Here is a 55806-nt window from a genome sequence, read left to right as displayed (position 1 = left end):
ATCCAGGACGGCAAGCAGGTCGCGATGCTCGTGCCGACGACGCTGCTCGTGCGCCAGCACCTCGAGACGTTCCAGGAGCGCTTCGCCGGCTTCCCGGTGAACGTGCGGCCGCTGTCCCGCTTCCAGAGCGACAAGGAGGCGCGCGAGACGATCAAGGGCATCGGCGACGGCACCGTCGACCTCGTGATCGGCACCCACCGCATCCTCTCGAACGGGCTCGTCTTCAAGGACCTCGGCCTCGTGATCATCGACGAGGAGCAGCGCTTCGGCGTCGAGCACAAGGACCAGCTGAAGAAGCTGAAGACGAACGTCGACGTGCTCGCGATGAGCGCCACGCCGATCCCGCGCACGCTCGAGATGGCGGTCACCGGCATCCGCGAGATGTCGACGCTCGCGACACCGCCCGAGGACCGGCACCCGATCCTCACCTACGTGGGCGCGCGCTCGTCCGGGCAGATCACCGCGGCGATCCGCCGCGAGCTGCTCCGGGAGGGGCAGGTGTTCTACGTGCACAACCAGGTGCAGTCGATCCAGCGCGTCGCCGCCGAGATCGCCGAGCTCGTCCCCGAGGCGCGCATCGCCGTCGCGCACGGTCAGATGGGCGAGCACCAGCTCGAGCAGGTCATGGTCGACTTCTGGGAGCGGCGCTTCGACGTGCTCGTCTCGACGACGATCATCGAGACCGGCCTCGACATCGCGAACGCGAACACCCTCATCGTCGACCGCGCCGACAAGTACGGCCTCAGCCAGCTGCACCAGCTGCGCGGGCGCGTCGGCCGCGGCCGCGAGCGGGGCTACGCCTACTTCCTCTACGAGGCCGAGAAGCCCCTGTCGGAGACCGCGGTCGACCGGCTCGAGACGATCGCCGCGAACAACGACCTCGGCGCCGGCATGCAGGTCGCGCTCAAGGACCTCGAGATCCGCGGCGCGGGCAACCTGCTCGGCGGCGAGCAGTCCGGCCACATCCAGGGCGTCGGGTTCGACCTGTACCTGCGGATGATCGGCGAGGCCGTCGCCGACTTCCGCGGCGAGGTCGCCGAGGGGCAGACCGAGCTGCGGCTCGAGCTGCCGGTCGACGCGCGGATCCCCGAGTCGTACATCGACAGCGAGCGGCTGCGGCTCGAGGCCTACCAGAAGCTGTCGGCCGCCTCGGCGCCCGCTGCGCAGGACGGGCAGATCGACCTCGTGCTCGACGAGCTCGTCGACCGGTACGGGCCCGCGCCGGACGAGGTGACGAACCTCATCCGCGTCTCGAAGCTGCGCCGCGTCGCGCAGCAGGCCGGGCTCTCGGACGTGGTGTCGCTCGGCAGGATGCTCCGCGTCGCGCCGGCGGACCTGCCCGACTCGATGCAGGTGCGGCTGCAGCGCATGTACCCCGGCTCGAAGGTGCTCGCCTCGGCCGGCGCGGTGACCGTGCCGATGCCGACCCTCGACGGGCAGCCGCTGCCCGACGCGGGTCTCGTCGAGTGGGTGCACCAGCTGCTCACGGCGGTGTTCGCGAAGCAGCCGCAGCCCACGGCGTAGCCCGCCCCTCCGCCCCCGCGGCCCTGTGGACGGGGTCAGCGACCGCTGGACGTCCCGTCGTACGATCCGGTCTCCGGCAGGAGATCCCATGAGCGCAACGACGTCGTTCGACCTCGTCGTGCTGCTCTGCGGCCTCGGGCTGCTCGCCGCCGTCGCCGCGAACGCGGTCGGCTCACGGCTGCGCATCCCGGCGCCCGCGCTGTTCCTCGTCGTCGCGGCAGCCGCGTCGGACCTCGTGCCGGCCCTCGGCCGCATCCCGCTGCTGACCTCGGAGCGCATCGTCACGATCGCGCTGATCCTCATCCTGTTCGACGGCGGCATGCACATCGGCTGGCGCCGCTTCCGCGCCGCTGCCGGCGCGACGACCTGGGTCGGCGTCGCCGGCACAGCGGTCACCGCGGCGGCGATCGCGCTGCTCTGCCGCTTCGCCCTCGGCATCGACTGGCAGGCGGCGCTGCTGCTCGGTGCGGCGCTCTCGCCGACGGATCCCGCGGTCGTCTTCTCGGTGCTCGGCGACCGCGACATCCGCGGCCGCTCCGGCACGATCCTCGAGGGCGAGTCGGGTGTCAACGACCCGGTCGGCATCGCGCTGCTCGCGGCGCTGCTCGTCGCCGGCAACGGGCACGGGGGCGACCCGTTCGTCGGCGGGATCGTCGAGTTCCTGCTCCAGATGGCCGTCGGTGGGGCGGTCGGAGCGGCCGGGGGCCTGCTGCTCGGCGTGCTCGTGCGACGCGTGCGCCTGCCGAACGAGTCGCTCTACCCGCTGCGCTCGCTCGCGTTCGCGGTGCTGCTCTACGGCGCCGCGGCGCTGCTGCACGGCTCGGGCTTCCTCGCCGTCTTCGTCGCCGGCATCCTCGTCGGGGACGCCCGCGGGCCGTACCGGGCCGAGGTGCGGCGGTTCACGAACGGCCTGTCGAGCCTCGCCGAGATCGTCGCGTTCACGGTGCTCGGCTTCAGCGTCTCGTGGTCGGCGGTGCTCCGGCCCGACGCGCTGCTGCCCGGGCTGCTGCTCGCCGTGGTGCTGATCGTCGTGATCCGGCCGCTGCTCGTCGGCGCGCTGCTCGCGCCGATCCGCCTGCAGCTCGGCGAGCGCGCGTTCGTGCTGCTCGCGGGGCTGAAGGGCGCCGTACCGATCCTGCTCGGGGTGATGATCCGCGAGTCGGGCCTGCCGGGGGCCGAGCGGGTCGCGTCGATCGTCTTCGTCGTCGTGCTCGTCTCGGTGGTCGTGCAGGGCGGCCTCACGCCGCAGCTCGCAGCCTGGTTCAGGGTGCCGATGCGGCAGGTCGAGCAGCAGCCGTTCGTCGCCGGGCTGCGGTTCGAGGAGGAGCCGCGCGGCGTGCAGCACTTCTCGGTCGCCCACGGCTCGGCCGCCGAGGGCGCGTCGCTCGGCGACCTGCTGCTCGGCGAGCGCGGCTGGGTGAGCCTCGTGCGGCGCGACGGCCGCGCCGTGCGGCTCTCCGGCCGCACCCGGCTCGAGGCCGGCGACGAGGTGCTCGCCTTCGCCGATCCCGAGCTCGACGTGTCGGAGCTCTTCGAGGCGCCACGATGACCGGGACGACGCGGGTGGTGCAGGTCGACGGGCACCGGGTGGGGCTCGTCACCGCGGGGTCGGGGGAGCCGCTCGTGCTGCTGCACGGCATCGGCCGCGACCACGGCGACTGGGACGCCGTGCTGCCCGCGCTCGCCGAGCGCTACACCGTCTACGCGATCGACGTCGAGGGCTTCGGCGAGTCCGAGGCCTGGGGACCACGGGTCACCCTGCGGTCCATGGCCGCGATGGTCCGCCGCACCCTGGTCGCGCTCGGCGAGAGGCGGCCGGTGCGGATCGTCGGCAACTCGATGGGCGGCGCGGTGGCGCTGCGCATGCTCGCGGACGATCCCGCCGCCGTCTGCGCGCTCGTGCTCATCAGCCCCGCCGGCTTCGGTGCCGACGCCGCGCTCGGGCTGCGGCTCATGACGCTGCCGGGGCTCGGGCCGCTGCTGCTGCGCTTCTCCGTGACCGGGGCCTACCTGCGGCTGCAGGCCCTCCTCGACGGGCCGGCCGCGCTCGACACGGCGGAGCTCGCCCTCCGGGCGGCCCGGCGCATGCACCGCCTCGACGCGCGGCGCTGGTACCTCGACGTGGTGCACGATCTGGGCCGGTGGCGGGGGGTGCGCGAGGAGTGGCGCCGCGAGGTGATCGCCGCCCTCGCGGCGGCCGCGACCCCGACGCTCGTGCTGTGGGGGGAGCGCGACGTGGTGCTGCCGCACGCGCACCTCGCCGCGGCCGCGGCCGCCCTGCCGCACGCGGTGACGCGCAGCCTGCCGGGACTCGGCCACTCGCCGCAGATCGAGGCGCCCGGGCCCACCGCGGCGATGATCCTCGAGTTCCTCGCCGGCGTCGCGCCGGCGACGGCGGCCGCCGCCGCGCTCCGCAGGACGGACGCCGCCTCCTGACGCCCGTCTCCGAGCACCGGTCGCACCTCGCGTCGCCGACTCGCGGGTCGCGGGTCGCGGCGCTACCCCAGGCGCAGCTCCAGCGTCTCGACGAGCGGGGCGCGCACCGGCGTCATCCGGATCTCGCAGCGCAGCGAGCCCGTCGTGCCGCGGATGCTCCAGGCGAGGTGCGCCGCGGAATCGCTGCGGGGTGCCGCCTCGACGAGCGGGACGACCGGCGCGTCCGGATCGAGCCCGACGGCCGCACGGAGGCGCTCCGCCGTCGCCCGTCGTGACTCGAGCGGCTCGTCGAGGGCGACGTTGCCGGCGACGAGCGCCGCTGCCGCGGCGTCGTCCCAGCGCCGGACGAGGCGCTCGACGGTCTCTCGCGCGGCACGCGTGGCCTCCCAGAGCTCGGGCTCCGTGCCGGGCACGGCGAGGCCGTCGAGCAGCGCGGTGAGGGCCTTCGTCGCGGGCAGGGTCGCGCCGCTGTAGCGCGCGTTCTCGAGCACGACGACGCCGAGGCCGCTGTCGGGATGCCAGCGCATGTGCGCGCCGTAGCCGGGGTAGCCGCCGGAGTGCGAGATGACGGTGCCGTGCCGCTCGTCGTGCTCGACGACGAGCCCGAAGCCGTACGACGAGCGGGTGGGGCCCGGCACCTCGGTGCGCGGGGTCTGCAGCTCGCGCCGCGAGGCCGCTGACAGCACGGCGTCGGACGCGCCGGGGCGCCAGGCCGCGGCGAGCCAGCCGGCCCAGGTCGCGAGGCCGGTCGGTGTCGCGATGATGCCGCCGAGCGGCGAGAAGGCGCCCGGCTCCTGCCAGGGCTGCTCCTCCCAGCGCCCGGCCACGCGCGCGTGCCCGGGTGCGATGGCCGCGACCTCGAGCGAGCGGTCGTACCCGATCCCTTCGAGGCCGAGGGGCTCGATCACGCGCTCGGTGACGAGCCGCACGTAGGGGAGCCCCGAGACCCGCTCGAGCACCCGGCCGAGGATCGAGTAGCCGAGGCTCGAGTACTCGTAGCGGGTGCCGGGGTCCGCGAAGAGCCGCAGGCCCTCGCGCAGCATCGCGTCGAAGTCCTCGGTGCTCATCGCCTCCTGACGGTCCGCCCAGGGGTCGTCGTAGGGGATGCCGGACGACATCGACGCGAGGTGCGCGACCGTCGGCGACGGACGGCCGTCGAGCATGGTCACCTCGAGCAGGTCGGCGACCGGGGTGTCGAGGTCGAGCGCTCCCGCGTCACGCAGCTGCAGCATCGCGGTCGCGGTGAAGCTCTTCGTGCACGAGGCGACGCGGAAGGCGGTGCCCGGCGTCGGGACCGGGCCGGTCGTCCCGTCACCCGCGCCGCCGGTGGCGACCACGGCGCCGTCGGCGAGCAGCGCGAACGAGCTCGCCGGGGCGCGGCTGTCGCGGACCCGCTCGTCGACGAGCTGCTGGACGACGGGGGCGAGCAGGGCGGCCGAGCCGGTGTCGTAGCGCAGGGGGTGCTCCTTACCTCGTCACCACAGTCTGGCGGGGCCGGGCCCGGGACGCCCGCGGCCGCCGGCCGGTAGGCTCCGGGATCCGTGGCCGTCGTCCTCCGTGAGCTCGAACCCGCCGATCTCCCCGCCGTCGTGGAGCTGAACAACGACGCCGTGCCCGCCGTGCCGATGGCCGACGAGGACGAGCTCGCGCTGCTCACCGCGTTCGCGTCGCTCTCGATCGTCGCCGTCGACGAGGACGACCCCGACGAGGTGCTCGGCTTCCTGATCGCGATCGACCCCGGCCGCTCGTACGCGAGCGAGAACTACCGCTGGTTCTCCGCCCGGAGCGACGACTTCCTCTACGTCGACCGCATCGTGATCGGTACCGAGGCGCGCGGCGCCGGGATCGGGCGGCTCCTCTACGGCGCCGTGTTCGCGAAGGCGGAGGTCGACCATCGACGCGAGGTCACCTGCGAGGTGAACCTGCGTCCGCCGAACCCGCGGTCGCTCGGCTTCCACGAGGCGCTGGGCTTCCGGCGGGTGGGGGAGCAGGACACGAAGGGCGGCGCGATCCGGGTGGCGCTGCTCGCGGCGGCGCTCGACGGGGGCGACGAGTCCTGAGGCCTTCCTGAGAGCGGGGAATGCGAACCGGTCCTCGGGGCTTGCGGACCTGATGTGACCGGAACGACGCCACAGATCAGCCGCCGCGACGTCGGCCTCCGGTCGGAGCGCGGACCCGTCCTGCTCGCGCTCATGATGTCGACGGGCCTCATCGCGATCGACTCGACCATCCTCGCGACGGCCGTGCCGTCGGTGGTGCAGGACCTCGGCGGCTTCTCGAGCTTCCCGTGGCTCTTCTCCGTCTACCTGCTCGCCCAGGCCGTGTCGGTGCCGCTCTACGCGAAGCTCGCCGACACCGTCGGCCGCAAGCCGATCCTCCTCACCGGCATCCTGCTGTTCCTCGTCGGCTCGGTGCTCTGCGGGTTCGCCCCCTCGATGCTCGTGCTGATCCTGTTCCGCGCCGTGCAGGGCCTCGGCGCCGGCGCGATCATGCCGGTCTCGATCACCGTCGCGGGCGACATCTACACGGTCGCGGAGCGCGCGAAGGCGCAGGGCTACCTCGCGAGCGTCTGGGCGATCTCGTCGGTCGTCGGCCCCACGCTCGGCGGCGTCTTCTCGCAGTTCGTCTCGTGGCGCTGGATCTTCTTCGTGAACATCCCGCTCTGCCTCCTCGCGGTCGTGCTGCTGCGCCGCTACTCCGAGTCCGTCGAACGCACCCGGCACCGCATCGACGTCGCGGGCGCCGCGACCCTGACGATCGGCCTCACCGCGCTGCTCACGGCCCTGCTCGAGGGCGGCACCGCCTGGGCGTGGAACTCGGTGCAGAGCCTCGTCGCCTTCGCGGTCGCCGTCGTGGCGGTGCCGCTGTTCATCGCGATCGAGCGGCGTGCCGCGGAGCCCGTGCTGCCGCTCTGGGTGCTCTCGCGCCGGCTGCTGCTCACGACCGCGCTGATCTCGGCCGGGGTCGGTGCGGTGACGATCGGCCTCACCTCCTACGTGCCGACGTTCCTCGAGAAGGTCGTGCCGACCACGCCGCTCGTCAGCGGGCTCGCGCTCGCCGCGCTCACCGTCGGCTGGCCGCTCGCCGCCTCGAACGCGGGCCGGCTCTACCTGCGCTTCGGCTACCGGCCCACCGCGCTGATCGGCTGCGCGCTCGCGGCCGCCGGCGCCATCGGCGTCGCCCTCAGCGCACCGCTCGCCTCGATCGCGCTCACCGCGGTCACCTGCTTCGTCGTCGGCCTCGGGCTCGGCTTCGTCGCGACGCCCACGCTGATCGCGGCGCAGTCGAGCGTCGGGTGGTCGGAGCGGGGCGTCGTGACGGGCGCGAGCCTGTTCCTCCGGTCGATCGGCTCGGCCGTCGGTGTCGCCGTCTTCGGAGCGATCGCGAACGGCGTGCTCGGGTCCTGGCAGGGCTCGGCGGTCGCCGGCACCGCGAGCTCGTCGTCGGCGGTCTTCGACGGGGTCGTCGTCGCGGGCCTGCTGACCCTCGTCGCGGCGGTCTTCATGCCGTCGGCGCGCGTCGAGGAGGCGGCCGCGCCCTCCGCGGCGCAGGCCGAGCCGGCGTGACGTCGCGCCTGCGAGGATGACGCCGATGACCGACCCCGCAGGCTCCGAGCTCGACCGCCTCGTCGCCGTCATGGCGCGGCTCCGCGGCCCCGGCGGCTGCCCGTGGGACGCGGAGCAGACGCACGAGTCGCTCGTGCGCTACCTCATCGAGGAGACCGCGGAGCTCGTCGAGGCGATCGAGACCCACGACCGCGACGCGATGCTCGAGGAGCTCGGCGACGTGCTCTACCAGGTCCTCTTCCACGCCGACCTCGCGGCTGCGACGCCCGGCGAGGGCTTCGACATCGACGACGTCGCCAGGGCGACCGCCGCGAAGATGGTCGGCCGGCACCCCCACGTGTTCGGCGACGCGGAGGCGGCGGACGCCGACGCGGTCGTCGCGGTGTGGGAGGAGCAGAAGCGCCGCGAGAAGGCGCACCGCACGAGCGTGCTCGACGGGGTGCCGATGGGCATGCCGTCGCTGCTGCTCGCCGAGAAGCTGCTCGGTCGTGCCGCGCGCGTCGGGCTCGAGCTGCGGCCGGTCGAGGGCGGTCCGACGGACGAGGACGCGCTCGGCGACCTGCTGCTCGACCAGGTGATCGCCGCCTCCGCCCGCGGCCTCGACGCGGAGCGGGCGCTGCGCGGCGCGATCCGGCGCCTGAGCGACCGCATCCGCGTGGCCGAGGCCCAGGCCGATGCCGGGGAGCGCCCCGTCACGCCCTGACCGCCGAACCTGCTCCGGATCCTGGTCGCTTCGCCACGCGCTGAGCGGCAAGGATCCGGAGCGGCGCCGGTCGGGGCGCCGATGCGCCCCCTCGTCTGCCCGTCCGACGGCGGCGGCTCCGCTGCCAGGATGGAGGGGTGGCCTCCCCGGTGAACCCGCCCCGCGGCATGCGCGACTTCCTGCCCGCCGAGAAGCGGCGCCGCGAGCACGCGCTCGCCGTGATCCGGCGCGTGTACCGCGGCCACGGCTTCGACGAGATCGAGACACCCGCCCTCGAGGACGTCGAGCGGCTGCACGCCGGCATCGGCGGCGACAACGAGAAGCTCGCCTACAGCGTGCTGAAGCGCGGCCTCGGCGGCGACGACCTGCGTGCCGCGGCGGAGTCCGGCGATCCCCTCGCGCTCGCCGACCTCGGCCTGCGCTACGACCTCACGGTGCCGCTCGCGCGCTACTACGCGACGAACCGCGCCGAGCTGCCGCCCGTCTTCCGGGCCCTGCAGATCGGCCCGGTCTGGCGCGCGGAGCGGCCGCAGAAGGGCCGCTACCGGCAGTTCGTGCAGTGCGACATCGACGTGCTCGGCGAGGCCGGGCCGATCGCCGAGCTCGAGCTGATCGCCGCGACCACCGAGGCGCTCGCAGAGCTCGGGCTCACCGGCACGAGCGTGAGGATCAACGACCGGCGCATCCTGAACCGCCTGCTCGAGACCTGGGGCCTCGCCGGGGAGAACGCCGCGCGGGCGCTCATCACGATCGACAAGCTCGACAAGATCGGTGTGCCTGGCGTCGTCGACGAGCTCGGCACCCAGGGCGTCGACACCGCGGGCCTGCACGAGGCGTTCGCGACGCTCGCGGCCGCCGGCTGGGACCTGCTCGTCGATCCGCCGGCCTGGCTCGAGCAGGACGCCTACCGCGACCTGCTCGCGCTCCGCGACGCGCTGCCGGACGTCGACCTCGTCTTCGACCCGACGCTCGTGCGGGGCATGGGCTACTACACGGGCACGATCTTCGAGATCGAGCACCCCGGCTTCGGCAGCTCGCTCGGGGGCGGGGGCCGCTACGACGGCATGATCGGCCGGTTCCTCGGCCAGGCGGTGCCGGCGGTCGGCTTCTCGATCGGCTTCGAGCGGATCCTCGACCTCCTGCCGCCCAGCGACGACGGCAGCGGCGCGCTCGTGCTGCTGCACGACGACGACGTGCCCGCCCCGGTGCTGCTCGCGGCGAAGGCGGCGGCGCGCGACGAGCACGGGCGGGTGCGGCTCGAGCGGACGCGGCGGAACCGCCGTGCGCAGCTCGACGCGCTCGCCGCCGAGGGCTTCACCGCGGTCGCGACCGTCACGGCCGAGGGCACGGGCGAGACCCGTCCCCTCCGCTGACCGCGGCCGGCGCCGGCGGATCCGGGCGACTTCCGTTCCTCCGGGCGTCGTCTCGCGCCCGCGTCGTCGGAACGCGCCCGGGATCCGGGTTCAGGCGTCGCGGAGGCCGACGAGACGGCGAGGGGCGGCGTGGCGCCATGACGCGTCGAGCAGCTCGGCGACCTCCCGCCAGTCGGTGTCCGGGGGGTCGAGGTCGATGCCGAGCCACCCCTTCGGGCCGAGGTAGGCCGGCACGAAGAACCGCGGATCCTGGACCCGCGCCGGCCGTTCGTCCTCGTCGACGTGCACCACCAGCCCGGCGTCGTGCCGCACCGACTCCGGTCCCTTCGTCCCGCTGCCGTACACCGCGAACGCCGTGCCGCCGACCACCGAGAACCAGGGCCGCCCGTGGCTGATCCGCTCCTCCGCCTCGGGCAGCGCGAGCGCGAGCGTCCGCAGCCGCGCGAGCAGCGGGTCGTGCTCGTCGAACATGATCGGGTGCGCCACGGCGCCATGGTGGCCCGGCCCGGAGTCGCCCTCAAGGGCACCGAGCCGCGGAAGCCGCCCGGAATCGGCTGAGCGGGGGCCGGTTGGAGACGTGCAAGGCGGCCTCACTAGAGTCGTTCACGGCCCGTCGACGAGGCGGGCGATCGACTCGAAGGAGTGCTCCCATGGCCGCCATCGACACCGTCGACGCCCGCGAGATCCTCGACTCGCGCGGCAACCCCACCGTCGAGGTCGAGGTGCTGCTCGAGGACGGCGTCGTCGCCCGAGCGGCCGTGCCGTCCGGCGCGAGCACCGGCGCCTTCGAGGCCTACGAGCTCCGCGACGGCGACTCCGGCCGCTACGGCGGCAAGGGCGTCGAGAAGGCCGTCGCCGCCGTGATCGACGAGCTCGGTCCGGCCGTCGAAGGCATCGACGCGGCCGACCAGCGCATCGTCGACGCCACCCTCATCGCCACCGACGGCAGCGACAACAAGGGCAGCCTCGGCGCGAACGCGATCCTCGGCGTCAGCCTCGCCGTCGCGAAGGCCGCCGCCCTCTCGGCCGAGCTGCCGCTGTTCCGCTACATCGGCGGCCCGAACGCGCACGTGCTGCCCGTGCCGATGATGAACGTCATCAACGGCGGCGCCCACGCCGACTCGAACGTCGACATCCAGGAGTTCATGATCCTGCCGATCGGCGCCGGGTCGTTCCGCGAGGCGCTGCGCTGGGGCGCGGAGACCTACCACGCGCTCCGCGGGCTCATGAAGGGCAAGGGCCTCTCCACCGGCCTCGGCGACGAGGGCGGGTTCGCACCGGACCTCGACAGCAACCGCGCCGCGCTCGACCTGCTGCTCGAGGCGATCGGCAAGGCGGGCTACACGCCCGGCACCGACATCGCCCTCGCGCTCGACGTCGCGAGCACCGAGTTCTTCGACAAGGGCACCTACACGTTCGAGGGCCGGGCGAAGAGCGCCGCCGACATGAGCGCCTACTACGCCGAGCTCGTCGCGAACTACCCGCTCGTCTCGATCGAGGACCCGCTGGCCGAGGAGGACTGGGAGGGCTACGAGACCCTCACGGCCGACCTCGGCGCCAAGGTCCAGATCGTCGGCGACGACCTCTTCGTCACCAACCCGTCGCGCCTCGCCACCGGCCTGCAGCGCCGCGTCGCGAACTCGATCCTCGTCAAGGTGAACCAGATCGGGACGCTCACCGAGACCCTCGACGCGGTCGCGCTCGCGCAGCGCAACGGCTACACCGCGATCCTGTCGCACCGCTCGGGCGAGACCGAGGACACGACGATCGCCGACCTCGCCGTCGCGACCGACGCGGGTCAGATCAAGACCGGTGCGCCTGCCCGCAGCGAGCGGGTCGCCAAATACAATCAGCTGCTCCGGATCGAGGAGGAGCTCGGCGAGGCCGCGGTCTACGCGGGCCGCAGCGCGTTCCCGCGCTTCCGGGCCTGACGACGGTCGCCTCCCGGCGGCGGGAAGGGGAGCCGGTGGGAGACGTCCGCGACCTCGGCAGCGGCGCGCTCGCCCGCGTCGTGCCGCCGCGCCTCCGCGGCGTGAAGGTGCCCGGGCTCGCGATCGCCTCGGTGCTGCTGCTCGTCTTCGCGGTGCTGAGCCTCGCGCCGGCGCTCGGCACGTACCTCTCGCAGCGGCAGAAGCTCGCCGACCTCACCGCGCAGGTCGCCCGGCAGCAGGCCGACCTGAAGGCGACGAGCACCGACATCGCCCGCTGGAGCGACCCTGCCTACGTGCGGTCGCAGGCGGGCAGCCGACTCTTCTACGTGCTGCCCGGCGAGGTCGCCTACCGGGTCGTCGGGGGCACCGCGACGAAGGCTTCGGGACCGGCGCAGCCGCCGACCACGACCGTGCAGACCACCCGTACCGACTGGACGGGCGCGCTGCTCGACTCGCTGGTCGCTGCCGGCACCACCTCCGCGACGCCGAAGGCGCTGACCGGGCGATGACCGACGGTCAGCACCCGGTGATCGGCGATCCGCCGACGCCGGCCGACCTCGACGCCGTCGAGGCGCAGCTCGGCCGCCCGCCCCGCGGTGTGCTCGCGATCGCCGCCCGCACGCGCGACGGTGCGCCCGCCGTCGTCGCCACGGCGCCGCGGCTACCGGACGGCACGCCGTTCCCCACCTTCTACTACCTGACCCATCCGGTGCTCGTCGCCGCGATGTCGCGGCTCGAGGCCGACGGGCGGATGCGCGAGCTGAACGACCGGCTGGCCGCCGACCCGGAGCTCGCCGCGGCGCATCGCGCGGCGCACGACGCGTACCTCGCCGCCCGCGAGGCCGTCGAGGCCGTGCCGGAGCTCGCCGGCATCAGCGCGGGCGGCCTGCCCGACCGCGTCAAGTGCCTCCACGCGCTCGCCGGGCACGCGCTCGCCGCGGGTCCCGGCGTCGATCCGGTGGGCGACCTCGCACTCGCGGAGGCCTCGCGCACGGATGACCAGGTGCGGCGCGCGATCGGCGGCTGGGGCGAACCCCTCCGGTAGGCTCGGAGGCCTGCCCGCCCGCGGCTCAGCGCAGCACCGCGGCTCCAGTGCTCTTCACGAAGGAGATCTTCGGACTCGTGCCTCGCATCCTCATCGTCGGCGGCGGCTACGCCGGCTTCTACACGGCCTGGAAGCTCGAGAAGTGGCTCCGCAAGGACGAGGCGGAGATCGTCGTCGTCGATCCGCTGCCCTACCTCACGTACCAGCCGTTCCTGCCCGAGGTCGTCGGCGGATCCGTCGAGGCCCGCCACGCCGTGGTCAACCAGCGCAAGCACCTGAAGCGCGCGAAGGTCATCACGGCGAAGGTCACCGGCATCGACCACGCGGCCCGCACCGCCACGATCACCCCCGAGGTCGGCGAGCCGTGGCAGCTCGAGTACGACCAGATCGTCGTCACCGCCGGCTCGGTCAGCCGCACCTTCCCGATCCCGGGTGTCGCCGACCTCGCCTACGGCCTGAAGACCATCGAGGAGGCCGTCGCGATCCGCGACCGCATCCTCACGAACTTCGACAAGGCCGCGAACCTGCCGCCCGGGCCGGAGCGCGAGCGCCTGCTCACGTTCGTCGTCGTCGGCGGCGGCTTCGCCGGCATCGAGGTGTTCGGCGAGATGCGCTCGCTCGCCTCGTACCTGCTGCGGTACTACCCGCAGCTCACCTTCGACGACACGCGCTTCCACCTCATCGAGGCGATGGGCCGCATCATGCCCGAGGTGTCGCTGCCGACGAGCCACTGGGTGCTCAAGAACTACGCGCAGCGCGGTGCGGAGGTGCACCTCGACACCCAGCTGAAGAGCGCCGAGGGCGGCCGCATCGAGCTGTCCACGGGCGAGTCGTTCGAGACGGACGTCATCGTCTGGACCGCCGGCGTCATGGCCTCGCCGATGCTGAAGAACACCGACCTGCCGATCGAGGAGCGCGGGCGCCTGCGGGTGAAGCCCGACCTCCGGGTCGTCACCGCCGAGGGCGAGGTCGTGCCGGACGCCTGGGGCGCCGGCGACGTGGCGGCCGTGCCCGATCTCACGGGCAAGGGTGTCGGCGGCATGTGCGTGCCGAACGCGCAGCACGCGGTGCGTCAGGGCAAGCTGCTCGCGCAGAACATCGCGGCGGCGCTCCGCGGCGAGGGCGTCAAGGACTACTACCACGCGAGCCTCGGCGCGGTGGCGGGCCTCGGCCTCTACGAGGGCGCGTTCCAGTCCGGCAGGATCGCGATCAAGGGCTTCCCGGCCTGGGTCATGCACCGCGGGTACCACGGCCTCGCGATCCCGACGTGGGAGCGCAAGCTGCGCGTCATCGCGAACTGGGTGCTGAACTTCGTGCTCGGCCGCGACATCGTGAGCCTCCAGGCGGTGCAGCAGCCACGCGTCGCGTTCGAGACGTACGCCTCCCGGCCGCGCCCGTCGGTCGAGGCGGCGCCTGCCGCGGCCGCGGTGCCCGCGGCCGTCCCGGCGCGAGCGGCAGTCGCAGCGGCACCGGCCGCCACGGTCGTCGAGCCGGTCGCTGCCGAGCCCGCTGCGAAGCCCGCGCGCGCCCGCAGGAAGGCCGAGCCGCTCCCGGCAGAGACCGCCGAGCCGAAGCCGGCACGCACCCGCAGGCCGCCCGTCGAGCCGGAGCAGCCGCCGCTGCCCGGCGCGAAGGGCGTCGAGGCGCCGATCTACGCGAACCCGGCGCCCGAGCCGGAGCCCGCGAAGAAGTAGCCGCTCCCGCGGCAGCCGCACGCCCGTCCCGGTCAGCCGGGGCGGGCGTGCGGCGTCTCGTCGTCCGACGCCGGCCAGTCGAGGTCGTCGGCGGGCGTCCAGGCGTCGTCGAGCACCGCGGTCCGCAGCGCGACCTCCGCCTCGCGCAGCTCCGCTGCCGCGCAGGCGAACTCCGCGGCGAGACCTGCGGAGGCGCGGGCGTAGGCGACGCGAGCGAGAGCGTCGGTGCGGTCGAGACCGAAACCGATCACGGCGAGCGCGTCCTCGGCCTGCGCGAGGCGGCGCAGCTCGGTGCGGCGCTCGTCGACGAGGACCCGAAGGGCCGCGAGGTGGACGGCGCGCTGCAGGAGGTCGCCCGTCCCCCGGGGAGCGCCGTCGCCGTCCACACTCCGATGATCGCGCAGGACGTCCGGGTGCGCGACGGCTGCGGCAGGCTGAGGCGGTGGATCCGCTGGGCACGCCGTCGCCGACGGCCCTCCGCGCCTTCGGGCTCGGCGGCACGCCGCGCCGCCTGCCCGGCGGGCAGGGCTGCAGCTGGGTGCTCGGCGAGGGGCACGAGCGGGTCGTGCTGAAGCGGGTCGCGCCCGGGCTCGAGGCCGAGGAGGCCGCCTGGTGCGCGGACCTGCTGAGCGCCCTCGCGGGGGAGCGGGGCTTCCGGATCGCCGTGCCCGTGCCGTCGACCACGGGTACCTGGATCGCCGAGGGCTGGACCGTGTCCCGGTGGGTCGAGGGCGAGCCGGGGCCCGAAGGGCGGTGGCCGGCGCTGCTCGCCGCGGCGCGGGCGTTCCACGCCGCGCTCGCAGGGATGCCGCGGCCGGCGTTCCTCGCCCGCCGCACGCACCGGTGGGCGCGCGCCGATCGGGCCGCGTGGGACGAGGAGGCGCGGCCGACGCACCCCGGTGTCGCACCGCTCGCCGCCCGTCTCCGCGCGCTCGTGCGTCCGCCGGCCGAGCCGCCGCAGCTCGTGCACGCCGACCTGAGCGGCAACGTGCTGTTCGCGCCCGGGCTGCCGCCGGCCGTGATCGACCTCTCGCCCTACTGGCGTCCGGCCGTCTACGCCGAGGCGATCGCGGTCGCCGACGGGCTGCTGTGGCACGGCGAGGGCGCCGCGCTGCTCGACGTGGCGGGCCGCGCCGGCGACCTGCCGCTCGTCGCTCGCGGCGCGCTGTTCCGGCTGCTCGACCTCGACGAGCAGCTGCTTCCCGGCGGGATCGACGCACACGCGGCGCTCGCACCGTACGCGCGCGTCGCTGCGCTGCTCGAGGCGCGGGCCGGCGTGCACGCGTCGCGGCGACCATCGCGCTGAGCGGATCGGGCGCACGCCACGCCTGCTCGCCGAGGCTGGTCGAGCCCTTGCGCGTCGCGAGCTGAGGGGAGTACACCAGGGCCTCGGGGCGTGCGTGGGCCGCCACGCGGCCGCTCCTTCCTCCGATCCCCGGCGAGCGGATGCAGCGATGATGCGCTTCCCCCACCCCCTCCACCGATCGACCGGGCGCCGTCCCGTGGCAGCCGCCGTGCTCGTCGGCGCGCTCGCCGCGGGTCTCGGTGCCGGGCTGTCACCCGCTGCCGCACTCCCGGGCGCCGGCGCGCCTGCGACGGACACGACCGGTGGGTCGGCAGCGACGACGACGGCGACGACCGATCCGGCCGCGCAGCACGTCTTCGTCGTGATGATGGAGAACGCCGACTGGAGCTCGGTGAAGGGCGACGCGCGCTTCCCGTACGTGAACGGCACGCTGCTGCCCGAGTTCGCGTCGGCGACGGACTACCGCAGCGGGCTGCATCCGAGCCTGCCGAACTACGTCGAGCTCGAGGCCGGCGCGAGCGAGGGGCTGACGAACGGCAGCTACCTGCCGACCGACCACACGGTGGCCACGAGCGCGCACCTCACCACCCAGCTGCGTGCCGCGAACCTCGGCTGGAAGTACTACGCCGAGAACCTCCCCGGGAACGGCACGACCTGCAACCTCACCGACCCCGGCACCCCGTACTCCGAGGACCACAACCCCTTCGTCTACTTCACAGACGTCCAGTCGGACCCGGCGTACTGCATCCAGCACGAGCGTCCGTACAGCGAGCTGGCGAGCGACCTGAGCGCGGGCACGGTGCCGCAGTACAGCTTCATCGTGCCGAACGACTGGGACCAGGGCGAGAAGCCCGCACCCGGCTCGAGCTGCACGCGGTGCCAGGCGGACGCCTTCCTCTCGACCGAGATCCCGAGGATCCAGGCTTCCAGCGCCTATCAGCACAACGGCGTGATCCTCGTGCTCTGGGACGAGAGCGCGGGTACCGACACGAACCCGAGCGGGCTCATCGTCGTCTCGAAGCTCGCGAAGCGGGGCTACCAGGGCGCGGTGCCCTACAGCCACGGCTCCACCCTGCGGACCGTGCAGGAGATGTTCGGTCTCACCCCGCTGCTCGGCGACGCCGCGACGGCGACCGACCTCGCCGACCTCTTCACCACCCCGCCCTTCGCCTCGACGACGGCGCAGCCGGGCGCGCCGCAGGCCGCCTTCACGGCCGACCCCGTCTCCGGCGCAGCGCCCCTCCCTGTCGCCTTGACGGACACCTCCACCGGCTCGCCGACGTCGTGGTCGTGGGACTTCGGAGACGGCGGCACCTCGACCGTGCAGGACCCGTCGCACACCTACGCCACGGCCGGGACCTATCCGGTCACGCTCACCGCCACGAACGCGACGGGGTCGAGCACCGCCCGGACGACGGTCACAGCCTCGACCGCGCCGCAGCCGATCGCATCTCCCAAGGAGCCCCCGTCGCGGGCCGCGCCGTCGGCGTCGTCCGCCTCCGGCGCGGCGACCACCGACGGCTGGTTCCGGGCGCTCCGGGCGCCGGCGGGCTGACCCCGTACAGCCAAGTCCACGGGAGCGCCGTGGTGCTCACGCGGCACGGCCGGCCGACCCCTCACCGTTCTCTTGGCGGCCGCGGCCCAGACTGTCCCGATGCCCGCCGCCATCGCCCCGGAACCGGCGACGGCCCTCGTGCGGCCGCCGCGGGCCCGGCTCGTGGTGGCGGCCGCCGTCGCGCTCGGCGCGGTCTGGACCGTCGCCGTCGTCTGCGGGATCGTGCACCCGACGCCCCCGCCGCTCGACTCCGCCTGGGACGCGCTCATGACCGGCGCGCGCACGAGGCTCTCGACCCGCGTCGCCCGCCTGTTCGCCGAGTCGGGCAACGGGACGGCCGCCGTCGGCATCGCCATCGTCGCGGCGGCCGTCGTCTGGGCGTTCCGCGGGCCGCTCTGGGCGGCGTTCGTGCTCGTCGCGAGCCTCGCGAGCGGGCTCGACGTGCGGCTGCTCAAGGCGGTCGCGATGCGGCCCCGGCCCGACTCCGTGTTCGGGCTCGGCACGTCGTTCCCCTCCGGCCACACCGCGAACGCCGCGCTGCTCGGCACCGTGCTCCTCCTTGTGCTGCCGACGGTCGCCGGACGCATCGGCGTACCGCTGGTCGTTCTCGGCATGGCCTGGAGCCGCACCGCGCTGCACGCGCACTGGCTCACGGACGTGGTCGCCGGCGCCGCCGTCGGCTGCGCGTCGGGGATCCTGCTCGTCGCGCTGGCCGCCCGCCTCGTGCGCTCGCTGCCCGACGGGTGGTGGCTCCGCCCGGGGCTGCAACCCTCCCGGGAACGTGTGCCGCAGCGCTCGGCCTGACCCCGCGCGGTCACCGGGCGGCGCGGAGCACGAACCGCCCGGAGGCCGCGATCACCCGGCCGCGATGGACCTCGTCGAGCGACTCGCGGCCGAGGCCGGTGTCCGGCCGGACCAGGATCACGGCCTGACCCGCCTCGAGGTAGTGCACGAGGTCGTCCTGCCAGACGTCGTTGCTCCGCCTCGCGAGGAGCCTGCCGCTCACGCGGATGCCGTCGCGGTCGTAGGTCCAGCCGGTGACGTCGGGCCAGACCGTGCAGCGGGGCTGCGCGAGGTCCCGGCTCAGCACGTCCATCGTCGCGAGCGCCGTCGGGTCGTCCGCGAGCACGCATCCCCGCGTGGAGCCGTGCGCCGCGACGATCGCGGCCGGCAGGGCGGTGCCGACCCGGCGGCGGTCCTGCCCCTCGTTCAGCGCGGCGATCCCGAGCACCACCACGGCGACCAGCGCGATGCGCGCCGCCGGCCGCGGCACCGCCCGCAGCAGCCGTGACACGGCGACGCCGAAGCAGAGCGCGAGCGGCGGCGCGGTGAGCGCGGCGTAGTGCGAGAACCACGACGGGGCGACGACGAGCACCAGGCCGTCGGCCGCGAGCAGCACGGCGAACACGCGTGCGCTCCGCTCCAGCGCGGCCACCGCGCCGACGACGAGCGCGACCGCGATGAGCAGCTCCGCGACCGTCCGGGCGGAGACGGGGCCGAACGCGCGGGCCCCGAGCACCTCGCCCGCGCGGAACAGCAGCGACTGCGGCGCGCGGGGGCGCCCGAGCTGGTCGAGCACGATCTCGCGGACGCTCGCCGCGGGTGCCGCCACGACGAACGGCAGGTACCCCGCCGCGACGGCCGCGACGAATCCGGCCACGAACGGGACGCGACGTCCCGCCGCGGATGCCGCGAGCACGGCGGCGGCGACGACGTACCAGATCTTCACGTCGACGGCCGCGCCGGCGGCCACCCCTGCGAGCACCGTCCAGCGGCGGTCTCCGGACGTGCGCTGCAGCAGCCGCAGCGCGAGCAGCACGCCGATCGTGCCGAGCGGCTCGAGCAGCACCGAGCGCTCCGCGTAGACGGCGGGGGAGAACACGGCGTAGAGGAGACCGCCGAGCACCGCCGCGGTCCGTCCGTGCCGCCGCAGCAGGCTCGCGACGAGCACCGCGCTCCCGGCGCCCACGGCCATGAAGGCGACGTGCGCCACCGCGAAGCCGAACGCGTCCGAGGTGAGGACGCCGAGCGCGGCGAACGGCGCCGTCGCGAGCACCACGCCCGGGGGCTGCAGGAACAGGAAGTCGCGGTAGGGGAGGCGGCCGTGCACGAGCGCGTCGGCGGCGGCGTAGTAGACGCCGTCGTCGTAGCCGCCGATGCCGGTGAGCCCGCCCCCGCGGACCATGAGCGCGAGGCGGGCGACGAACGCGAGCGCCCCGATCGCGAGCAGGGCGGCGGGCCAGGCGAGGCCGAGCGGAACGCCCGGGGCGAGCGCCCTCCGGGCCGGCGCGACCGCCGGGCCGATCGGCGCGGCCACGGCGTCAGCGGGCCGCGGACCCGCGACGCTCACAGCCGCGACCGGTTCAGCGCGTCGCATCCGGGGCATCGGAAGATGCGGTTCGACGCGTCGACCACCTGGTGCAGGCCGGCGCAGATCGCGAAGCCGCAGCGCCAGCACTCGAGGTCGACGTCGCCGTTCCCGGTGAGCACCGGCGTCGACGGGGCGCTCGCGACGAGCACCTGCTCATGACGTCGCGGCCGGGTGAGCAGCGGGAGCAGGCGGATTCGCACGGTTCGAGCCTCCAGACGGGGGACGGAGATTCCGCGAAGGAACGGCCTGATGCGGCGCTCGATCCCGGGTTCCGGGGAGTCCGGAGGCGCAGGCTGCGCCCGCCGCTTCGCAGCGGACGCAGCCTCCGATTCAGTCGAGTGCGGGCAGCCCCGCCGAGCGGGCCGCCGAGGGACCCCGCCGCCGCCCCTGCAGCGTCATCGCCGCGACGCCGAGCAGGATGACGACGAGGAAGGCGTCGCTCGTCCAGGTGGTGCCGAAGCCGAGGCCGCCGTCGTGCTTCGTCTGCGAGAGCAGGTCGCCGAGCGATGCGCCGAGCGGCCGGGTGAGCACGTAGGCGATCCAGAAGGTGAGCACCGCGTTCGCCCGGAAGACGAACCGCGCGACGGCGACGACCCCGATCGCGGCGGCGAAGACCGCGGCCGACGGCAGGTAGCCGAGACCCATGCCCTCGGCGAACCAGTCGCCCGCAGAGGTGCCGAGCGCGAAGGCGAAGAGGATCGCGAGCCAGTAGAACGTCTCCCGGCGCCGCGTGACGATCGAGTGGATCGACAGGGTGCGCTCCACCGCGAACCACGTGACGAAGGTGACGGCGAGCGCCGTGCCGAAGATCGTCGTCGAGAGCCACAGCGGCACCCCGAACCCGTCGACGAGGTTGTCGGAGAAGAGGGTGCCGACGACGCTGATCACGACGACGTTCGCCCAGTACAGCGCCGGGATGTAGCGGCGCGCCGTGAACTGCGCGACGAGTCCGACGGCGAGCAGCACGGCGACGACCGCGGTCGTGCCCGTCAGGCCGAATCCGAGGGTGCCGTTCAGGTAGTCGGCGCCGGTCTCACCGACCGTCGTCGAGCAGATCTTCACGATCCAGAACAGGAGCGTGGCCTCGGGGACCTTGTTGAGCAGGGCCGGGACGGGCCGCAGGGGCGCGCCGGGGCGGGGAGCAGTCATGGGGCGAGCGTCGAGGGACGGCACGAAGGCAGCGCTGAGACTCGCCTTGAATCGGCTCCGGACCGGCAGGTGAGCGTTCCCTCAGTGCGCGTGGTGTTGCCTGTGCTGCGCAGTGGATCTCGGGCGGTCGCGGGAGGCGTCCCGCCCCGTGTCCGGCGGATCAGCCGACATGGGGTCGGAACCGCGCCGCCAGGGGAGGGCCGCTGCCGCCGGTCGGGCGCCGGAAGTGCCGGAGGCGCCCGATCGGCCCCGCCCTGCTCTGGCCGGCGGCTAGTGCAGGAAGGCCTCGGGGTCGAACTCGGGCAGCGGGATGATCCGCACGCGGGGGAGCGGCACGTTGAACGCGCGCACCTCCGTCTCGAGATCCACGAGCCGCACGTCGAGACCGGCGTACGCGCCGCTGACGAGCTCGGGGAAGCCGAGGATCGCCACCCGGTGCCCGGTGTCGACGAGCTCCGTGACCTGCTCGAGGTAGTCGCGGTCGTGGCTCCCGAGCAGCACGTCGGCGTCGCGGGCGGCGATGGCCTCGAGCGTGCGCTGGATGCCGATGTCGACGACCTTCTCGGTCGCCTGCCCGGCGAGCGGCACGGGCCGGAACCCGATGGTCTGCAGCGCGCTCACGAAGGGCCCCGGCAGGTAGCCGTTCGAGGCGTTCAGGAAGAACAGCCCGGTCGTCTCCTGGCTGTAGAGCCCGCGCGCGTACTCGAGCACCCGCTCCCAGCGCGGCCGCTCGTTCGGCTCCGGCTTCCGCCCGAGCACCGTGCCCCCGAGCGTGGCGTCGATGTTCTCGCCGTCGATGAGGACGTAGGTGCGTCGTCGTGCCACGGGTGTCCCTCCGGCCTCCGGCTCGTCCCGGCAGCGTACGCCTGTCGCTGCGGGTCGTTCGGCCTCCGAACTGGGGCTGCTCCCGCCGATGCCCGTGCGAATACGGTGCTTCCCGCTGAAGCAGCGAATTCTTCGGGTCGGGGGAGCCGGGATGCAGCATCCACGTGCGCACGTGGCCGTCGTCGGCGGCGTGCTCGCCGCGGCGCTCGCCGCGCTGCCCGCGGCTCCGGCGCTCGCCGCGACGCCCGTGTCCGTGGTGCCCGCGACGCAGTACGACCGGGCCACCGCGGCGGCCGTGCAGCGCATGCTCGACACGGTGCTCGGCCCAGGCGCCGCGCAGGTCACCGTCGCGGCCGAGATGACCTCCGGCACGACGTCCGTCTCGAGCCGCACCTGGTCGGCGACGCCGGGCACGCCCGCCTTCTCGCGGTCGTGGTCGACGAGCCCGGCCGGCACGGCCTCCACCCGGTCGAACGCGGTCGACGGCGCGACCTCGACGACGGTCGTGCCCGCCGGCACGGTCGTGCGGCAGAGCATCGCCGTCGCGGTCGACCGGTCCGCGGCGAAGCGCACGACCGTCGCGGCGCTCCGCCGGCTCGTGGTCGCGGCGGCGGGTGTCGTGCCCGCGCGCGGCGACCGGGTCGTCGTGGCGCTCGCGCGCCTCGCGCCGGCGGCCGTCGCCGCGGCACCTGTCGTGCCGTCGCCGCTCGCCGGAGTCGCGGGCGCCGCAACGGAGGTCGGCGGCGGGATCGCGGCGCTGCTGCTCCTGCTGCTCGCCGTGTCGCTCCGCGGGCGCCGGGGCCGCCGCCGCCCGCAGCCCGCGCAGCTCCCGTCTCGGGCGCTGCCGGCCCTGACCGCCGGGTCGTCGAGGTGACCGCATCCTCGGGCGCGCGGCGATGCTGATGCCGATCGGCGGCCCGGTCCTCGGGGTCCGTGGAGCGGTGCTTCCGGCGATCGCGGGGGCGCTGCCGGCGGCGGGCGGTGCCGCGCCGACGCGACCGTCCTCCCCTCCGAGCCGCCCGATCGTGCAGGGTCCGCTGCCTCCCGCCGCGGAGGGCGACGCCCTGCCGCTGCCCCACGCCGACCTCGTCCCGCAGATGACCGGGCTCCTCGTCGCGAGCGGCGCCGTGGCCCTCGGGGTCGCCGCGCGCCGTCGAGCCCTGAAGGCCTACGAGGCCGCCACCGATCCGGAGGAGGGCCTCCGCCGCGTCGCCGACGCCGACGAGGCCGATCAGGTCGGCGGCTGATCCTCCGCGGTCACGCCTCGGGCAGCGGGAGCTCGCAGTACCGCAGCGTCTCGTCCTCGCTGACGACGCGGAAGCCGGCGTGCCCGAGGGTTCGCTGCGAGGCGAGGTTGTCGAGCTCAGTGTCGGCCCGCACCAGACGGACTCCGAGCCCGGCGGCGAGCGAGCAGACCGCGCGGAGCGCCTCCGCGGCGTAGCCGTGGCCGCGTCCTGACGGGGCGAGCCCGTAGCCGATCTCGACGATCCCGTCGACCGGTGCCCCCTTGAAGCCGATCCCCCCGATCGCGAGCCCGTCCGCGCGGCGGGAGATCCGGTAGTACCCGAACGGCCGCTGCTCCCCGAACCGCTCGCTCGCGTGCAGGAAGGCGCCGAGCCCGGCGACGTCGCCCTCGAAGGGGTAGTCGTGCGCCCATGAGTCGTCCGCCCGAGGCGTGCGCCCGCGGATCCGGCGCGCCTCGTCCACGTCGACGGCGTGCAGCATCAGGTGCTCGGTGAGCAGGTCATCGGTCATCGCCACCTCACGATGCCATCCCGGTGCAGGCAGATCGGCACCCGGATCAGGCGCCGCCCGGCTCCGAGGCACGTGACTCGGCGATCAGGTGCCGCGCCTCCCGCACCGCGTAGCCGACGATCACGAGCGCCGACAGCGGATCGGCCCACCACCAGCCGAGCGCCGCGTCGAGGAGCAGCCCGACGAGCACCGCGACCGCGAGCACGCCGTCGACGACCGTCACGCGCCCCTCCGCGACGAGGACCGGGTTCCCGAGCGCGCGACCGATGCGGGTCTTGCCCGCGGCGAGCGCGAACATCACGACGGCGGTGACCGCGGTCCACACGATGCCGGCCGGGCCGTCCGACGGGTGGTGCTGCGCGATCAGCGCGACCGCGCTCTGCACCAGCAGGTAGGCGGCGAGCGCCACGAACGCGATCGCGATGAGCCGCAGGGCGCGCCGACGGCGTCGCTCACCCGTGCCGGAGAGCTCCCAGATCACGACGAGGCTCGCGCCGATCTCGATCAGGCTGTCGAGCCCGAAGCCCGCGAGCGCCACCGAGCCGGTCCGCAGCGCGACGACGGCGAGCACGGCGACGCCGACGACGTTCCACGCGAGCGTCAGCCCTTCGAGCACGAGGCCGCGGCGCAGCAGGACCGCGGCGCGCTGCGGGGCGAGGGACGTCACGAGAGGGAACGATCCCACGCCGCGAGCCGGACCGCCGACCGCGCCGTCCGGACGCGGCGGCGCGCAACGGGACGGAGGCGAGGTGCCGGTCCCGCTGCTCAGCCGCCCCGCGCGGTGGGATCGATCGGCACGGTGACGAGCGCGTACGAGACCGGCCGTGAGGCCGGGTGCCGCGCGTCGTGGTGGCCGATCGGTGCCTGGTCGACGAGCGGCTGCAGGATGGCCGCCCAGGCCGCCAGCGCCTCCTCGAGCTGGTCGGCGGTGAGGTAGACGAGGCCGGAGCGGACCCCGGCGAGCGCCTGCCACCGGGGATCCTCCTCCGGGCGGCGCCGCTGCCACTCCTCGACGTCGCGGCCGGCCTGGTCGACGGCGAGCCGCTGCAGCGCGTCGGCGGCGTCCCACCCGGACTCCTCGGCGGGATCGAGCTCGAACGAGGTCGTGGTGACGCGCCAGGGCCGCGCCCGCCCGTCGGGGGCGTCCGCCTGCTCGACGTACCCGTACTTCGCGAGCTGTCGCAGGTGATGGCTCGCGAGGGCGTGACTGACCCCCAGCTGCCGGGCGGCGTCGGCGGCCGTCAGCGTGCCCTCGCGGCCGACGAGGCGCAGCAGCCGGATCCGCAGCGGGTGCGCGAGCGCGCGCAGCGCGAGCGGGTCGCTGACCGAGCGGGTCCCGATGTTCGAGTCGGCCATGCCGTCAGTGATGCGGACGCCGTGCCCGATGTCAAGCCCGCGCCGGTCGCAGCAGCACGAGCGCGACGAGCCCGCCGGCCGTGTAGACGACGGCCTGCACGACGACGACCGGCAGGACCCCGAGCGGCAGGGCGAGGATCCCGGCGCCCGCGGTGCCGGCGAGCATCGCGGCGCTCTGCGCGGTGAGCAGCACGCCGAACACCCGGCCGCGGTTCCCGTCGGTGGTGCCGAGCTGGAAGACGGTGAGCACGCCCGCGGACATGGCGGCGCCCGGGAGCCCCACCAGCGCGATGAGCACGATCGCCGGCCACGTCGCGTGCGATGCGAGCGGGGAGAGGAACAGGGCGAGGTCGAGCAGCCCGAAGAGGATCGCGCCCCAGCCGAAGAGCGACCGCGCGGCGAATCGATGGCCGAACGCGCTGACGAGGAGCCCCGCGGCGATCCCGCCGATCGCCTGCGCGGCGAGGATCGCGCCGTAGACGGCGGCGGACCCGCCGAGCACGTCGCGGACGAACGGCGCGAAGAGCGTGCCCATGACGCCCTCGCCGACGCCGCTGAGCAGGAAGAAGGTGAGCACCGCGACGAGCGCCCGGTCGCGGCGGACCGCGGCGAAGCCCTCCAGCGAGAGCCGCGCGCCCGGCGCAGCGGCGGCTGCGGCCGGCGCTGCGCGGTGCCGCAGCACGGCGAGCAGGACGGCGGCGACGGCGAACGTCGCCATGTCGGCGAGGGCGATGAGCACGAATCCGCCCGCGGCGGCGAGCAGGCCGCCGAGCGCGGCGCCGATCAGCCGTGCCACGTCGCGCACCTGCCCGTTCACCGCGTTCGCGGTCACGAGCAGGTCCGGCTCGACCAGCGCCGGCAGCAGCGAGGCCTCGGCGGCGAGGAAGAACGGCTCGAGGCAGCTGCTCGCGGCGACCACGGCGACGACGACCCAGACGTCGTCCGCCCCGCGCACGAGCAGCAGCGGGGTCAGCACCGCGGCGAGCGCGAGGTCGACCGCGATCATCGTGCGGCGGCGGTCGCGCCGGTCGACGAGGACCCCGGCGGGGGAGGCGAGCAGCAGGTTCGGCACCTGGGTCGCGAGCAGCAGCGCGGCCGAGGCGAGCGTGGAGCCGGTGAGCGCGTAGACCTCGTAGGCGACCCCGACGCCGAGGATCCAGTCGCCCGTCTGCGACACGAGGTCGGCGGCGAGGAGCAGCGACAGGTCGCGGGAGCGCAGCACGCGGGCGAGCCGGGACGACGTCGTTGCCAAGCGCATGCTTGGGATGCTCGCGCTACCGGCCCGCGATGTCAAGCAGGTGCTTGGGGTCCGGCTCTCGGTGGGTCCACGTCCGGCGACGGGCTACGACTCGACGTCACCCCAGACCCGCTCGGCGATCTGCACGATCTCGCGCAGCTTCGCCCACTGCTGCTCCTCGGTGAGGATGTTGCCCTCCTCGGTCGAGGCGAAGCCGCACTGGGGGCTGAGCGCCAGCTGCTCGAGCGGGGCGAACGCGGTCGCCTCCTCGATGCGCCGCTCGATGTCCTCGGGCGCCTCGAGCGTGCCGGACTTCGAGGTCACGAGCCCGAGCACGACGCGCTTGTCGCCGCGGGGGAGGAACCGCAGCGGCTCGAAGCCGCCGGCGCGCTCCGTGTCGTACTCGAGGAAGTAGCCGTCGTAGTCGCAGGTCTCGAGCAGCTGCTGCGCGACCGGCTCGTAGCCACCCGAGGCGATCCAGGTCGACCGGAAGTTGCCGCGGCACACGTGCGTGGTGATCGTCATGTCCGCGGGCTTGTCGCGGAGCACGTCGTTCAGCAGGGCGGCGTACGCGTCCGCGAGCCCGTCCGTGTCGATGCCGCGTTCCTTCGCCCGCTCCCGCTCGGTCTCGGAGCAGAGGTAGGCCCACGCGGTGTCGTCGAGCTGGAGGTAGCGGCAGCCCTCGTCGTAGAACGCGCGGACGGCGGCGCGCCAGGTCGCGGCGAGGTCGGCGAAGAGCGCGTCGCGGTCGCGGTACGGGGAGTGCTGCACCGCGTCGGGCGCGAGGCGGAAGTGCAGCACCGTCGGCGACGGGATGCACTGCTTCGGCAGCACGCTCGCGGCATCGCGGAGGAACCGGAAGTGCTGCAGCATCGGGTGGTCGTCCGGGAAGCCGATGCGGTCCAGCACCTGCACGCCGCGCGGCGCCGGCGCGGTGCCCTGGAAGGCCATGCCGCTCTCCGCCTCGACCACGTCGACGCCGCTGAGGCCCTCGAAGAAGTCGAAGTGCCACCATGCGCGCCGGAGCTCGCCGTCGGTGACCGCACGCAGCCCGGCCCGCTGCTGCCGATCGATCACGTCGAGGATCGCCGCGTCCTCGACCTGCCGGAGTCCCTCGCGGTCGAGCGCACCCGATGCGACGCGCTCCCGCGCCTCGTGCACGGCATCGGGGCGCAGCAGGCTGCCGACCTCGTCGGCGCGGAACGGGGGACGAGCGGTGCCGGTCATGCGTCGTTTCTAGCGCTGCCGCCTCGTCAGGAGGGGGGCGGATGGCTCCTCCTAGCATCGGGCTCATGCGCTACGAGCTGATGGACGCCACCCGACGAGCACTCGACCGGCGGGCGGTGCAGGCGCAGCGCGACAGCCGGACCCCCGCGCTCGCCGCCGGCGTCGCGCACCGCGGCGACCTGCTGTGGTCCGCCGGCGTCGGCACCGCCGACCTCGGCGACCCGTCCGTGCCGCTCGGCGTCGACACGCAGTTCATGATCGCGAGCAACACGAAGACCTTCACCGCGGTGATGGTGCTGCAGCTGCGCGACGAGGGCCGGCTCCGCCTCGACGACCAGGTGGACGACCTGCTGCCGGGCAGCGCGCACCCGGGCGTCACCGTGCGGCAGCTGCTGTCGCACTCGAGCGGGATGCAGCGCGAACCCGTCGACGCGGAGTTCTGGGACTCGCTCGAGGTGCCCGCGACCGAGCGGTTCCTCGACGACTGGAACCGGCGCGAGCGCATCCTCGAGCCGCACACCGCCTGGCACTACAGCAACCTCGGCTACGTCGTGCTCGGGCAGATCGTCGCCCACCTCGACGGGCGCCCGTGGGCGGAGAGCCTCCAGGCGCGGCTGCTCGATCCGGTCGGCCTCCGCGACACGACGCTCGAGCCCCGCGATCCTCAGGCCGGCCGCTACTACATCCCGCCGTTCACCGACGTGCCGGTCGACGAGCCGATCCTCTTCACGGGCGTCATCGCCCCCGCGGGCGGCCTCGCGAGCACCGTCGCCGACCTCGTCAGGTGGCACGCGTTCCTGATCGACCCGGACGAGTCGGTGCTGAGGAAGGACACCGTCACCGAGATGCTCGAGCCCCACGCGGTGCGGAACGCGCGCTTCGAGGGAGCGCAGGGGCTCGGCTTCGCGATCGTGCGGAAGGGCGACCGCACCTGGTTCGGCCACACCGGCGGCGCGCCCGGCGGCATCACCGGCGCCTACTCGGACCGGGAGTCCGGCCTCACGGCCGTCGTGCTCATGAACAACAGCGTCGCCAAGGACCCCGAGGGCGTGAGCATCGGCCTCGGCGAGCACGTGGCCGAGCACGACGCCCCGCCGCTCGATCCGTGGACGCCGGGCACGACCGTGCCGCCGGAGCTCGTGCCGCTGCTCGGCGTGTGGTTCTCGGAAGGGTCCGCGTTCGAGTTCCGGGTGCGCGCGGGGAGGCTCGAGGCCGTCGTGAGCGGCGACGGGGCGGAGGTCCCGCCGTCGGTGTTCGCCCCGGACGGCCGGGACGCGTTCCGCACCGTCTCGGGCCGCGAGCGGGGCGAGCGGCTGACCGTGCAGCGCCGCGACGACGGCTCGATCCGCCTGCTGAGCTGGGCGACCTACCGCTTCACCCGCGAGCCGCTCGGGTTCGGGGAACGGGCGGTCTGATCCGTACGGACCTCACGGCCGGATGATCCGCTCGAGGAACGGCCCGCGGAACACGCCGTCGGGGTCGCTGCGGCGCACGAGGTCGCGGAAGCCGCCGATCCGGGGGTAGAGCGCCTCGATGGCGTCGCCGTCGAGCGATGACATCTTGCCCCAGTGCGGCCGCTGACCGAACGGGGCGAGCGCGGCCTCGAGGTCGGGCAGCAGCGCGGCGACCTCCTCGGGGTGCTTGCGCCAGGTGAAGGCGATGCAGAGCACGTCCTCACCCTGGCTCGGGCTCAGCCAGGCCGAGTCGGCCGCCATCGTGCGCAGCTCGGCCGTGTGCAGGTGGGGGCGGATGCGGTCCCCGAGCGCGGCGACCGCGTCGAGCGCCGCCGCGGCGACCGCGAACGGCACGAAGTGCTCGCTCTGGATCTCCGAGCCGTTCGACGGGGTGCCGCTGATCAGGAAGTGGGGAAGCCGGTCGCACCAGGCGCCGACCGTGCCGTCGACCGGGGTCGTGCGGTCGGACGCCTCGCGGGGCGGCATCCGGCGCGCGCCGAGGATGTCCTCCGGCATGTCGATGTCCTCCGCACCGTCCGGCACCCGCGACTTCAGCAGCAGCTCGCGCACGCGGCCGTCCCACTCGGTGAAGAGGCAGACGCTGTAGGCGGCGACGAACACCTCCGGCAGGTGCTCGAGGAAGACGTCCCACGGCAGGTCCTCGTAGGCGTCCTGCCGCATCCGGTACGACGGCTGCACGTCGACGGTGACGCGGGTCACGAGGCCGAGGGCGCCGAGCGCGACGACGCTGCCGTCGAAGTCCGGATCCCCGCGCCGCACGGTGCGCAGCTCGCCGTCCGCGCCGAGCAGCTCGACAGCCGACACCGCCGACGAGAGGGCGCCGAGCCCGATCCCCGAGCCGTGGGTCGCGGTCGCCGTCGCGCCGGCGACGGAGATGTGGGGCAGCGAGCCCATGTTGTGCAGCGCGAGCCCCTGCCGCTCGAGCTCGACGGCGGCCAGGCCGTAGCGGGTCCCCGCCGACACGGTGGCGCTGCGCCGGTCCGGAGCGACCTCGACCTCGGCGGGCAGGCCGGTGAGGTCGACGAGCAGGCCCGGCCCGTCGGCGATGTCGTTGAACGAGTGCCGGGTGCCGAGCGGGCGGATCCGCTCGCCGGACGTGACGAGATCCCGCGCCTCGTCCACCGACCCGACGCGGACGATCCGGTCCGCGAGGTAGCCGTAGGTGCCTGCCCAGTTCAGCTCGCGCTCGACGTCGACCACCCTCCGATCCTCGTCGCCGGGCCACGCGCGGGACAGGACTGTGCGGAGTCGCTCAGGTGCAGCGCCCCCACCGCCCTCCTTAGAAACTCGTTGACACGGGGCGCGCCTGGTTCCGCTCCACCCGGGACGCGCGGACAGTGTTCTGCGCCGCACACCGAACGGAGCGCAAGGTCCTGTGAACATCCGCCGTGGAATCCTCGCCGGGCTGGTGCCCATCGCGCTGGGTCCCACCCTCGCCGCGACGGCGCTCCCCGCCGATGGCAGCGGGGACGCCGGCGCGCCCAAGCAGATCGGGGTCGCCGTCGCGGGCGACAGCCTCTCCGCTGCGCCCGAGTCGTGGCTCCACCAGCTCGACGACCCGGGCATCGTCGCTGTGGGCGGCTTCCAGCGCTCGGGGTACACGAGCGGCCAGGTCCTCGACGAGATCACGGCCGTTCCCGACGCCGACGTCCTCGTCGTGATGCTCGGCACGAACGACCTGAAGCGCGGCGTGGCCGATGCGGACACCGGGCGGAACATCGAGCGGATCGTCGAGAAGGTCGGCGCGCCGCACGTGCTCATCAGCTTCATCCCGCCGTCGGACGCCACCGACTGGAACCCGGGGCATCACGATCTCCAGCGCGGCGGGATCGTCGAGAACCGCACCCTCACCGCCGTCGCCGCCGAGCACGGCTGGATGGTCGCCGACCCCTTCGCGCCGATCCGGAGCTTCCGCAACGGGTACGCCGCCGGCACCACGACCGACGGCATCCACCCGACCGCGACGGTCGACACCGGCGTCGCCGAGCGGATGACCCTCTACATCCGGCAGGCCCACCTCGCCGCGGCCGGCGCCCGGCCGGACCTGCGCAGCGAGCCCGCCCGGCTCGCCCGCCGGGCGGCCGAGGCCGGCGGATCCGCGTGCGAGCAGGCGGCAGCGCTCCCCGCGATCCCGGCACTGCCCTTCCGGCCCGCGGGCCCGTGCTCCGTGCCCGGCGCGTGGCCGGCGCGCTGACCCCGCGTCCTCGGACCGCTGGCCGGGCGCCCGGTTCACTCGGCGAAGAGCGCCCGCCTCGCGGCCCTCCGCAGCTCGAGCTCGCGCATCAGCATCGACGCGAGCTCCCCGAGATCGTGCAGCTCGTCGGGGGTGAAGTCGCGCTGCGCCCGGTCGAACACGCCGATCGCGCCGATCGCGAAGCCGTCGTGCGTCATCAGCGGGGCCCCCGCGTACGAGCGGATGTCGGGGTGCTCGAGGAGCAGCGCGTTGCGGGCCACCCGGGCGTCGGCGTGCACGTCCGGCATGCTGATCGGCCGCCCGGTGGCGATCGGCACCGCGCACAGCGCGTCGTTCCGGTCGATGGGTGCGAGGTGCTCGGGCAGGCCGTGCGTGGCTCGGATGAGCTTGTGCTCGGCGTCGACGACGGACACGAAGCCCATCGGCGCCCGCAGGAACCGGGCCGCGAGGGCGCTCATGCGATCGAAGGCCTCGTCGGGGGAGTCGGTCAGCACGTCGTAGCGGTGCACGGCCGCGACCCGCTGGCCCTCGTCGGTGCCGAGGAGCGCGGGATCGATCGCGCGGTCCCGCACCAGCTCCGACACGAGCGCGTCCTGGAACGCGCGGACGGCCGCCGGGAGCGGGAGGCGCTCCTCCGGCGCTCGCCTGGTCATCCCCACGAGCACCTCCCGGACGCTCGGGGAGATCTCGGGCGGGATGTGCGGGTCTCGATCGAGCCGGGCGAAGGCCGACTCGAGCAGGGAACCCGGGAAGGCGACACGCGCCGTCAGCGCCTCGAGCAGGACGAGACCGAGCGCGTAGACGTCGGTCGCGGGCACGGCGTCGAGGCCGTCCACCTGCTCGGGCGCCAGGTACGCCGCGGTGCCGGTCGTGAACTCGCCCTGGTGGTCGCCGATGATCGAGGAGATGCCGAAGTCGGCGAGCTTCGGTCGCGGCCGCTCGGCCAGACCCTGCTCGCTGAGCAGCACGTTCGCCGGCTTGATGTCCCGGTGCAGGTAGCCGCGCCCGTGCACGTAGTGCAGCGCATCGGTCAGGTCGAAGCCGAGGTAGGCCACCTGGCGGGCGGTGAGCGGTCCTGAGCGCAGGCGCTGCCGCAGGTCCGCGCCGACGACGCGCTCCATCACCAGCATGATGCGCGGCCCCCCGCTGCCCGATGTCTCGATGCCGGCGTCGAGCAGCGTGGTCAACGCGTAGTGGTTCAGCCGCGCGAGCAGGCGGGCCTCGGCCATCTGGAGCTTGAGGTGGTCGGTGGAGGAGTCGTCCGCGCGGAACACCTTGACCGCGACCTCACGACCGAGCAGCCGATCCGTCGCCGAGAAGACGGTGGCGGCGCCGCCGCTGCCGATCGGGGCGTCGAGCCGGTAGCGGCCCGCGAACACGAGGCGCCCCGACATCGCGGAGAGGTCCTCCCGGCCCGATCCGGCGCTCATCCGGTCGCGGTCGTGCTCGTCGGTGCTCACGGTCACCCGTTCCTGTCGGCACTGCCGGCGTCATCCGACCTCGCACGCTACGAGGATCCTCACCGAGCGAGGAATCGGAACGGAATCGGGACTGGGGAGGACCGCATTCGGTCCTCGGGGGGCCCGACCGCGCGCACTCGCTGTGAACTCAAGGTGACGATCTGTTCCTTCAGGACATTCGAAGGAACGGTTACGCTGCCCCCGTGCCCACTGCGGTCGTACGGGAGGAGCGCGCGGCCGGGTCGGCCGACGACGCGTCATCAGCGGTGCAGGACTGGCTGGGGGAGGCGCTCGTCTCGAGCGGTCCCGGCCGCTTCGGGTACCAGCACCTCCATCTGGCCGACGACGGCATCGCGGTGACGCGGTTCTCGTCGTTCGGCAACGACGTGGCGGTGCACGTCCCGCGGGTGCCGGACCTCGTCGCCTTCCTGGTGCGGGAGGGGGTCGCGATGCTCCAGCGCGGCCTCGACCTCGTGCGACTCGAGGCGAACGCGATCGCGATCCTGCCCCTCGGCGAGGCCGTCACCCTGCGGTGGCACCGGGTGACGATCGAGGCGTTCTCGATCACGCCGAGCTCGGTCGCGACCCTGCTCGGCGTGCTCGGCCGTCCGCTGCGCCTGCACGCACCGCGCCTCGTCCCGCAGTCCTCGTCGCTGGCGGCGCTCTGGCGCGACAGCGCCCAGATCCTCTCCGGCCGGGTGCTCGTGACGCCCGACGCCTACGAGCGCGACCTCCTGCGGACGCAGATGATCGGGGCGCTCACGGCCACCACGGTCGAGGCGTTCGGGCTGAGCGAGCGCACCGAGGACGACGAGGAGCGCGACGCCGCGGTTCGCGGACGGGCCGAGGCCTTCATGACGACCCGGCTGCGCGAGCCCATCACGATCCCGGACATCGCGCACGCGGCGGGCGTCTCCATCCGGGGCCTGCAGCTCGCCTACCAGCGCCACCAGCAGGTCAGCCCGCTCGTCCGGCTCCGCCAGCTGCGGCTGCAGGCCGCCCGCGAGGCCCTCGAGACGGGTCGGGTGGCCTCCGTGGCAGCGGTCGCTCGCGACTTCGGCTACACCAATCCGGGGCGCTTCGCGGCCCACTACCGCGACCAGTTCGGCGAGACGCCCTCGACGACGCGCACCCGGTCCGAGGACGGGGACCGCGCCGCGGAGGGGCGCCCGGAGCCCGGCATCTGAGGCGCCCATCGCCGACCGGTGGCCGCGCGGCGCCCGAGGCGCTCGGTGCTCCCGGTCACGCCACGGCGCCGATGGCTACCGTTGAGCCGTGACTTCCCCTGATGCCGTCGCCGAAGTCGAGCCCGAACCGGAGCCCACCGGCCCGTCCTTCGCCGACTTCGGCCTCGATGACCGCGTTCTCAAGGCCTTGAAGGACGTGGGGTACGAGTCCCCGTCCGCGATCCAGGCCGCCACCATCCCCGCGCTGCTCGCCGGCCGCGACGTCGTCGGGCTCGCCCAGACGGGCACCGGCAAGACCGCGGCCTTCGCGCTGCCGATCCTCTCCCGCCTCGACGTCGCGCAGACGACGCCGCAGGCGCTCGTGCTCGCGCCCACCCGCGAGCTCGCGCTGCAGGTCGCCGAGGCCTTCGAGACCTACGCGGCGCACCTGAAGGGCGTGCGGCTGCTGCCGGTGTACGGCGGCCAGGGCTACGGCGTGCAGCTCTCGGCGCTCCGCCGCGGCGTCCACGTGGTCGTCGGCACGCCCGGCCGGATCATCGACCACATCGAGAAGGGCACCCTCGACCTCTCGGCGCTCAAGTACCTCGTGCTCGACGAGGCCGACGAGATGCTGCAGATGGGCTTCGCCGAGGACGTGGAGACGATCCTCGCCGAGACGCCCGCCACGAAGCAGGTGGCGCTGTTCTCCGCGACCATGCCGGCGTCGATCCGCCGCATCTCGGGCAAGTACCTGCGGGATCCCGAGGAGATCACCGTCACGGCGGCCACCACGACCTCGGTGAACACGACGCAGCGCTACCTCGTCGTGGCGCACCAGCAGAAGACCGATGCGCTCACGCGCATCCTCGAGGTCGAGAACTTCGAGGCGATGATCGTGTTCGTCCGCACGAAGAACGAGACCGAGGAGCTCGCCGAGAAGCTGCGTGCCCGGGGGTACGCGGCGGCGGCGATCAGCGGCGACGTCGCGCAGGCCCAGCGGGAGCGGACGGTGAACCAGCTGCGTGCGGGGAAGCTCGACATCCTGGTCGCCACCGACGTCGCGGCACGCGGCCTCGACGTCGAGCGCATCAGCCACGTCGTGAACTACGACCTGCCCGTCGACACCGAGTCGTACGTGCACCGCATCGGCCGCACCGGCCGAGCCGGCCGCTCGGGTGACGCGATCAGCTTCGTGACGCCCCGGGAGCGCCGGCTGCTCACCGCGATCGAGCGGGCCACCCGGCAGCCGATGACCCAGATGCGGCTACCGAGCTCGGAGGACGTGAACGCCACCCGCCTCGCCCGCTGGGACGACAGGATCACGGCAGCGCTCGAGCAGAGCGGCCGGGTCGAGCGATTCCGCGACATCATCGGCCACTACGTGGAGCACCACGACGTCCCCGAGGTGGATGTCGCGGCGGCGCTCGCGATCGTGGCGCAGGGCGACGAGCCGCTGCTGCTCTCGTCGGAGGACGACCGGCGTCTCGAGCCCGACGATCGCGACGGTCGGGGGAGGAGTGACGGCGGCGGCCGGGGGCGGCCGTCCTCGGGTCCGCGCACCGCGTACCGCATCGACGTCGGCCGCCGGCAGCGGGTCGAGCCGCGGCAGATCGTCGGCGCACTGGCGAACGAGGGCGGCCTCAGCCGCGAGGACTTCGGCGCGATCGACATCCGCCAGGACTTCTCGCTGGTCGAGCTGCCCGCGGCCCTGTCGCCGGAGGTGCTCGACCGGCTGTCCGGCACGCGGATCAGCGGGAAGCTCATCCAGATCCGACCCGACAGCGGCCCGCGCGGCGGCGGTCGTCGACGGCCCGAGGGGGATCGGAAGCCCCGCAACCGCTCCCGCGAGGACTGAGATGGTCGCCGCGGAGGCCGCGCTCGCGCGCTTCGCCGCCGCCGTCGACGCGGAGCGGCTCGGCGTGCACGGCGTCCACGTCCGCGTCGGCGACGAGGCGGCGACGCACCGCTGGCGCAGCGACGACCGCGAGAACCTCTACTCCGTGTCGAAGGGCGTCTGCGCCCTCGCGACCGGCATGGCGATCGACGAGCGGCTGCTCACGCTCGACCTCCGGGTCGGCGACGTCTTCCCGGCCCCCGCGCTCGGCGACGGCGTCGCGGACGTGACGCTGCGGCACCTGCTCACGATGTCGAGCGGCATCGACTTCTCCTGGTTCGGGCACGAGCCGATCCCGTGGCCCGACCTCGCGGCGGAGATGCTGCGCCGCCCCACGCCCGGCCGGCGGTTCCAGTACTCCGACGCCAGCACGTACGTGGCGATGCGGATGCTCGGCATGGTCGTCGGCGACGTGCGCGACTGGCTGATGCCGAGGCTGTTCGACCCGCTCGGCATCGACAACCCGCAGTGGCACCGGTGCCCGCTCGGCCACATCATCGGCGGCACGGGGCTCGAGCTGCGCACCGAGGAGCTCGCGCGGATCGGCGACGTGCTGCTCGACCGCGGACGCCGGCAGGGACGCGTGCTGGTGTCGCCGGAGTGGGTCGACGCGATGCACGCGGACTGGATCGAGACCGGCCGTCCGGCGCCGATGGATCGCTACGGCCTCGCCACGTGGGCCGGTCCGGGGGAGTCGTGGCGGTTCGAGGGGCGCTACGGCCAGTTCGTGGTGGTGAACGGGCACGCCGTCGTCACGATCACCGGCCACGAGGAGGAGCTGGAGGACCGCATCTCGGCCCTCGCCGTCGAGGTCACGAGCGACTAGGCGTGCCCGCGCCGGAGGCCGTCGGAGCCGGCCGGAGGGGGATCGGAAGCCGCCACAGCCGGCGTCCGTCCGTCTAGCCGAGCCCGACCGTGCCCGCGGTCAACTTCAGCACGGCACCGGGTGCGGTCGCGTCCGTCGCCGCGGTGCGGGTGACGGGCGGCGGCGCGACGGTCGACGCGGACGTCACCTGCTGCACCGTCGTCTTCAGCGCGCCGGCGGTGGAACCCGGTGCCGGCGAGGCCGTTCCGACGGTCCGCCGCACGACGTCGCGGGCGCTGCCGGACTCGGCCGGCCCCGTCGCTCCGCTCGCCGGGCTCGTGGTCGCCGGAAGTCCTGCCACGCCGCCGCGGGGCGACTGCGTCGAGGAGGAGGCGAGGCGCTCGACCGCGGACGTCGAGCCTCCGGTGATCGGCGACGCCGGCCTGCTTCCCGGGGAGGTCGGGGTGCCTGACAGGGTCCCCGAGACGCGCGACGTCACCGTGTCGACCGATCCCGCCGGAGCCCCGCCGACGCCCGAGCCCGTCGACACCCCGGAGCCCGTCGACACCCCGGTCTTCGGGATCCGCTTCACCTCGGAGATCCCCGGGGTCCCGCCCGCCGCCGCGGCCGTCCTCGTGGCGCGATGCGCCGCCGAGGAGGAACGTCCTCCGACCGGCGAGGCCGCACCACCGGCGCGGACGGCGGCCCGGATCGGGCTCCAGATCCCGGGAGCCGCGTGAGCGGCCGGTGAGACCGACGTGCTGAACACGGGCAGCTGCGGCCCATCGACCGCGGCCGCCGGCGCGGCTCCCGTGCCGGGAAGCAGCGGCAGCGTCGCCCCGGTGAACCAGAGGAGACCGCAGAGCGTCACCGCCGACGCTGCCGCCAGCGCGGTCACGCCGCTCGCGGCCGGGGAGGAGCCACCGGCGGCATGGCGTCCGGTCGACGGCCCGGTCCAGGTCGCCTCGCTGCTCCCACCCGCGCGGTGCCGGGGGGTCCGTCGCGACGACCCTGCGCGGGTCCCGGTTCCGTCGGCCCAGCGTGCGCTCATCGAGCGCCCTCCGCCGTGCAGGCGACCTGCTGCACCGAGTCCGTCATCGAACGACCCCTCTCGTCCCTGCCGACATCCATCGGCACGCTAGGACCCGGTTCCTGCACAGAATCTGGGGGCGCCCACGGAGCGTGGCGAACGCTCGTGGCCGATCACCGCGCCCCTCGGTGCGCAGCTGCTCGCGCGGGTCTCAGCGGAAGGCGAGGCGTGCGGCCGCTCGCCGCAGGTCCATCTCGTGCAGGACCGACGCAGCGAGGTCCTGCAGCGTCGCCACCTCCGAGGGCGTCATCGTCCGCGGCGCGAGATCCGCGATCGCGAAGGTCCCGACGTTGAAGCCGTCGCTCGTGATGAGGGGGACCCCGGCGTAGAACCGGAACCCGCGTCCGTCCGGAGGGAGGTTCCTCGATCGCGGGTCCGTCAGCACGTCCTCGAGGATCAGCGTGTCGGCATGCAGGCCGCCGGCGACGCCCAGCGCGCGAGCGCGTTCCCGGTGCGAGGCATCGAGGCCGTGGTGGGACTTCAGCCACACGCGCGTGTCGTCGACGGCGCTGATGATCGCCACCGGGACCTTGAAGACCCGGGCGGCGAGGGTCGTGATCCGGTCGAAGTCCGGGTCGGGTTCGGCGTCCATCAGGTTGTACCGGCGGAGCGCCGCCACGCGATCCGACTCGGGGTCCTGGGCGTGCGGGTCCCCGCCCACGAGACCGAAGATGAGGTCGCGGAACTCCATGAGTGCCTGCGCCGCGGAGGGGCGCGCGAGCGGATCCTGCGCCGTCATGCTCTGCAGGACGCCCCGGAGCGGGTCGGGCGTCATGGCGGGCACGGCAGCACCGTGCCGGCCCGCCAGCGCCTCGGTCAGCACGAGCCCGAGCGAGTAGACGTCCGTCTCCGGGCCGACACGTCGTCCCTCGGCCTGCTCAGGGCTCAGGAAGCGGGTCGGCGCCTGCGTCGGCGCGGCGACCTCGTCGGTGCCCGATCGCAGGACGGCGGCTTCGGAGTCCGCCAGCTTCGCGCGGATCAGGCCGTCCGACGCCTCGGAGAGGAGCACGTTCGACGGCTTCACGGCGAGGTGGAGGACGCCCTTGTCGTGCATGTACGCGAGCGCCCCGAGCAGGTCCCAACCCAGGAGAGCGACCTGTGCGGACGCCAGGGTGGCCCGCTCGAGCCTGCGCCCGAGGTCGAGGTCGCGGGCGAACTCCATCACCAGGAACAGCTGCGGGGGACCGGAGTCCGTCGCGTCCAGCCCCGCGTGGAACAGGGTGACGAGTCCCGGGTGGTTGAGGCCCGCCAGCAGGCGCGCCTGCCGCTCCTGCGCATCGAGGCCGGCGGCCGTCGTCGACGCGGCGACCAGCTTGATCGCGACGTCGCGACCGAGCAGCAGGTCGTGGCCCCGGTACACGCGCGACGCGGGTCCTCTGCCGACGAGCGGCCCGATCTGGAAGCGGCCCTGCAGCACGCGCGGCAGCGGCACCGGCGCGGTGGGGTCGGCGCGTGGTCGTTGATCGGTCATGTCCGTGCCTGCTCGCGGGCGCGGCGGATGCGGTGCACCGTCTTGCCGAGACCGAGGAGGATGCCGCCGACGCCGCCGGGTCCGTACGGTTCGAACGCCTGGCAGTGCGCGATGAGCCCGTCCCTCGTGCGGACGACGAAGACCTGCGGGAACGTGAGCGGTCGCCCGCCCTGCAGGACGTGGTGGCACACGCAGTGGACGACCACGGACGTCCCGTCCGGGCTCGGGAAGTAGTCGCGCTCGTCGAAGCCGAAGGTGCGCATCAGCCCGAAGCCGAACCCGAGCCCTGCGGCGATCGCGGCCTTGCCGCGCATCTCGGGATCCGGGTAGTGCGGATCGATGAGCACGGCGTCGTCCGTGAAGGTCGCGAGGACACCCTCGGCGTCCTTCGTCGTGACGGCGTCGAGGTTCCTGTCGACCAGGGCTTGCAGATCGGCAGCGCTCACGGCCGCTCCTTCGGGCGTCGGCGTCGAGTTGGGGATCACGCCGGTGGAGCGTGCCCCCGCAGGGACTCGAACCCTGACTGAAGCGATTTTAAGTCGCCTGCCTCTGCCGATTGGGCTACGGGGGCCCTCGCTCCGACCGTCGCCGGGTGCCCGCCGATCCTAGGAGCCGGAGACCGAGCAGCGCCGGAACCGTGCGTCGGATGCTCAACGGAGCATGGATGCGGGCGGCGAGATCTCCGCGCGTCCCCTCGTCAGGACCCGGATCCGCGTGGGACGCGCCGTACCCTTCTGCTGTGAACTGGGCCGTCCTGATCCCGATCGTCGTGATCCTGGTCGTGCTCGCGCTGATCGCCTTCTACCTCTGGGCCAGCTACAGCTCGCTGGTCACGTTGAAGCAGCGCGTCGACGAGGCATGGACCGACATCACGAACCAGATGCGCCACCGGGCCGACGTGCTGCCGGCGCTCACCGACACCGTGCTGCAGCACGCGACGCACGAGCAGAAGGCCGTCGGCGCGCTCGGCCGCGCCCGCGACGAGACCATCGGCGCGGGCACCCCAGGGGATGCGACCGTCGCGGAGAACCACCTGCAGGGGGCGCTCCGCAACGTCTACGCCATCGCGGAGGGGTACCCGGCGCTGCACGCGAGCCCGCAGTACCTGCAGCTGCAGTCCGACATCGCCGAGTCGCAGGAGCGCATCCAGGCCAGCCGCCGCTTCTACAACGGCGGTGTGCGCGAGTTCAACGCGAAGATCCAGACCTTCCCGAACCGCATGTTCGCGAGACGCCTCGGCTTCTCGCGGCGCGACTTCTTCGAGGTGTCCGACAGCGCCTCGGTCGCCGAGCCGCCCCGCGTGCAGTTCTAGACGACCGGACGCGGAAGCGCCCCGCGGCCGAACGGTGCGGGGCGCTTCGTCGTGCGTGGGCGTCGCTCAGTTCGAGTCGCTGACGGCCTTGCTGATCGCGGTCGGGGCGTCGTACCGGCCGTCGGGGATGCGGCCGAGGGCGTCGAGCACGTCGTCGTCCGCCCCCTCCTTCCTCGCGGTCTCGAGGATCGTGTCCTTCGAGACGGGGTAGTCGATCCCGCCCAGGAACTTCTGGATCGGGTTCGGGGTGTCCGCCATGGGACCTTCCTCTCTTCTCGTCGTCCCGCTCGTCAGCCGGCGAGCAGGTCGTCCTTCGCGATGACGACGTCGGGGGCGTCGATCTCGCGCACCGGGATCGTGGTGGGTGCCTCCTGGTGCACGGCGCCGCTCGGCAGGATCCCGGCACCGCCGGAGCGCTCCATGAGCCGCCACTGCGCCACGACGTCCTCGCCGGAGTGATCCGCCGGCAGCTCGTGCCAGAACCCGAAGCCGCCCGCCTCGAGCAGCTCCGCGCGCCGGTACAGCACGCAGGCGCCGACCCACGCGACCCGGTAGGGGAGCCAGCCGTGCTCCGGCTCCGGGAGCTCGGCGGCGAGGTGCACGAGGTTCGCGGCGTTGTGCAGCGTCCACCGCTCGAACCCGGGCCCGCCGCGGCGGATGCGCTCGGGCTCCACCGGTCCGTCCCACGGCTCGAAGGGCTGCTGCTCGGACGGCCGGTGGTCGCCGACGTACGAGAGGCCCTGCGGCGCCATGCCGACGAAACCGCAGCCGAGCCGCTCGATCGCCTCGTGCAGACGGGCGAGCGAACCGGGCTCGAGCCAGATGTCGTCGTCGAGGAACAGCACGTACGGCGCTCCCGCCTGCCGCAGCAGGAAGTCGCGGTGCTCCGCCATGCCGCGCCGCGGCCCGTGCCGCAGCACCTGCGGGTCGCGGCCCTGCAGGGCGAGCACGCGCAGCATCGACTGCACGGCCGGATCCGCGGCGAGGGGATGCCCGTCGGACTGGTCGCTGAGGATCACCCGGAACGGCGGGTCGTCCTGCGCGGCGAGCCCGGCGAGCGTCACCGCGAGCTCGGAGGTGCGGCCGACGGTGCCGATGAGCACGTCGACGAGCGGCTGCGGCGTGGACTCGTCCGCGCCCCAGCGAGCGGCCCCGCGGCGGCTAGTCATCCGCGGCGGATCCCACGTCGCTGAGCGCCCGGGCCCGCGCGATCACGCTGGTGGTCGAGTGCGGGCTCACGTAGTCGACGATGCGCACCTCGCCGCCGGCGGCCTGCACGACGGGCGTCTCCTCCAGCATCGCGGGCGTGTAGTCGCCGCCCTTCGCGTAGACGTCGGGGCGGATGCGCTCGAGCAGCGGGATGGGGGTGTCGCTGCCGAAGACGGTCACGTAGTCGACGCAGGCGAGCTCGGCGATCACGCCCGCCCGGTCGGCGGCCGAGTTGATCGGGCGGCCCGGACCCTTCAGGCGGCGGACCGACTCGTCGTCGTTCAGGGCGACCACGAGCACGTCGCCGAGGCGCTTCGCCTGCTTCAGGTACGTGGTGTGCCCGAGGTGGAGCACGTCGAAGCAGCCGTTCGTGAAGACGATGCGGCGGCCGGCGCGGCGCTCCGCCTCGAGGGCCGCGACGAGGGCATCGGCCGGCAGGGTGCGCGCGCCGCTCGTGAGCGACGCGGCGAGCGCGTCGGGCGTGCAGACGCTCGTGCCCGGCTGCCGGACGACGACGTCGGCGGCGGCCTGCGCGAAGGCCGCGGCCCCGGCCATCGGCTCGCCGCACGCGAGCGCGAGGGTGAGCGCGGCGGCGAAGGTGTCGCCCGCGCCGTTCGCCTGCGAGTCGGGCGCGGGGCGCGCGAGCGTGCGACCGGTGCCCTCGGGGGCGTGGAAGACGGTGCCGTCGCGGTCGAGGGTGACGACGACCGACGTGGCGCCCGTCGCGGCGAGCAGGGCGTCGCGGAGCGCGGCGGCGTCGGCGGCGCGGTCGCCGGCGAGCGGGACGCCGAGCAGGCGCTCGACCTCTCCCGCGTTCGGCGTGACGACGGTCGGGCGCAGCGCGGCCCACGGCGCGAGCTCGTGCGCGTCGACGGCCGTGAGGGCGGGCCGAGCGGCACGCGCGGCGAGCCCGTCGCGGACGAGGCCGTCGAGCGCGCCGAGGCCGTAGTCGCAGACGAGCTCGGCGTCGGCGCCCGTGGCCGCGGCGAGCGCGGCGTCGAGCACCGACTGCCGGGCGTCGTCGTCGGGGACGCCGCCCTCGTCGAGGCGGACGAGCACCTGGCCGCCGCCGACCACCCGGGTCTTCGTCGTGGTCGCGAGCCCCGACGCCCGGACGACACCGGCGGTGTCGACGCCGGCGGCGTCGAGCAGCGCGACGAGGCGCTCGCCGGGCTCGTCGGCACCGACCGCGCCGACGAGCACGACACGCGCGCCGAGCGCGGCGAGGTTCATCGCGGTGTTCGCGGCGCCGCCCGGGACGTCGATCCGGTCGGTGACCTGCACGACCGGCGCGGGCGCCTCGCGGCTGATCCGGTCGGCGCTGCCCGCCCACCAGCGGTCGAGCAGCACGTCGCCGATCACGACGACGCGCGGCGGCGCGGCCACGAGCCGCTGCAGCACGCGCCGGACGACGTCGCCCTCGGGCGGGGTCATCCGGCCACCTTCGGCAGCCCGAGGTGGACGACCGTGGTCGTGGTCATCTCGTCGAGCAGCTCGGGGCCGTACCCGAAGCCGGCGCCGCTCGCGCGGCGGGGCTGGGCGCTGCCGCCCGGGGCGCCGCCGAACACCGCGTTCACCTTGACGGTGCCGACCGGGAGCGTGGCCGCAGCGCGGTGCGCGTGATCCATGTCGGGCGTGAGCACGGTCGCGGCGAGGCCGTAGCGGTCGGCCGCGGCGCGCGCCAGGCCCTCGTCGAAGTCGTCGACGACGGTGACGGGTGCGACCGGTCCGAAGGTCTCCTCGACGACGGCCAGGGCGTCGCCGGGGACGTCGACGAGCACGGTCGCGGGGTAGAAGGTGCCGGGTCCCTCGGGCACGCTGCCGCCGGTGAGCGCCCTGGCGCCACGGGCGACGGCCTCGTCGACGTGCCGCTGCACGGCCGTGCGCATCCGCTCGTCGACGAGCGGACCGAGCCGCGCCGTCCAGGCCTCGGCCTGCTCGACGAGCGCCGCGGTGAACGCCTCGGCGACGTCGCGGTGCACGTAGACGCGCTCGACGGAGGTGCAGATCTGGCCGGTGTTCGCGAACGCGCCGAGCGCGGCCTGCTCGGCCGCCCAGACGGGGTCGACGCCGGCGTCGACGACGAGGGCGTCGTTGCCGCCGTTCTCGCGGATCACGTGCACGTCGTTCGCCGCACCGACCAGGGCGAGCGTGCGTCCCGTCGCGGTGGAGCCGACGTGCGCGATGACCGCGACGCCCGGCTGCTCGACGAGCGCCGCGCCGGTGCCGCCGTCGCCGGTCACGCCGACGAGCACGCCCTCGGGCAGCACGCCGGCGAGGATCTCGTTCAGGAGCGCGCCGGTGTGCGGGCAGCGCTCGCTCGGCTTGTGCACGACGGTGTCGCCGGAGACGATCGCGGCGCCGAGCAGACCCGCCGCGACGGCGACGGGGTCGTTCCAGGGCGTCAGGGCGACGACGACGCCGCGCGGATGGGGGAGCGCGTAGTCGACGGCGTCCCACGCGCCTCGCAGGGCCTTGCCGCGGTGCAGCGGCCCGAGCTCGGCGTACTGGAGCAGCGTGCCGACGCCGGCCTGCACGCCGCCCAGGGCGTCGGCGGCCGGCTTGCCGGTCTCGCGCGTGTTCAGCGCGGCGACCTCCTCGGCGCGCGCCGCGAGCGCATGGGCGGCCTGCCGGAGCAGCTCGCCGCGCCGGGCGGGCGGCGTGGTGGCCCAACCCGGGAACGCGGCCGCGGCGCGGCGCACGGCCTCGGTCACCGCCCGCTCGTCCGCCACGGGCAGCTCGCCCACCGCCTCACCCGTCGCGGGGTCGACGATGCGGAGCACGGCGGCGTCGGTGCGCGGCGCGAGATCGATGGTCATGCGGGCCTTCCGGTCGAGGTGCGGGCCGGGTGCTCCCGCCGATCCAGGGTAGGGAGAGCCCGCCCCACAGCCGCTGGGAGGCCGCTGGAGGGGAGGTCAGGGAACCCCTTGGGAGAATGAACGCGTGACCAGGTCCTCTCTCGCGCTCGCCGACCGCTTCGAGGGCGTCGAGCGCATCGCGGTGCTGCGGGGCGGCGGCCTCGGCGACCTCGTCTTCACGTTGCCGGCGATCGAGGCGCTCGCCGCCGCGTACCCCGGCGCCTCGATCACGGTGCTCGGCATGCCGTCGCACGCGGCGCTGCTCGCCGGGCGCCCCGGCACGGCGGTGACGGACGTCGAGGTGCTGCCCGTCGCGCACGGCATCCGCAAGGGCGAGCAGGACGACACCGCGGTCGAGGAGTTCCTCGGCCGCATGCGCGAGCGCCGTTTCGACCTCGGTGTGCAGGCGAACGGCGGCGGGCGCAACTCGAACCCGTTCCTGCTGCGCATGGCGCCGCGGCACACGATCGGCACGGTCACCGACGACGCGGTGCCGCTCGAGCGGACCCTGCCGTACCGCTACTACCAGCACGAGGTGCAGCGCTGGCTCGAGGTCGCCGGCCTCGCGGGTGCGGCGCCGGTCGAGCTCGAGCCGCGGCTCGGCGTGACCGACGCGGAGCGCGCTGCGGCGCGGGCGCTGCTCGGCGAGGGGCCGGTGCTCGTGATCCACCCGGGCGCGACGGATCCGCGCCGGCGCTGGCCGGCGGACCGGTTCGGCGCGGTCGCGGAGGAGGTCGTCCGCTCGGGCGCGCAGGTGCTCGTCGTCGGCGACGCGACCGACGTCGACGCCGCGCACGAGATCGTCGTCGCGGCCGCCGCCGGGCTGCCGGGCGCGCTGCAGCCGCGGGTGCGGTCGCTCGCCGACCGGCTGTCCCTGTCCGAGCTCGCGGGGGTGCTCGCCGAGGCCGACGTCGTGCTCGCGAACGACAGCGGGCCGCGACACCTCGCGCAGGCCCTCGGCACGCCGACGGTGGGGCTGTTCTGGTTCGGCAACGCGCTGAACGCGGCGCCGATGGGGCGGATGCGGCACCGCATCCTGCTCGCCTGGGTCACGGCCTGCCCGATCTGCGGGGCGGACGTGACCCAGGTCGGCTGGACGGCGGAGCGGTGCCCCCACGACCCGTCGTTCCTCACCGACATCCAGGTGCCGGCGGTGCTCGACGAGGTGCGGGACCTGCTGCCCGCCTAGGTCGTCGGGGAGCCTCCCGGCGTCAGCGCCGCACGGCCGCGAGCCCGCCGACGAGCACGTCGCGCGTCTTCGCGCCGTCCTTCGGGCCCACGATCCCGTGCTCCTCGAGCAGGTCCATCAGGTGGTCCGCACGGGCGAAGCCGATGCCGAGCTTGCGCTGGAGCAGCCCGGTGCTGCAGAACTGCGTCGAGACGACGAGCTCGGCGGCCTTGCCGAAGTCGCCGAAGTCGGTCCCGAGCCGCGGCGCCGCCGCGACGAGCACCGCCTCGAGCGACGCGCGGCCCGGCCCGAGGCTCCGAGCCGGCCGCGGTCCGACCGGCAGCGGGCCGAGGTCGCCGCGGCCCAGCGGCAGCGGGCGCAGCCGGCAGCCGAGCGCGGTGTCGCGGGTGGCGTGCTGCACCGAGCACCCCGGGTGCGTGTAGTACGGCTCCCCCCGGTGCCGACGCGGGCGGTCCGTGCGCGGACGTCGCGCGACGGTCACGGAGAGGGGGCCGAGGTCGAATCCGATTCCCATGCCGTGGACGGTATGCGTCGAGGCCGCCGGAGGGCCTCCGACAGGGCCGATGGTCCCTCGCGGTCGCCCCGAAGTGGGGCTCCTACCGGCGGGGCTCCCCGGCGCCGAGCGCTCGTGCCGCCGCCACGAGCTCGGCGTTGCTCGCGGCGCGGGTGCCGTCGGGCAGCAGCAGCGTGTCCTCGAACCCGATCCGCGTGTCGACGCCGCGGCGCACCGCGTCCTCGACCAGGGGCCACGTCGCCTCGCCGTCGCCGTGCTGCAGCCGCGGCGCGGTCACGCCACCGCGGTCGAGCACCGCGTGGATCGCGTCGACGACCGCGACCGCGTCGGCCGCCGGCACGTCGACCGGCTCGACGAGCACCCGCAGCACCCGGTCGCCGAGCTCGCTGCGGACGAGCAGCTCGGCGTCCTCGACGGTCCACACCCCGGCCTCGACCCCGATCGCGTTGCTGAGCAGCGCGTGGGCCACCTCGAGCGCGCCCTCCTCCGACAGGTTCACCGAGGCGTAGTCGGGCTGCCGCCAGGCGTGCACGTGCTGCAGCAGCCGGCGCCGCTCGGGCTCGATCCAGGCGCCCGTGGTCACGCCGACCGGCCAGCGGGTGCCGTCGCGCACCGTCGCGACGACGGCGTCGACCACCGCCGGCGTGGTGCACTCGCGGCCCGTCGCGTCGCGCGGGTGCACGTGGAAGGCCTGGGCCCCGGCGCGCTCGCACGCCGCCGCGTCGTCGCGGAGCTCCTCGGGCGCGAGCGGCACCGCGGGGTGGTCGTCGCGGGTGAGCGGACCGTTCAGCGTCGCCTGCAGCAGCATCCGGGCACGGTAGGCACCGGTGCTCCGGATCCACTGACCGACGTCGTCGGGGATCAGCGGCGGGTGCTCACGGCCAGGAGGGCTCCTCCTCGTGCATGACCGAGATCTCGCGGATCTCCGAGCCGCGGGGCGAGGAGAGCGCGAACACGACGGCGGCGGCGACGTTCGCCGGGTCGTTGAGGTTGGCGTCCTCGCCGGGTGCGTACTGGGCGGTGCGGCCGTCGAAGAAGCGCGTCTTCATGCCGGCGGGGATGAGGGTCGTCACGCCGATCTGCCCGCGGGTCTCGGCGGCGAGGGCGCGGCTGAAGCCGATGACGCCGAACTTCGAGGCGGAGTACGCGGTCGCGTCCGAGACGGCCCGCACGCCGAGCGACGACGACACGGTGACCACCCGGCCGTGCGTCTCGTAGAGCGCCGGCAGCGCGGCGCGGACGACCGCGGCGGTGCCGAGCAGGTTCACCGCGACGACGCGCTCCCACACGTCGCCGGGGGTCTCGTCGAGCCGTCCCGGCTTGTCGATGCCGGCGGCGGTGACGACGGCGTCGAGGCCGCCCTGCTCCTTCGCGATCCGGGCGACGAGCGCCTCGACGTCGCGGGTCGCGGTGACGTCGCCCTCGTAGGCGGGGTAGGGGGAGCCGTCGACCGCGAGGTCGAGCACGATCGGGCTGCCCCCGGCCTGGGCGACGGCGTCGGCGACGGCCGCGCCGAGGCCCGAGGCCCCGCCCGTGATCAGGGTGCGGCCGAGCGGGGTGGGCTGGGTGCTGGCGAGCGGCATGGTGCTCCTTCGGAAGCGGGTTTCGGGCGGGACGGGCGCGCCGCGGCGCGGCCCTGGTCAGCCGACGGCGGCGAGCGCCGCGGCGAGGCGGGTGGTCGAGCGGCCGGGGTGGAACGGCACCGTCACCGCGCGGCCGCCCCACTCCTGGATGACGGCGGCCTCGGGGAGGTCGGCGGCGCTGTAGTCGCCGCCCTTCACCCAGATGTCGGGCTGGATGCGGCGGATGGCCTCGACAGGGGTGCTCTCGTCGAAGACGAGCACGGCGTCGACGACCTCGAGCGCGAGGAGGAGGTCGACCCGGTCGGCCTCCTGGATGATCGGCCGCTCGGGGCCCTTCAGCTCGCGCACCGACCGGTCGGAGTTCAGCAGCACGATCAGGCAGTCGCCGAGCCCGCGCGCGGCGGACAGCGTGCGGGCGTGCCCGGCGTGCAGCAGGTCGAAGCAGCCGCCCGTCGCGACGACGGTGCCGCCTGCGGCGCGCACGCGTTCCGCGACCGCGACCGCGTCGTGGTCGGGGCCTGCGAGCGTCGTGGTGTTCGCGGGACGCGCGAGCGACGCGACGCCGCCGGCGGCGAGGAACGCGGCGGTGTCCTGGACGGCGGTGAGCACCGCGTCGGACACCGGCGCGCCGCCCGCGACGGACACCGCGAGGCTCGCGGCGAAGCGGTCGCCCGCGCCGCAGGTGTCGGCGTTCTCGACCGCGGGCGCCTGCGCGACGAACGGGAGACCGGTGGCGGAGCCGCGCAGCAGCGCGCCGTGCTCGCCCATCGTGACGACGACGGCCTGCGCCGCCCAGCGCTCGCGGAGCCGCAGAGCGGCCTCGTCGGCGACGGGCACGCCGGAGCCCGCGAGCTCGGCGGCGACGCGCGCCTCGCCGAGGTTCGGGGTGACGACGGCGACGCCCGGCACGGGGTCGGTGCCGCGGGGGTGCGGATCCCAGACGACCGGCACGCGCGCGGCGGCCTCGGTGAGCGCCTCGCGCAGGGCGGGGTGCTCGGTGAGTCGGCGGCCGTAGTCGGCGACGAGCACGACCTCGGCCGTGCGCACCGCGTCGAGCATGGCGTGGGTCACCTCGGGCACCGGCGGCCGGCCCGACCCCTCGTCGATGCGGGCGATCGCGTGCGCGGCCGTGCGGAGGCGCGTCTTCACGGCGGTGGGCGCGTTCGAGGGGCCGGCGACCACGTCGACGCCGTCGAGGGTCTCGCGCAGGCGCTCGGCCGACTCGTCGTCCCCGAGCGCGGTGACGAGCCGCACGCGGTGGCCGTCGCGGGCGAGCAGCGTCGCGACGAGCCCGGCGCCGCCGGCGCGGCGGACCTGCTCGGCGATGTCGACGACGGGCACGGGCGCCTCGGGGGAGAGGCGCTCGACGTCGCCGACGAGGTCGACGTCGAGGAGGGCGTCGCCGACGACGGTGATCGCGGTCATCGGGTGGGTCCGAGCGCGGCGTGGACGGCGGCGTCGAACACCCGGCACAGGGCGTGCACGGCCACGAGCTGCGCCTCCTGCACGTTCGCGCCGGCGCCGGGCAGCGTGAGCGCGTCGTCCGCGGCGATCGTGAGCGGGTTCGGACCGGGTCCGGTCAGCGCCCACACGGTGGCGCCGGCCGCTCGCGCGGCGCGGGCGGCGTGGAGGAGGTTCGCGCTCGTGCCGCTCGTCGAGAGCAGGATCAGCACGTCGCCGGGTGCCGCGTGCGCCGTCACCTGCCGGGCGAAGACGTGCTCGAAGCCGTAATCGTTGCCGATCGCGGTGAGGGCCGAGGTGTCGCCGTGGAGGCAGATCGCGCTGAAGGCGCGGCGGTCGCCGTCGAAGCGGCCGACGAGCTCGGCCGTGAGGTGCTGGGCCTCGGCGGCCGAGCCGCCGTTGCCGGCCGCGAGCAGGCGCGCGCCCCCGAGCAGCCGGGTCGCGAGCGTCGCGCCCCACTCGGCGAGCCGCGGGGCCTCGGCCTGCAGCGCCTCGATCACGGGCAGGACGGCGGCGACGTGGTCGCGTGCGATGCGGCTCGCGTGCGTGGTGATCGGCGGAGTGGTGGTGCTCATCGTTCCCTCGTCCTGCGGGCCGAGACGGTCGAACCCGTCTGCAGCTGCTGATACACGCGAGCAGTCTCGGCCGCGATCCTGTGCCAGGAGTAGCGGCCCGTGGCCCGTCGGCGCCCCGCGCGGCCGTAGCGACGGCGCCGCTCGGGCTCGGCGAGCAGCAGGCCGACCGCCTCCGCGACCGCCTGCGGGTCGCGCGGCGGCACGTGGAGGCCGGTGACGTCCTCGACGACCGTGTCGATCAGGCCGCCGACGCTCGAGGCGACGACGGGCACGCCGCACGCCATGGCCTCGAGCGGCACGATGCCGAACGGCTCGTACCAGGGGGCGCAGACGACGACGTCGGCGCTGCGGTACCACTGGGGGAGGTCCTCGTGCTCGATGCGGCCGAGCAGCGTGACGCGATCCGTGACGCCCTGCTCGGCGATGACGCGGCGCAGGCGCTCGACCTCGGGGTCGGCCTCGAGGTGCTCCGCGTCGCCCGCGCCGCCGACGACGACGAGCTCGGCGTCGACGCCGTGACGCACGAGCTCGGCGAGCGCCTCGATCGCGATGCCGACGCCCTTGCGCTGCACGAGGCGGGAGACGGCGAGGATGCGCATCCGGTCGCCGCGTGGCGCGGCGGGGCCGTCGGGGCGGAAGTGCTCGGTGTCGACGCCGCAGGGCACGACGGCGATGCGCGACGACGGCACCCCGAAGGCCTTCAGCTCGAACGCCTCGTCGGAGCAGGTGGCGATGACCGTGTCGACGCGGCGGGCGACGTCGGGCTCGAGCCAGGAGCGCTCGGCGGGCGAGGTGTCCTGCAGGCCCTGATGGCGGCGCTTCACGACCCCGAGCGCGTGGAAGGTCTGGGTCACGGGCAGGTGGCCGCCGAGGGCGAGGTCGACGCGGCGAGCGGCGTCGAGCATGGCGAGGCCCGACATCCAGAAGTGCCCGTGCACGACGTCGGGCCGGTCGGCGGTCCAGGCGGCGGCGAGCTGGTCGGCGAACTCGCCCATGTGCGGCAGCAGCCTGTCCTTCGACACGACCTGCGCGGGCCCCGCGTCGACCTGCACGACCTGGACGCCGGCGGCGAACGCGGTGCGCTCCGGCACCCGCGGGTCCTCGCGGCGCGTGTACACCGTCACCTCGTGACCGTCGGCGGCGAGCGCGGTGGCGAGCGCGGCGACGTGCACGTTCTGGCCGCCGGCGTCGACGCCGCCGAGCACGGCGAGGGGGCTCGCGTGCTCCGAGACGAGTGAGATCTTCACGGGCGCCTTCCTTCTCCAGCGAGTGCGCGCCTTGTGCCGCGGTGCGCGGCGGCGGCGTTCCCGAGCACCTCGTCCCAGTCCGCGAGGAACCGGGCGAGGCCGTACCGCGCGAGCGCGGCCTCCCGGGCGACGCGGCCGCGGCGGGCCGCCTCGTCGGGGTCGTCGAGGAGCCGGCGGACCGCCGACTCGAGCTCCGTCACGTCGCTCGAGACCGCGCCGGCCTCGGGCGGCACCGCGCGGAACGCCTCGGTCGCGCCGAGCACGACGACGGGCATCGCGAGATGCATCGCCTCGAGCAGCGAGAGGCCGAGCGAGGTCCAGCGCATCGGGTGCAGGTAGAGCCGCCGGGCGGCGAGCGCGTCGTGCATCGCCGCGGGCTTCACGTCGCCGAGGCCGCTGATGTCGGGCCGCTCCTCGCCGAACGCGCCGCCCAGCAGCTCGGTCCCCATCCCGAACACGTCGACGGGCGCGAGGGCCGCGAAGCGGGGGAGCAGGTCGGTGCCGGTGACGCGCCCGCGGCGGACCGGCTCGTTGATCACGGCGCCGAGCCGCGGCAGCGCACCCGTGTAGCGGGCGCCCGGGTCGACGATGCCGTGCTCGATCACCGTGGTCGGGGCGGAACCCGAGTCCCAGAGCAGGGCGTTCATGTGGGTGACGTGCACGACCGGGATCGCGCGCTGGTCGGCCAGGGGGTGCAGCTCGTTCGGCACCGCGCCGCCCTTCGGCGTGTTGTGCTCGAGGAACACGGCGGGCACGTCGCGCCCGGGCCGCCGGCCGAGCAGCCGCTCCGCCTCGTCGATCTCCTGCGGGCGCTGCAGCACGACCACGTCGACCCCGGAGTCGGCGAGCCGCTCCGGAGCGATCTCGACCGCGTTCGGCCAGTCGCGCCCGCCGCGGCCGAGCCCCCAGCCGTCGCGCTCCGGGGTGGTGGGCAGCAGGTACTCGTGGTCGCCGCGGACGAACGCGTCGGTCCAGCCGCCGTGGACGTGCCAGAGCAGGACCCTCATGCCGTCACCCCCGCACCGGGCCGGACCGGGCCGGCCCCCTGGGCGACGAGCCGCTCGGCGGCGGCCACGACCTCCTCGGGCGCGACGCCGGCGAGGCACGGGTGCCCGGGCACGGGGCAGACGCGGGCGCGGGTGCCGGCGCAGGGCGCGTCCTGGTCGCCGAGCAGCGCGACCGGCACGCCGTAGGGCGCCCAGCGGATCGCGGGGACGACCGGGGCGAAGAGGCTGACGACCGGCGTGCGGACGGCGGCCGCGAGGTGAGCCGGTCCGGTGTTGCCGCTGATGAGGGCGTCGGCGTCGCGGAGGAGCGCCGCGAGGTCGGCCAGGCCGAGCGCGCCGCCGAGGTCGAGGCCGGCCGATCCGGCGACCTCGGCGGTGAGGGGGCGCTCGGCGGGCGCGCCGGTGACGACGACCGTGTGACCGCGTTCGGCGAGCAGCTCGACCACCCGCGCGGACGACGGACCGGGGTAGGCGCGGGCGGGCACGGCCGCACCCGGGTGCACGACGAGGTAGCGGCCCCTGGGGGCGGCGTCCGGCCGCGCTGCGCCCAGGTCCACCGCGAGCCCGCCGTCGTCGCCGTCGGGGAGGGCGAAGCCGGCCGCCTCGGCGATCCGCAGGGCCCGGACCGGCTCGGGCAGGTCCTCGGGCAGCGTCTCCCCGGGGATCAGGCGCACGTCGAGCAGGCCGCCGGCGGCGTCGACCGACGCACCGCTGATGCGGGGGACGCCGGCGAGCCGGAGCAGCAGCGCGAGCGGCAGCGGGGACTGGTGGAACGAGGTGAGGAGAACGGCCTCGTCCGGCCGCTCCTCGGCCACGATCGCGGCCAGCTCCGCCTGCAGCGCGGCGTCGACCGGGCGGTCGCCGCCCGCGATCCAGGGAGCGAGGAACGTGCGCACGCGGGTGACGCCGGGCAGCAGCTCGGCCGCCCGGGCGCCCTGCGGGCCCGCGAGCAGCACGACCTCGGCGCGCGCCGCGATCGCGCGCACCGCGGGGCCGCTGACGAGCACGTCGCCCATGCTGTCGAGCCGGGCGACGAGGACGCGGCGGGTCACCGGGCGGGCCCCAGGGCGAGGTCGACGGCCTCGCCGAGGTCGCGGGCGACACGGGGGGCGGCGGCGACCTCCTCCTTCCGGGTGACCGGGGTGGGCACGAGCACCGATCGGGCGCCCGCCGCGGCGGCCGCGCCCATGTCGGCGCCGATGTCGCCGATCACGACGGTGTCGGCGGGATCGACGCCGAGCCGGGAGGCGGCGTCGAGCACGAGGCCCGGGCCGGGCTTGCGGCAGCCGCAGCCGTCGTCCGGGCCGTGCGGGCACACGCACCAGGCGTCGAAGGCGCCGAAGAGCTCGTCGACGCGGGCGTTCACCGCGCGCACCTGCTCGGGGGTGACGATGCCGCGGGCGATGCCCGACTGGTTCGTCACCACGGCGGTCGGCAGGCCGGCGGCGCGCACGCGACGCACCGCCTCGATGGCGCCCGGCATCGCTTCGACGCGGTCGGGATCGCCGTTGTAGGGGACGTCGACGACGAGCGTCCCGTCGCGGTCGAACAGGACTGCGGACGGTGCTCCCTGGGAGTTCGTCGCAAGTTCCATGACTCATGATTAGTTGAATGGGCGTCACGGAACCTTGGGATCCGCCGCGAGAAGCCCGGGTGGAAGGAGCGGGGACATGGCCGACGACCAGGGGTTCGCTGCGCCCGACGACCGGCCTGTCGCAGTCGCGCTGCGAGCCCTGAAGCTCGGTGACCTGCTCGTCGCGGTGCCTGCGCTGAAGGCCCTCCGCCGCGGGCTGCCCGAGCACCGGCTGCTGCTCGCGACGTCGGCGTGGCTCGAGCCGCTGGTGCGCCTCGTCCCCGGCGTCGACGGCCTCGTTCCCGCGAAGGGCCTCGATGCGCTGCTGCCGTTCGCGCCCGGCGAGGTCGATGTCGCGGCGAACCTGCACGGCAACGGGCCGGAGTCGCGCGGCATCGTCGACGCGCTCGGCGCGCGGCGGACGATCCAGCACGCCCGGCCCGGCGAGCCGGGCCTGCCGTGGCTCGACGGCATCCTCGAGCGGGAGCGCTGGGTGCGGCTGACCGGCGCGTTCGGGATGCCCGGCGATCCCGACGACGTCGCGATCGACGTGCCGGCCGAGCCGAGTCCCGCGCCCGGTGCGGCCGTCGTGCACGTCGGCGCCTTCTACGGCTCCCGGCAGTGGCCGGTCGAGCGCTTCGCCGCGGTGGCGCGCCGCCTCGCCGACGAGGGCCGCGAGGTCGTCTTCTCCGGCAGCGCGACCGAGCGCGAGCGGGCGCTCGCGGTCGCCGACGCGGGCGGGTTCCCGGAGAGCGACGTGCTCGCGGGCCGCCTGACGCTCGACGGCTTCGCCGGGCTCGTCGCGAGCGCCTCGCTCGTCGTCACCGCCGACACCGGCGCCGCCCACCTCGCCTCGGCGTACCGCATCCCGTCCGTCGTGATCTTCGGGCCCGCGCCGCCCGAGGAGTGGGGGCCGCCCGCCTCCGGCCCGCACCTCGTGCTCACCCACGCGGAGCTGCGGGTCGGCGACACCTTCGGCGCCGAGCCCGATCCGGCGCTGCTCGCCGTGACGGTCGACGAGGTGCTCGCCGCGATCGCGCGGCTGCCCGTGGGCGAGCGGCGCCCCTAGCCCAGCGCGGCGGCGAGCTCCGCCGCGAGGTCGCCGCGCTCCGCGACCGCGATCGCGTCGAGGCCCTGCCAGCGGGCGGCGTCGCGGACGACCGGCGCGAGGCGCTCGGCGACGGCGCCGGGACCGCCCTTCGCGCCGGGCTCGATCCAGGCGGCCTGCACGAGCAGCACGCCCGCCTTCCGGTCGGCCTTCAGGTCGATGCGGCCGGCGAGCCGGTCGCCGACGAGGGCGGGCAGCACGTAGTAGCCGTGCACCCGCTCCGCCGCGGGCGTGTAGATCGAGATCCGGTAGTGGAAGCCGAAGAGCCGCTCGATGCGGTCCCGCTGCCAGACGACCGGGTCGAACGGGCTGAGCAGCGCCGCGGCCCTCATCCGCACCGGGGGCAGGGCGGAGGCGGCGCGCCAGGCGGGCATCGGGCCCGCTCCGCGCCGCCAGCCCTCGACCTGCACCGGGACGAGCTCGCCGGCGTCCTCGAGCTCGCGGGCGGCGGTCGCCGCCTGGTCGATGCGCAGCCGGTAGTAGTCGGCGAGGTCGGGCAGCGCCGCGACGCCGTGCGCCACCGCGGCGCGGCGGACGAGCTCGCGGACGGCGTCGCGCTCGGGCACGTCCACCATCGGCTCCTCGAGGACCTGCTCCGGCAGCGCGTAGCGGCGCTCGAAGCCGCGGCGCCCGGCGGTGACGACCGTGCCCTGCGCGAAGAGCAGCTCGAGGGTGCGCTTCACGTCGGACCAGCCCCACCATGGGCCGCTCCGCACGTTCGCGGAGTGCTCGATCTCGCTCGCGGCGAGCGGGCCGCGACTGGCGAGCTCGGCGAGCAGCAGGTCGGCGAGCCCGCGATGCGCCTCGAGCCGCTCCGCGTAGCGGTGCGCGTAGAAGCGGCGGCGGAACGCGAACAGGCCGAGGTCGGTCTTCGGCACGAACGCGGCCTCGTGGGCCCAGTACTCGACGTACGGCGTCCCCGGCTGCAGCACGAGCCGGTCGAGCAGCGCACGGTCGTACGGGCCGATCCTCGCGAGCATCGGCAGGTAGTGGCTGCGCTCGAACACGTTCACCGAGTCGATCTGCAGCAGCCGCAGACGTTCCAGCACGGCGGCGATGCGCGCCGGACCACGCGTCGGCGGCTTCGCCCCGCCGAAGCCCTGCGCGGCGAGCGCGACGCGGCGCGCCTCACGCAGCGACATCGTCTCGACCACGCATCGAACGCTAACGGGACCGCCCCCGATGAACGGCCGCTCCGTAGACTTCCTGAGATGGCCGCCCGCCCGCCCGAGCCGCCGCCCGTCGAGGCGGCCCCGCCTCCTGCGGCGACGGCGCGGCGCACCGACGAGGCGCTCGCGGCGATCCCGCTCGGCCTGCGCGTCGCCGGCGCATGGTCGTGGCGCAGCCTCGCGGTCATCGACCTGCCGGAGGAGCCGGACGACCCCAGGGACCGCCGCCGGCGGAACGACGACCCGCGACCGGAGGACGTGAAGACCGTTGCGTGACTCGACCGACGCCGTGCTCGCGGAGACGCCCGAGGCGGCTGCCGCGACCCTCGCCCCACCGGCCACCGGCTCGCCCGCGCCGTCGATCGAGCGCATCCGCGACGCCGCGGCGGTGCT

Annotated in this window: 56 protein-coding genes, 1 tRNA gene and 1 pseudogene (2 of these 58 cut by a window edge); 27 read left to right on the top strand and 31 right to left on the bottom strand. The window is 74.8% G+C overall.

The window, feature by feature from the left end; translation table 11 throughout:
- From mfd to QDR37_RS15940, 3 genes are all read left to right on the top strand, one after another.
- Window positions 1–1524 carry the 3' portion of a transcription-repair coupling factor gene (mfd, locus tag QDR37_RS15950; RefSeq protein ID WP_279714755.1) on the top strand. It extends 2103 nt beyond the left edge of the window, so the window shows 1524 of its 3627 coding nt (coding positions 2104–3627); the start codon falls outside the window, past its left edge; the stop codon is at window positions 1522–1524.
- 88 nt (window positions 1525–1612) lie between these two features.
- Complete coding sequence (locus tag QDR37_RS15945) at window positions 1613–3073, top strand: cation:proton antiporter (RefSeq protein ID WP_279714754.1); 1461 nt, start codon at window positions 1613–1615, stop codon at window positions 3071–3073.
- Window positions 3070–3960 (top strand): alpha/beta fold hydrolase, encoded by an 891-nt coding sequence (locus QDR37_RS15940; RefSeq protein WP_279714753.1) that lies wholly within the window; start codon window positions 3070–3072, stop codon window positions 3958–3960. The genes QDR37_RS15945 and QDR37_RS15940 overlap by 4 nt, the downstream gene beginning before the upstream one ends.
- Window positions 3961–4022: 62 nt before the next feature.
- On the opposite strand, the gene QDR37_RS15935 is transcribed toward QDR37_RS15940, so the two are convergent.
- Window positions 4023–5315, bottom strand: coding sequence for a serine hydrolase (locus tag QDR37_RS15935; RefSeq protein WP_279714900.1), 1293 nt, complete (start codon window positions 5313–5315; stop codon window positions 4023–4025).
- A gap of 186 nt (window positions 5316–5501) precedes the next feature.
- Here QDR37_RS15935 and QDR37_RS15930 point away from each other — a divergent pair, with 186 nt between their 5' ends.
- The 4 genes from QDR37_RS15930 to hisS all read left to right on the top strand — a co-directional run bounded on the left by QDR37_RS15930 (window position 5502) and on the right by hisS (window position 9602).
- The gene (locus tag QDR37_RS15930; RefSeq protein WP_279714752.1) at window positions 5502–6020 is read left to right on the top strand and encodes a GNAT family N-acetyltransferase; all 519 of its coding nucleotides are present in this window, start codon (window positions 5502–5504) and stop codon (window positions 6018–6020) included.
- A 132-nt stretch (window positions 6021–6152) separates the two neighbouring features.
- On the top strand, window positions 6153–7526 hold the full coding sequence (locus QDR37_RS15925) for an MFS transporter (protein ID WP_279714899.1): 1374 nt from the start codon (window positions 6153–6155) through the stop codon (window positions 7524–7526).
- A gap of 25 nt (window positions 7527–7551) precedes the next feature.
- Entirely contained in the window at window positions 7552–8229 is a 678-nt protein-coding gene (locus tag QDR37_RS15920) for a MazG family protein (RefSeq protein ID WP_279714751.1), read from the top strand.
- 137 nt (window positions 8230–8366) lie between these two features.
- On the top strand, window positions 8367–9602 hold the full coding sequence (gene hisS, locus QDR37_RS15915; protein ID WP_279714750.1) for a histidine--tRNA ligase: 1236 nt from the start codon (window positions 8367–8369) through the stop codon (window positions 9600–9602).
- Window positions 9603–9692: 90 nt separating this feature from the next.
- Here the strand turns inward: hisS and QDR37_RS15910 are convergent, their stop codons facing one another.
- Entirely contained in the window at window positions 9693–10088 is a 396-nt protein-coding gene (locus QDR37_RS15910; protein WP_279714749.1) for an MmcQ/YjbR family DNA-binding protein, read from the bottom strand.
- 164 nt (window positions 10089–10252) lie between these two features.
- On the opposite strand from QDR37_RS15910, the gene eno reads away from it, so the two are divergent.
- The 4 genes from eno to QDR37_RS15890 all read left to right on the top strand — a co-directional run bounded on the left by eno (window position 10253) and on the right by QDR37_RS15890 (window position 14272).
- The gene (eno, locus tag QDR37_RS15905) at window positions 10253–11533 is read left to right on the top strand and encodes a phosphopyruvate hydratase (protein WP_279714748.1); all 1281 of its coding nucleotides are present in this window, start codon (window positions 10253–10255) and stop codon (window positions 11531–11533) included.
- A gap of 35 nt (window positions 11534–11568) precedes the next feature.
- On the top strand, window positions 11569–12042 hold the full coding sequence (locus QDR37_RS15900) for a septum formation initiator family protein (RefSeq protein ID WP_279714747.1): 474 nt from the start codon (window positions 11569–11571) through the stop codon (window positions 12040–12042).
- Entirely contained in the window at window positions 12039–12578 is a 540-nt protein-coding gene (locus tag QDR37_RS15895; protein ID WP_279714746.1) for a DUF501 domain-containing protein, read from the top strand. Before QDR37_RS15900 ends, QDR37_RS15895 begins: the two co-directional genes overlap by 4 nt.
- A gap of 77 nt (window positions 12579–12655) precedes the next feature.
- Window positions 12656–14272 (top strand): NAD(P)/FAD-dependent oxidoreductase, encoded by a 1617-nt coding sequence (locus QDR37_RS15890; protein ID WP_279714745.1) that lies wholly within the window; start codon window positions 12656–12658, stop codon window positions 14270–14272.
- A gap of 32 nt (window positions 14273–14304) precedes the next feature.
- On the opposite strand, the gene QDR37_RS15885 is transcribed toward QDR37_RS15890, so the two are convergent.
- Entirely contained in the window at window positions 14305–14658 is a 354-nt protein-coding gene (locus QDR37_RS15885; protein ID WP_279714744.1) for a hypothetical protein, read from the bottom strand.
- Between the two features lie 56 nt (window positions 14659–14714).
- On the opposite strand from QDR37_RS15885, the gene QDR37_RS15880 reads away from it, so the two are divergent.
- The 3 genes from QDR37_RS15880 (at window position 14715) to QDR37_RS15870 (ending at window position 17937) form a co-directional block, all read left to right on the top strand.
- Window positions 14715–15578: a TIGR02569 family protein gene (locus QDR37_RS15880; protein ID WP_279714743.1), complete on the top strand. Its 864-nt coding sequence runs from the start codon at window positions 14715–14717 to the stop codon at window positions 15576–15578.
- A 148-nt stretch (window positions 15579–15726) separates the two neighbouring features.
- Complete coding sequence (locus tag QDR37_RS15875; RefSeq protein ID WP_279714742.1) at window positions 15727–17133, top strand: PKD domain-containing protein; 1407 nt, start codon at window positions 15727–15729, stop codon at window positions 17131–17133.
- Window positions 17134–17232: 99 nt separating this feature from the next.
- Window positions 17233–17937, top strand: a complete 705-nt coding sequence (locus QDR37_RS15870) for a phosphatase PAP2 family protein (protein WP_279714741.1) — start codon at window positions 17233–17235, stop codon at window positions 17935–17937.
- Between the two features lie 10 nt (window positions 17938–17947).
- On the opposite strand, the gene QDR37_RS15865 is transcribed toward QDR37_RS15870, so the two are convergent.
- From QDR37_RS15865 to QDR37_RS15850, 4 genes are all read right to left on the bottom strand, one after another.
- On the bottom strand, window positions 17948–19450 hold the full coding sequence (locus tag QDR37_RS15865; RefSeq protein WP_279714740.1) for a hypothetical protein: 1503 nt from the start codon (window positions 19448–19450) through the stop codon (window positions 17948–17950).
- A 29-nt stretch (window positions 19451–19479) separates the two neighbouring features.
- The gene (locus tag QDR37_RS15860; RefSeq protein ID WP_279714739.1) at window positions 19480–19704 is read right to left on the bottom strand and encodes a hypothetical protein; all 225 of its coding nucleotides are present in this window, start codon (window positions 19702–19704) and stop codon (window positions 19480–19482) included.
- A 130-nt stretch (window positions 19705–19834) separates the two neighbouring features.
- Entirely contained in the window at window positions 19835–20653 is an 819-nt protein-coding gene (locus QDR37_RS15855) for a hypothetical protein (protein ID WP_279714738.1), read from the bottom strand.
- A 270-nt stretch (window positions 20654–20923) separates the two neighbouring features.
- Window positions 20924–21478 (bottom strand): NYN domain-containing protein, encoded by a 555-nt coding sequence (locus tag QDR37_RS15850; RefSeq protein WP_279714737.1) that lies wholly within the window; start codon window positions 21476–21478, stop codon window positions 20924–20926.
- Between the two features lie 151 nt (window positions 21479–21629).
- Between QDR37_RS15850 and QDR37_RS15845 the strand changes: the two genes are divergently transcribed.
- On the top strand, window positions 21630–22352 hold the full coding sequence (locus QDR37_RS15845; protein WP_279714736.1) for a flagellar M-ring protein FliF C-terminal domain-containing protein: 723 nt from the start codon (window positions 21630–21632) through the stop codon (window positions 22350–22352).
- A 151-nt stretch (window positions 22353–22503) separates the two neighbouring features.
- Window positions 22504–22725: a hypothetical protein gene (locus QDR37_RS15840; RefSeq protein WP_279714735.1), complete on the top strand. Its 222-nt coding sequence runs from the start codon at window positions 22504–22506 to the stop codon at window positions 22723–22725.
- Between the two features lie 10 nt (window positions 22726–22735).
- Here the strand turns inward: QDR37_RS15840 and QDR37_RS15835 are convergent, their stop codons facing one another.
- From QDR37_RS15835 to QDR37_RS15815, 5 genes are all read right to left on the bottom strand, one after another.
- Complete coding sequence (locus QDR37_RS15835) at window positions 22736–23233, bottom strand: GNAT family N-acetyltransferase (protein WP_279714734.1); 498 nt, start codon at window positions 23231–23233, stop codon at window positions 22736–22738.
- A 46-nt stretch (window positions 23234–23279) separates the two neighbouring features.
- A complete protein-coding gene (locus QDR37_RS15830) occupies window positions 23280–23900 on the bottom strand; it encodes a cation transporter (RefSeq protein WP_279714733.1) in 621 nt (206 codons plus the stop codon).
- Window positions 23901–23998: 98 nt separating this feature from the next.
- Window positions 23999–24589 carry a helix-turn-helix domain-containing protein gene (locus tag QDR37_RS15825; RefSeq protein ID WP_279714732.1) on the bottom strand — a complete coding sequence of 197 codons (591 nt, stop codon included), beginning with the start codon at window positions 24587–24589 and terminating at the stop codon, window positions 23999–24001.
- A gap of 31 nt (window positions 24590–24620) precedes the next feature.
- Complete coding sequence (locus tag QDR37_RS15820; protein ID WP_279714731.1) at window positions 24621–25847, bottom strand: MFS transporter; 1227 nt, start codon at window positions 25845–25847, stop codon at window positions 24621–24623.
- A gap of 84 nt (window positions 25848–25931) precedes the next feature.
- Window positions 25932–27053, bottom strand: a complete 1122-nt coding sequence (locus tag QDR37_RS15815; RefSeq protein ID WP_279714730.1) for a 5-methyltetrahydropteroyltriglutamate--homocysteine S-methyltransferase — start codon at window positions 27051–27053, stop codon at window positions 25932–25934.
- A gap of 65 nt (window positions 27054–27118) precedes the next feature.
- On the opposite strand from QDR37_RS15815, the gene QDR37_RS15810 reads away from it, so the two are divergent.
- Entirely contained in the window at window positions 27119–28468 is a 1350-nt protein-coding gene (locus QDR37_RS15810) for a serine hydrolase (RefSeq protein WP_279714729.1), read from the top strand.
- Between the two features lie 12 nt (window positions 28469–28480).
- Here the strand turns inward: QDR37_RS15810 and QDR37_RS15805 are convergent, their stop codons facing one another.
- On the bottom strand, window positions 28481–29728 hold the full coding sequence (locus QDR37_RS15805; RefSeq protein ID WP_279714728.1) for an FAD-binding protein: 1248 nt from the start codon (window positions 29726–29728) through the stop codon (window positions 28481–28483).
- Window positions 29729–29936: 208 nt separating this feature from the next.
- Between QDR37_RS15805 and QDR37_RS15800 the strand changes: the two genes are divergently transcribed.
- Window positions 29937–30722: an SGNH/GDSL hydrolase family protein gene (locus QDR37_RS15800; RefSeq protein WP_279714727.1), complete on the top strand. Its 786-nt coding sequence runs from the start codon at window positions 29937–29939 to the stop codon at window positions 30720–30722.
- Between the two features lie 35 nt (window positions 30723–30757).
- Here QDR37_RS15800 and QDR37_RS15795 read toward each other — a convergent pair whose 3' ends face one another.
- Window positions 30758–32182: a protein kinase gene (locus QDR37_RS15795; protein ID WP_279714726.1), complete on the bottom strand. Its 1425-nt coding sequence runs from the start codon at window positions 32180–32182 to the stop codon at window positions 30758–30760.
- A 203-nt stretch (window positions 32183–32385) separates the two neighbouring features.
- Here QDR37_RS15795 and QDR37_RS15790 point away from each other — a divergent pair, with 203 nt between their 5' ends.
- The 4 genes from QDR37_RS15790 to QDR37_RS15775 all read left to right on the top strand — a co-directional run bounded on the left by QDR37_RS15790 (window position 32386) and on the right by QDR37_RS15775 (window position 36787).
- Window positions 32386–33369, top strand: a complete 984-nt coding sequence (locus QDR37_RS15790) for a helix-turn-helix transcriptional regulator (RefSeq protein WP_279714725.1) — start codon at window positions 32386–32388, stop codon at window positions 33367–33369.
- A gap of 88 nt (window positions 33370–33457) precedes the next feature.
- On the top strand, window positions 33458–35203 hold the full coding sequence (locus QDR37_RS15785) for a DEAD/DEAH box helicase (RefSeq protein WP_279714724.1): 1746 nt from the start codon (window positions 33458–33460) through the stop codon (window positions 35201–35203).
- A gap of 1 nt (window position 35204) precedes the next feature.
- Complete coding sequence (locus QDR37_RS15780; RefSeq protein WP_279714723.1) at window positions 35205–36068, top strand: serine hydrolase; 864 nt, start codon at window positions 35205–35207, stop codon at window positions 36066–36068.
- 89 nt (window positions 36069–36157) lie between these two features.
- A complete protein-coding gene (locus QDR37_RS15775; RefSeq protein WP_279714722.1) occupies window positions 36158–36787 on the top strand; it encodes a hypothetical protein in 630 nt (209 codons plus the stop codon).
- Window positions 36788–37288: 501 nt separating this feature from the next.
- Here the strand turns inward: QDR37_RS15775 and QDR37_RS15770 are convergent.
- The 3 genes from QDR37_RS15770 to QDR37_RS15760 form a co-directional block, all read right to left on the bottom strand.
- Window positions 37289–38608 carry a GAF domain-containing serine/threonine-protein kinase gene (locus tag QDR37_RS15770; RefSeq protein ID WP_279714721.1) on the bottom strand — a complete coding sequence of 440 codons (1320 nt, stop codon included), beginning with the start codon at window positions 38606–38608 and terminating at the stop codon, window positions 37289–37291.
- Complete coding sequence (locus QDR37_RS15765) at window positions 38605–39054, bottom strand: nuclear transport factor 2 family protein (protein WP_279714720.1); 450 nt, start codon at window positions 39052–39054, stop codon at window positions 38605–38607. The genes QDR37_RS15770 and QDR37_RS15765 overlap by 4 nt, the downstream gene beginning before the upstream one ends.
- A gap of 51 nt (window positions 39055–39105) precedes the next feature.
- A tRNA-Leu gene (locus tag QDR37_RS15760) sits at window positions 39106–39179 on the bottom strand.
- 168 nt (window positions 39180–39347) lie between these two features.
- Here QDR37_RS15760 and QDR37_RS15755 point away from each other — a divergent pair.
- Complete coding sequence (locus tag QDR37_RS15755; RefSeq protein WP_279714719.1) at window positions 39348–39920, top strand: LemA family protein; 573 nt, start codon at window positions 39348–39350, stop codon at window positions 39918–39920.
- 66 nt (window positions 39921–39986) lie between these two features.
- On the opposite strand, the gene QDR37_RS15750 is transcribed toward QDR37_RS15755, so the two are convergent.
- Genes QDR37_RS15750 through QDR37_RS15735 form a run of 4 tightly spaced genes read right to left on the bottom strand, consistent with a single transcriptional unit; the run spans window position 39987 to window position 43948 of the window.
- Window positions 39987–40178, bottom strand: coding sequence for a DUF2795 domain-containing protein (locus QDR37_RS15750; protein ID WP_279714718.1), 192 nt, complete (start codon window positions 40176–40178; stop codon window positions 39987–39989).
- A gap of 32 nt (window positions 40179–40210) precedes the next feature.
- On the bottom strand, window positions 40211–41089 hold the full coding sequence (locus QDR37_RS15745; protein ID WP_279714717.1) for a glycosyltransferase: 879 nt from the start codon (window positions 41087–41089) through the stop codon (window positions 40211–40213).
- The gene (gene rfaE2, locus QDR37_RS15740; RefSeq protein ID WP_279714716.1) at window positions 41082–42563 is read right to left on the bottom strand and encodes a D-glycero-beta-D-manno-heptose 1-phosphate adenylyltransferase; all 1482 of its coding nucleotides are present in this window, start codon (window positions 42561–42563) and stop codon (window positions 41082–41084) included. The genes QDR37_RS15745 and rfaE2 overlap by 8 nt, the downstream gene beginning before the upstream one ends.
- Window positions 42560–43948 carry an aldehyde dehydrogenase family protein gene (locus tag QDR37_RS15735; protein WP_279714715.1) on the bottom strand — a complete coding sequence of 463 codons (1389 nt, stop codon included), beginning with the start codon at window positions 43946–43948 and terminating at the stop codon, window positions 42560–42562. The genes rfaE2 and QDR37_RS15735 overlap by 4 nt, the downstream gene beginning before the upstream one ends.
- Before the next feature lie 124 nt (window positions 43949–44072).
- On the opposite strand from QDR37_RS15735, the gene QDR37_RS15730 reads away from it, so the two are divergent.
- Window positions 44073–45176 (top strand): glycosyltransferase family 9 protein, encoded by a 1104-nt coding sequence (locus tag QDR37_RS15730; RefSeq protein ID WP_279714714.1) that lies wholly within the window; start codon window positions 44073–44075, stop codon window positions 45174–45176.
- Window positions 45177–45225: 49 nt separating this feature from the next.
- On the opposite strand, the pseudogene QDR37_RS15725 reads toward QDR37_RS15730, so the two are convergent.
- The 9 genes and pseudogenes from QDR37_RS15725 to QDR37_RS15685 all read right to left on the bottom strand — a co-directional run.
- Window positions 45226–45387, bottom strand: a pseudogene (locus tag QDR37_RS15725) (DNA translocase FtsK); the annotation flags it as partial.
- A gap of 385 nt (window positions 45388–45772) precedes the next feature.
- Window positions 45773–46498 carry a 3-keto-5-aminohexanoate cleavage protein gene (locus QDR37_RS15720; RefSeq protein WP_279714713.1) on the bottom strand — a complete coding sequence of 242 codons (726 nt, stop codon included), beginning with the start codon at window positions 46496–46498 and terminating at the stop codon, window positions 45773–45775.
- Window positions 46499–46565: 67 nt separating this feature from the next.
- Window positions 46566–47273, bottom strand: coding sequence for an SDR family NAD(P)-dependent oxidoreductase (locus QDR37_RS15715; RefSeq protein WP_279714712.1), 708 nt, complete (start codon window positions 47271–47273; stop codon window positions 46566–46568).
- A 57-nt stretch (window positions 47274–47330) separates the two neighbouring features.
- A complete protein-coding gene (locus QDR37_RS15710; RefSeq protein ID WP_279714711.1) occupies window positions 47331–48698 on the bottom strand; it encodes a PfkB family carbohydrate kinase in 1368 nt (455 codons plus the stop codon).
- Window positions 48695–49309, bottom strand: coding sequence for an SIS domain-containing protein (locus QDR37_RS15705; RefSeq protein ID WP_279714710.1), 615 nt, complete (start codon window positions 49307–49309; stop codon window positions 48695–48697). Before QDR37_RS15705 ends, QDR37_RS15710 begins: the two co-directional genes overlap by 4 nt.
- Complete coding sequence (locus tag QDR37_RS15700; RefSeq protein WP_279714709.1) at window positions 49306–50556, bottom strand: glycosyltransferase; 1251 nt, start codon at window positions 50554–50556, stop codon at window positions 49306–49308. The genes QDR37_RS15705 and QDR37_RS15700 overlap by 4 nt, the downstream gene beginning before the upstream one ends.
- Window positions 50553–51563, bottom strand: coding sequence for a glycosyltransferase (locus tag QDR37_RS15695; RefSeq protein WP_279714708.1), 1011 nt, complete (start codon window positions 51561–51563; stop codon window positions 50553–50555). Before QDR37_RS15695 ends, QDR37_RS15700 begins: the two co-directional genes overlap by 4 nt.
- Window positions 51560–52579: a glycosyltransferase family 9 protein gene (locus tag QDR37_RS15690; RefSeq protein WP_279714898.1), complete on the bottom strand. Its 1020-nt coding sequence runs from the start codon at window positions 52577–52579 to the stop codon at window positions 51560–51562. Before QDR37_RS15690 ends, QDR37_RS15695 begins: the two co-directional genes overlap by 4 nt.
- A 32-nt stretch (window positions 52580–52611) precedes the next feature.
- Entirely contained in the window at window positions 52612–53157 is a 546-nt protein-coding gene (locus QDR37_RS15685; protein WP_279714707.1) for an HAD family hydrolase, read from the bottom strand.
- A 76-nt stretch (window positions 53158–53233) separates the two neighbouring features.
- Here QDR37_RS15685 and QDR37_RS15680 point away from each other — a divergent pair, with 76 nt between their 5' ends.
- The gene (locus QDR37_RS15680) at window positions 53234–54205 is read left to right on the top strand and encodes a glycosyltransferase family 9 protein (RefSeq protein WP_279714706.1); all 972 of its coding nucleotides are present in this window, start codon (window positions 53234–53236) and stop codon (window positions 54203–54205) included.
- On the opposite strand, the gene QDR37_RS15675 is transcribed toward QDR37_RS15680, so the two are convergent.
- The gene (locus tag QDR37_RS15675; RefSeq protein ID WP_279714705.1) at window positions 54202–55398 is read right to left on the bottom strand and encodes a crosslink repair DNA glycosylase YcaQ family protein; all 1197 of its coding nucleotides are present in this window, start codon (window positions 55396–55398) and stop codon (window positions 54202–54204) included. The genes QDR37_RS15680 and QDR37_RS15675 overlap by 4 nt on opposite strands.
- 57 nt (window positions 55399–55455) lie before the next feature.
- Between QDR37_RS15675 and QDR37_RS15670 the strand changes: the two genes are divergently transcribed.
- Both QDR37_RS15670 and ilvA read left to right on the top strand, forming a co-directional pair.
- Entirely contained in the window at window positions 55456–55689 is a 234-nt protein-coding gene (locus tag QDR37_RS15670; RefSeq protein WP_279714704.1) for a hypothetical protein, read from the top strand.
- Between the two features lie 94 nt (window positions 55690–55783).
- Window positions 55784–55806, top strand: partial view of a threonine ammonia-lyase gene (ilvA, locus tag QDR37_RS15665; RefSeq protein WP_279714897.1) — the 5' portion only. It continues 1165 nt past the right edge of the window; 23 of the gene's 1188 nt are visible here — the first part of the coding sequence; the start codon lies at window positions 55784–55786; the stop codon falls past the right edge of the window.

Source organism: Amnibacterium sp. CER49, assembly GCF_029846255.1.
Lineage (GTDB): Bacteria > Actinomycetota > Actinomycetes > Actinomycetales > Microbacteriaceae > Amnibacterium.
The sequence above is the reverse complement of the archived record's forward strand: the minus strand, read 5'-3'. Positions and strand labels throughout refer to the sequence as shown.

Coding starts and splice junctions, on each gene's coding strand:
- QDR37_RS15780 (WP_279714723.1), top strand. CDS start 35,205: ATGGTCGCCGCGGAGGCCGCGCTCGCGCGCTTCGCCGCCGCCGTCGAC.
- QDR37_RS15835 (WP_279714734.1), bottom strand. CDS start 23,233: ATGACCGATGACCTGCTCACCGAGCACCTGATGCTGCACGCCGTCGAC.
- QDR37_RS15825 (WP_279714732.1), bottom strand. CDS start 24,589: ATGGCCGACTCGAACATCGGGACCCGCTCGGTCAGCGACCCGCTCGCG.
- QDR37_RS15720 (WP_279714713.1), bottom strand. CDS start 46,498: ATGCTGCTGCAGGCGACGCTGAACGGTCCGCTCACCCGCGACGACCAC.
- QDR37_RS15895 (WP_279714746.1), top strand. CDS start 12,039: ATGACCGACGGTCAGCACCCGGTGATCGGCGATCCGCCGACGCCGGCC.
- QDR37_RS15770 (WP_279714721.1), bottom strand. CDS start 38,608: ATGACCGATCAACGACCACGCGCCGACCCCACCGCGCCGGTGCCGCTG.
- QDR37_RS15820 (WP_279714731.1), bottom strand. CDS start 25,847: ATGCGCTTGGCAACGACGTCGTCCCGGCTCGCCCGCGTGCTGCGCTCC.
- QDR37_RS15695 (WP_279714708.1), bottom strand. CDS start 51,563: ATGAGGGTCCTGCTCTGGCACGTCCACGGCGGCTGGACCGACGCGTTC.
- QDR37_RS15945 (WP_279714754.1), top strand. CDS start 1,613: ATGAGCGCAACGACGTCGTTCGACCTCGTCGTGCTGCTCTGCGGCCTC.
- QDR37_RS15735 (WP_279714715.1), bottom strand. CDS start 43,948: ATGACCATCGATCTCGCGCCGCGCACCGACGCCGCCGTGCTCCGCATC.
- QDR37_RS15875 (WP_279714742.1), top strand. CDS start 15,727: ATGATGCGCTTCCCCCACCCCCTCCACCGATCGACCGGGCGCCGTCCC.
- QDR37_RS15685 (WP_279714707.1), bottom strand. CDS start 53,157: ATGGAACTTGCGACGAACTCCCAGGGAGCACCGTCCGCAGTCCTGTTC.
- QDR37_RS15810 (WP_279714729.1), top strand. CDS start 27,119: ATGCGCTACGAGCTGATGGACGCCACCCGACGAGCACTCGACCGGCGG.
- QDR37_RS15940 (WP_279714753.1), top strand. CDS start 3,070: ATGACCGGGACGACGCGGGTGGTGCAGGTCGACGGGCACCGGGTGGGG.
- QDR37_RS15680 (WP_279714706.1), top strand. CDS start 53,234: ATGGCCGACGACCAGGGGTTCGCTGCGCCCGACGACCGGCCTGTCGCA.
- QDR37_RS15705 (WP_279714710.1), bottom strand. CDS start 49,309: ATGAGCACCACCACTCCGCCGATCACCACGCACGCGAGCCGCATCGCA.
- QDR37_RS15920 (WP_279714751.1), top strand. CDS start 7,552: ATGACCGACCCCGCAGGCTCCGAGCTCGACCGCCTCGTCGCCGTCATG.
- QDR37_RS15670 (WP_279714704.1), top strand. CDS start 55,456: ATGGCCGCCCGCCCGCCCGAGCCGCCGCCCGTCGAGGCGGCCCCGCCT.
- QDR37_RS15845 (WP_279714736.1), top strand. CDS start 21,630: ATGCAGCATCCACGTGCGCACGTGGCCGTCGTCGGCGGCGTGCTCGCC.
- QDR37_RS15710 (WP_279714711.1), bottom strand. CDS start 48,698: ATGACCGCGATCACCGTCGTCGGCGACGCCCTCCTCGACGTCGACCTC.
- QDR37_RS15750 (WP_279714718.1), bottom strand. CDS start 40,178: ATGGCGGACACCCCGAACCCGATCCAGAAGTTCCTGGGCGGGATCGAC.
- QDR37_RS15690 (WP_279714898.1), bottom strand. CDS start 52,579: ATGGGCGACGTGCTCGTCAGCGGCCCCGCGGTGCGCGCGATCGCGGCG.
- QDR37_RS15815 (WP_279714730.1), bottom strand. CDS start 27,053: ATGACCGGCACCGCTCGTCCCCCGTTCCGCGCCGACGAGGTCGGCAGC.
- QDR37_RS15855 (WP_279714738.1), bottom strand. CDS start 20,653: ATGACTGCTCCCCGCCCCGGCGCGCCCCTGCGGCCCGTCCCGGCCCTG.
- QDR37_RS15745 (WP_279714717.1), bottom strand. CDS start 41,089: ATGACTAGCCGCCGCGGGGCCGCTCGCTGGGGCGCGGACGAGTCCACG.
- rfaE2 (WP_279714716.1), bottom strand. CDS start 42,563: ATGACCCCGCCCGAGGGCGACGTCGTCCGGCGCGTGCTGCAGCGGCTC.
- eno (WP_279714748.1), top strand. CDS start 10,253: ATGGCCGCCATCGACACCGTCGACGCCCGCGAGATCCTCGACTCGCGC.
- QDR37_RS15925 (WP_279714899.1), top strand. CDS start 6,153: ATGATGTCGACGGGCCTCATCGCGATCGACTCGACCATCCTCGCGACG.
- QDR37_RS15870 (WP_279714741.1), top strand. CDS start 17,233: ATGCCCGCCGCCATCGCCCCGGAACCGGCGACGGCCCTCGTGCGGCCG.
- QDR37_RS15715 (WP_279714712.1), bottom strand. CDS start 47,273: ATGCCGCTCGCCAGCACCCAGCCCACCCCGCTCGGCCGCACCCTGATC.